This is a genomic window from Rhizobium sp. S163 (assembly GCF_030380805.1).
In the GTDB taxonomy this organism is placed as follows: domain Bacteria; phylum Pseudomonadota; class Alphaproteobacteria; order Rhizobiales; family Rhizobiaceae; genus Rhizobium.
Window position 1 is genome coordinate 947,799 of sequence record NZ_JAUDSA010000018.1, and the last position, 53,285, is coordinate 1,001,083.

Below are 53,285 nucleotides of genomic sequence, written 5' to 3' on the forward strand. Positions count from 1 at the left end.
CGAATGGAGCGAACTCTGCAACGATATCGCCGAGCGTGGCTTCACCGATGTGTTGGTCGCGCCAAGCTGACGCATGTCTCCCGAAAGTGGTTCCCGGTTTCGGGACAAAGACATGCGCAAAAACAAGAGCCTGAAGCGCGCAGCACTTCAGGCCGCGACCGACGTCTCTACCGGAAACAGCGCCAGGAACTGCCGCTCGCCTTCAGGGGAAAAGATCACCGAGCGGCTGCCCGCCGTACGACGCGCCCAGCCTTTGTCGAAGAAATTCGCCAGCAGCGCCTTGCCGAGACTGCCCGCCAGATGCGCCCGCCGCTCGCTCCAATCGAGGCAGGAGCGGCAGAGCGGCCGCCGCGATGCCTTGAGGTCGGCGACATTAATCCCGATGCACTTGAACGTCTCCTCGCCCTTCGCGGTCAGCGCCAAGCCGTCACCGACGGCGTCGATCGCGCCTTTGGCCACGAGGCTATCCAGCATCCGCACCCCGTAATCGCCTGCCAGATGGTCGTAGCAGATCCGCGCCTTGCGCAGCGCCGGTTCCTTCGGCCCCGGCTGGTGGCGCAGATGTCCACGGCTCGCCGCAAAGCCCATCATGCTTTCGATCAGCCGCGCCACCGTCTCGTCGGCAAGCGTGAAATAGCGGTGCCGCCCCTGCTTGCGAGGAAGGAGCAGCCCACCGGCCTCGAGCTTGGCGAGGTGCGCGCTCGCGGTCTGCAGCGTGATGCCGCCGACAGCGGCGAGCTCGGTCGCCGTCAGCGCCTTACCACCCGTCAGCGCGGCCAGCATGTTGGCGCGGGCGGGATCGCCGATCAGCGCGCCGATCTGGGCGATATCAGGTCCTTCCTTCACGGCTCACCTCCTCAGGATGTCATCTTCCATACTTCGACCGTAGCCGAAGCATCTCCGTCCCGCAACATGGCAAAACCATCCCGCAATCAAGGAGAAAAAAGATGATCACCTGCTTCATCCGCTACGAAATCGACCCGTTCAAGAAGGATGCCTTTGCCGAATACAGCCGTAATTGGGGCCAGGCCATCCCGCGCAACGGCGCCGATCTCATCGGCTATTTCGCCCCGCACGAGGGTTCCGCGACCACGGCCTACGGCGTCTACAACATCGAAAACCTCGCCGCCTACGAAGCCTACCGCGCCCGCCTGGCCGCCGATCCGCTCGGCCGCGAGAACTATGAATTCGCAAGGCGCGAAGGCTTCATCCTCAAGGAAGACCGCATCTTCCTGAAGAACGTCTCGCTTCCCCACGCCGCAAAGGTGCTGCCATGATCGCCGTCATCTTCGAAGTCCTGCCCTATATGGGCGAGCGCCACACCTATCTCGATCTCGCCGGCGAACTGCGAGCCGAATTGGAGAAGATGGATGGCTTCATCTCCATCGAGCGCTTCGAAAGCCTGACCATGCGCGGCAAGCTGCTCTCGCTCTCCTTCTGGCGCGACGAGGAAGCAGTCAAACGCTGGCGCAACCTCGAACACCACCGCGCCGCCCAAGCCGCCGGCCGCGGCGGCATCTTCGCCGACTACCGCCTGCGCATCGGCCATGTCGTGCGCGATTACGGGATGAACGAGCGGGCGGAGGCGCCGGAGGATAGCCGGGCGGTGCATGATGTGGTGGGTTAGGGATCAGCTCGGCCGTTTCGAAGGGCTGAGTTTTCCATCCTCATCAAGATCGTCAAGTTCGTAAGGCGCGTCGGTTTCAACGCGTGCGCTGCGGATCAGCCGAATTTCTTCATCGGTCAGCTCTCCCGCCAGAATGCTCTTCCGGGACGGTTGCTTGCCTGAACTTTCGGCTGCCTTGGTCGATCGCATCGCGTGTTCGCTCCTGAGAATTCAATCATAGGCAATGGCCCGCAAACCGGCAAGTGGTTGCACCATGGCGCGCCCCGGCGATTTTATTTTCCCGAAATCGTACCCCGGTTCAGGCTTTGGTAACCAAGATGAGTAACCATAACAGACAGTAAAGAGCGTAATGTGTATGAGCGAGTTAAAAGATGGCGTCTGTATTTCCGCTTGCCGATCTCAAGGCCTCCGCAAAGCCGGATTCCTGGATCGACACGATCATCAAGGGCGATTGCGTTGCCGCTCTTGAAGCCCTCCCGACCCATTCCGTAGACGTCATTTTCGCCGATCCGCCCTATAACCTGCAGCTCGGCGGCAACCTGCATCGTCCCGATCAGTCGCTGGTCGATGCGGTCGACGACGAATGGGACCAGTTCGCCTCCTTCGAAGCCTATGATGCCTTCACCCGCGCCTGGCTGCTCGCCTGCCGCCGCGTGCTGAAGCCGACGGGCACGCTCTGGGTCATCGGGTCCTATCACAACATCTTCCGCGTCGGCGCCACGCTGCAGGATCTGAACTTCTGGATCTTGAACGACATCGTCTGGCGCAAGACCAACCCGATGCCGAACTTCAAGGGCCGTCGTTTCCAGAACGCGCACGAGACGATGATCTGGGCAAGCCCGAACGCCAAGGCCAAGGGCTACACCTTCAACTACGATGCGCTGAAGGCCTCGAACGACGACGTGCAGATGCGCTCCGACTGGCTGTTCCCGATCTGCAACGGCCACGAGCGCCTGAAGGGCGAGGACGGCAAGAAGGTGCATCCGACGCAGAAGCCGGAAGCGCTGCTCGCCCGCGTCATCATGGCTTCTTCCAAGCCCGGCGACATCATTCTCGATCCGTTCTTCGGCTCGGGCACGACGGGCGCCGTCGCCAAGCGCCTCGGCCGCCACTTCGTCGGCATCGAGCGTGAGCAGGATTATATCGACGCGGCGTCTGCCCGCATCGAGGCTGTCGAGCCGCTCGGCAAGGCGGAACTGACTGTTATGACCGGCAAGAAGCAGGAGGTCCGCGTGGCCTTCAACACGCTGGTCGAAAGCGGCCTCATCAAGCCCGGCCAGGTGCTGACCGACGCCAAGCGCCGTTATAGCGCCATCGTCCGCGCCGACGGCACGGTTACGGCTGGCGGCGAGGCGGGTTCGATCCATAGAATGGGCGCAAAGGTCCAGGGTTTCGACGCATGCAACGGATGGACGTTCTGGCACTTCGACGATGGGCAATCCCTGCGCCCGATCGACGATCTCAGGGCCATCATCCGCAGTGATCTGGCAAACGCGGGCTGATCCGCGAAAGGCCCGATCGAGACTGCCGTCGACCGGTTTTTGTACCTCCAGTTGCGGAAGACGGCAAAAGGCGCCCGGGATCATACCCCGGGCGTCTTCAGTTCTGGACTTCCGAAAAAACAAGTGACGCCCGGATCGCTCCGAGCGTCTTTTCAGTTTTCAGCTTTATCGCTTAGCGGCGCAACAATGCCATCCGTTCTTCGTCTTCATCGCGCTGGCGTCCGCCGATTGCGGCGGCGACACTGGCGATGAAGGCGCCGACGAATAGCGACAGCGCGCCGAACAGGGCAACCGCCGAAGCCGTCTTGCGGGCGTTATCCGCAGCCTCCTTGGCGGCAAGCTTGGCGTCGTCGATCCGCTTCATGACGGCATCGACGCGGGCCTTGGCATCGGTCGCCGACAGGCCGGTGCGGGCGGCAACCACCTGCTCGACAAAGGCCTGGTCATCGGCCGAAAGCTTGCCGTCGACAATGCCGTTCACCAGCACGCGCGTCACCTGGGCATTGACCGCCTCATCACTCTGGTTGCCGGCCGCCGGCGCGGTATTGGCGGGGCGCAGCAAGGCGTCGGTGAAATAGGCCGGCGAGAAGCCGCTCGTGCCATCGCTGGCACTGACAGCCGCCCCGGCACCTACCGCGCCGACTGCTCCCACCGCTGCTGCGGTGGCCTGCGTACCGGTGCTGATCACCGACGACAGCGCCGATCCCAGCAATCCGGCAACGACAACGGTCGCTAGCGCCCAGGAGAGGAAGCCATGCGCGGTATCGCGGAAGAAGACCTCGTAGGTGTGGACGCCGACCCATTTGGTGCGCAACCGGCCGGTCAGATAACCGCCGAGTGCGGCCGAAACCCACTGCACGACGATCAGCCAGATCGCGGCAGTCGCGCCGATCGTCGTCAGCGAGGCGTTGTCATGCGACCAGGGCGATACCATGGTCAGGCCAAGGCCGGAGCCGATCAGGATGAAGATCAGCGAGATCGCGGTGGCGGCCAGCGTGCCGGCGATGATCGGCCCCCAGCTGACGGCGGGAGCCGATGATTCCAGTGGTGCGTCGGTCACCACGGTGGAGGAGGTAAAGGACATCGCCGACCCCCTAGTGCCAGAACAGCAGGATGATCAGGATCAGCGGGATCGGAACGCCCAGAAACCACAGCAAGATACCTCTACCCATCATAACCTCCCGTCAGCACGGCTGACTTATCGTTTGCTCGAAACCGCGTCATGCGCGGGCCCTCACAAAACCGTCAACGGCGCTGATTGTTCCTAAGACGATGAGAGATTTGCGGTTTCTCTTCGCGGGGGAGGGAGGCCCGGCAGCTTCTTTGGCTTAGAACGCCTGATAGTCCTTCACATCCACCCGCGTCACGCGTCCCTCTTCGTTGAAGGTGATCGTTTCCTCGCCTTCGCGCACCAGCGGCTTGCCGGTCTTGCTGTGGGTGGCGCGCACCGACCATACGGCGCGTCCCGCATAGGGGCTGACGCGCTCGACAAGCGTGTTGAAGGCCGTCTGGTCGGGATAGTCGTCAAAATATTTGCGAAACGCCGTCATGATCTCGTCGCGACCCGAAAGACTGCCGACGCCGTTGGAAACATAGGTCGCGTCCTCGGCGAAATAGTCCTCGATTATCTGGTAATCGAGCCTGTTGATCGCGTCGTGAAACAGGGTGATTTCCTTGACTGGATCGAATGCCATGGTCAGACCCTCACGCCGCGTTCTGCAAGATCGGCGCGCAGCTGCTCGGCGCTGGTGAAGAGCACCGCATCCCATCCCGCCTTCTTGGCGCCTTCGATGTTGGGTGCCGAATCGTCGATGAAGATCGTCGTAGCCGGATTGAGGCCGAAGCTCTCGGTGTGCGCTTCGTAGATCGCGATGTCGGGCTTGATCAGGCCGATATCGCCCGAGACGGTGACGCCGCGCGGCTTGGTGAGGAAGGGGAAGCGTACCTGTGCTTCGCGGAACGTATCGGAGGCGAAGTTCGTCAGCATCGTCACGTCGCGGCCCTCGGCGATTAGCCCTTCCATGATGGCGACGCTGTCGTCGTAGGAGTGCGATACCATCTCGTGCCAGTGCTTGCGGAAGGCGCGGATGTGTTCCTCGCGATCGGGGTGCGTCTCGATCAAAAGCGCCTCGGCATCCGCCCATGTGCGGCCGCGATCCTGCTCGATGTTCCAGTCGTGGGTGCAGACATTGTCGAAGAACCACTGCCGCTCGGTCGCATCCGGAATGATGCGGCTGAAGGGAATGTTCGGATCGTAGTGGATAAGAACTTTTCCGATATCGAAAACGATATGATCAATAGGCATTTATCCGTCCTTGGACTGTTGAAACGCGAGTGGAATAGCCGCTGTGATCGCTTTTTTCATGACTGTGGGCAATGCCTGCGCGTCAAGATTTGTAACCGGCTCCCACCATCCGTCATCCCCTTCGATCCTCGCGGGGATCGCCACGCGCCAGATCGAAAGCCTGAGCTCGAAATGGGTGAAGACATGGGTGACGGTGCCCGATGGCTGCCAGTCGGCCGTGAACGGAGCCGCGTCCGCCGAGGTCTCGCCGTCGATCCGCGCCGTCCAGCCCGTCGTCGGCACCTCGGTCATGCCGCCGAGCAAACCGCTTTCAATCCGCCGCCGCAACAACACCTCGCCATCATCAGTCACCGCCACGAAGGCCGCGCCGACGCGAACGGGCTTCGCCTTCTTGGCGGCCTTGACCGGGAAATGCTCGGGATCGTGAAGCGCCAAGGCCTCGCACGATCCGTTGAAGGGACAGAGCGCGCAGGCGGGTCGCTTCGGCGTACAGATCGTGGCACCGAGGTCCATCATCGCCTGCGCGAAATCGCCAGGCCGGTCCGCCGGCGTCAGCAGCGCCACCTTCTGCTTCATCAACGGCTTGGCTGCGGGCAGCGGCGTCGAGATCGCATAAAGCCGCGAGATCACCCGCTCGATATTGCCGTCCATCACGGCAGCCTGCCGGTTGAACGCGATCGCCGCCACCGCCGCTGCCGTATAATCCCCGATCCCCGGCAGCGCCTTCAGCCCTTCCTCGGTGTCGGGAAAGACGCTGCCATGTTCGTACGCCACGGCCTCGGCACATTTCTTCAGGTTGCGGGCGCGGGCGTAGTAACCAAGCCCCGCCCAGGCCGCCATCACGTCCTCGCTGGGTGCGGCGGCGAGATCGCCAACCGTCGGCCAGCGCGCGAGGAATTTCAGGAAATAGGCTTTGACGGCGGGAACCGTGGTCTGCTGCAGCATGACCTCGGAAAGCCACACATGATAGGGGTCGGCCTTGATCCCGCGCTTGGCCATCGGCGGCGAAACGCGCCAGGGCAGGTCGCGGTGATGGCGATCGTACCAGTTGAGCAGGGGCTTTGCTGAGGGCGCGGTGGTGGTCTTTAAGGTCATCATTTGCCGTGCGGAGGGGAAGTGCCCTATACTTGGCGAAGCATTGCCGCCCGATCAAGGCGGCGGCGCCCGATAGCGGCGGCATCCAAAGGTTTCCATGAGTTATCCACGCAAAGGTGAAAAACAGATCTCCGAACTGGCCAACGGCCTGATCGACCCCGTGCTCGCCAAGCGCGCCGGCATCAACACCGCGCTGCTCGGCTCCTGGGACGAGATCGCCGGCGAGGATTTCGCCGATTGCACCCGCCCCGAAAAGATCGCCTGGGCGCGCGGCGGCGATGACGGCAGCTTCCGCCCCGGCGTCTTGACCATCGCCTGCGAAGGCGCCCGCGCCTTGTTTCTCACGCATGCGCAGGGCGAACTCATCCAGCGCATCAACAGCTTCTTCGGCTTCTCCGCCGTCCACCAGATCCGCATCGTCCAGAAGCCGGTCTCCCAGGCCTTCAAACGCTCCCGCACCCCGCCGCCGCTGAAAGGCGAGGCGGCCCGCCGGCTGGAGGGGATGATGGAGGGCATCGACAATGAGAAGCTGCGCGAGGCGGTGAAGCGGCTGGGCACGGCGGTGTTGGGGAAGAAGGGGCGGTAGGCATTTTACGGCTGCAAGCGTGGCGAGGAGATAAGAATGTCAAACAAGCGGTCATTTGGCACAACAGGCGAGACTACGCCTCTTTCGGATGAGGTGATGCGTAGAAAAATTCGCGAAGCAATCGACGACCCGAGCCCTGATATCGATGCCGACGTTGTTTTTGATCGCATCGAGCGTCGCCATGCTGAGCGCATGAGACGCGAGAGCAAGGACTAAACGCCGCCTTCCGTGCCAAATAAAATCAAGAGTTGCTTGCCACTCCCGCCCCTTCGTCCCATCAAGGTCACAATTGTTTGAAGAAACTCGTTCACGCGTGCCTTGTTCGCGGCCGTCAGCCGTTATATCGCACTTCCAGCCGCTACTCTCGTTTATGAGGAAATTATGCAGATGTCCGAAATGCAACTGACCAAGCGCCAGCTCCTGGGCGGCGTTGCTGCCGCGACCGCCAGCATGGCGGTCTTCAGCAGCGCCAATGCGGCTGTGGAAATTCCGAAGTCCGACGGCGATGTCGACATGGAAGCCGTGCTGAAGCCGGGCGCTCTGCCGGAAATGGTGCTGGGCAAGGACGACGCCAAGGTCACCATCGTCGAATACATGTCGATGACCTGCCCGCACTGCGCGCACTTCCACACGACGACTTTCGACGAGATCAAGAAGAAGTATGTCGATACCGGCAAGGCTCGCTTCATCATCCGCGAATTCCCCTTCGATCCGCGCGCTGCAGCCGCGTTCATGCTGGCTCGCTGCAATCCGTCCAAGCCCGAAGATCTGAGCACGCCGGAGCAGTATTTCCCGATGGTCTCGATGCTCTTCAAGCAGCAGCAGACCTGGGCCGCCGCCGAAGATGGCCGCGCTGCACTCCTCCAGATGTCCAAACTCGCTGGATTTAGTGAGGAAAGCTTCACGAAGTGCTTGACGAACCAGAAGCTGCTGGATGAAGTGAACGCGACGCGGGAACGGGGTTCCAAGGATTTCGGCGTCAACGCCACTCCGACTTTCCTCATCAACGGGAAGCGCTACTCTGGAGACATGTCGGTTGACATCATGTCGGCCCTTATCGACAGCCTGCTTTAAGCTGAGCGCCTTTCTTGGGGCGAGCGGATACTTTCGTTCGCCCTCATTCCTGTGCTTGTCACAGGAATCCAGTGCGCCCAAGTCCTTGGGCGCGAAGGGCTCATTCACGGCGCGGACGCGCCGTGGCTGGATTCCTGTGACAAGCACAGGAATGAGGAGCCCAAAAAGCTTGCCTCCCCTCCATCTCAAGGCTCGATCGTTCGATCATGCGATCGGAGCGACCACATGAAGTTCAACAAGCTCCGCCTCGTCGGCTTCAAATCCTTCGTCGAACCCGCTGAATTCGTCATCGAGCGCGGCCTGACCGGTGTCGTCGGGCCGAATGGCTGCGGCAAGTCCAATCTTGTCGAGGCGCTTCGCTGGGTGATGGGCGAGAACTCGTACAAGAACATGCGCGCGTCCGGCATGGACGACGTGATCTTCTCCGGTTCCGGCAATCGTCCCGCCCGCAACACCGCCGAGGTCGCACTCTATCTCGACAATGCCGACCGCACGGCGCCGGCCGGCTTCAACGATAGCGACGAGATCCAGGTCACCCGCCGCATCGAGCGCGAGCAGGGCTCGGTCTACCGTATCAACGGCAAGGAAAGCCGCGCCAAGGATGTGCAGCTGCTCTTCGCCGATGCCTCCACCGGCGCCCGCTCACCGTCCATGGTCGGGCAGGGGCGTATCGGCGAGCTGATCTCGGCCAAGCCGCAGGCTCGCCGCCAGTTGCTGGAAGAAGCCGCCGGCATTTCCGGCCTGCATTCGCGCCGCCACGAGGCGGAGCTTCGCCTGCGCGCCGCCGAAAGCAATCTTGAGCGTCTCGACGACGTGACGTCGCAGCTCGAAAGCCAGATCGAGAGCCTGAAGCGCCAGGCCCGCCAGGCCAATCGCTTCAAGTCGCTCTCCGCCGATATCCGCGCCCGTGAGGCGATGCTCCTGCATATCCGCTGGGTGCAGGCCAAGGAGGCGGAAGCCGAGGCCGACAGCGCGCTCAATCAGGCCACCTCCATCGTCGCCGAAAAGGCGCAGATGCAGATGGAGGCCGCCAAGTCGCAAGGGATATCGAGCCTCAAGCTTCCTGAACTGCGCGAGGGCGAGGCCCGCGCGGCGGCTGCCCTGCAGCGCCTGCAGATCGCCAAGACCCAGCTGGAAGAAGACGCCAACCGCATCCTGCGCCGCCGCGATGAGCTCACCCGCCGCCTGGCACAGCTCTCGGAGGATATCAGGCGCGAGGAACGGCTCGTCGCCGACAATGCCGAGAGCCTCCAGCGCCTCGATGCCGAGGAGGCCGAGATCAACGAGATCCTCGCAGATTCCGGCCGTTACGCAGAAGAGACCCGCGAGGCCTTCGAGGAGGCCGCCGCCAAGCTTGCCGACAGCGAGCGCATCTTCGCCGGCCTGACATCGGAACGCGCCGAGGCCGCCGCCGGCCGCAACCAACTCGAACGCGCCATTCGCGATCTCTCCGATCGCGAGATGCGCCTCGAGCGCCAGATGGACGAGGCCAATCGCGAGCTGTCAGGCATCGGCGAGCGTATCGCTACGCTGCCCGATCCCGATGAGAAGCGCATGGTCGTCGAAGCCGGCGAAAGCGCCGTCGCCGAGGCCGAAGCCGCCATCCAGGCGGTCGAGCAGGCGCTGGCCGCTGCCCGCCAGACGGAGGCGATGTCGCGCGCGCCGGTCGATCAGGCGCGCGCCCAGCTGAACGCCATCGAGACCGAAGCGCGCACCATTTCCCGCATGCTGGCATCCGGCGCCACCGCCGGCGAATTCGCGCCTGTCGCCGATGATCTCAAGGTCGATCGCGGCTTCGAGACCGCCGTGGGTGCTGCCCTTGGCGATGATCTCGAATCCCCGCTCGACCCGAAAGCGCCGGCCCATTGGTCGGAAAACGGCGATGGCGCGGCCGATCCGGCGCTGCCCTCTGGCGTCACGCCGTTGATCACCCATGTCCGCGCGCCCGCAGCACTCGCCCGCCGCCTCAAACAGATCGGTCTCGTCTCCGACGCCGATGCGCCCGCTCTCATGGCGAGCCTGAAGCCCGGCCAGCGCCTCGTCACCCGCGATGGCGCCGTCTATCGCTGGGATGGCCACGTCACCGGCGCCGATGCGCCGAGTGCGGCAGCACTCCGTCTCGCCCAGAAGAACCGTCTCTCCGAGCTCGAGAGCGAAGCATCGATCGCCCGCGATGTGCTGACTGAAGCCGAAGAGCAGCTGGCGATCGCGGCCGAAGCCATCTCGGGCGAGGAACATCGCCTCGCCGAGGCCCGCGATACCGCGCGCATGGCCGCGCGCCAACTGGCGGAAGCCCGCGAGGCCTTGGCGGCGGCCGAGCGCGCCTCCGGCGATCTCATCCGCCGCCGCGATGTCATCGCCGAAGCCGTCAGCCAGCTGCAGAGCCAGCTTGAAGACATCGCCATCCAGGAAGAAAACGCCCGCATCGAGCTCGACGACGCGCCGGATCTCTCCGCGCTCGACGAGCGCCTGCGGCTGCAGCAGGCCGATGTCGCGACCGATCGCGGCGCCCTTGCCGAAGCCCGAGCCCGCCACGAGAGCCTGAACCGCGAAAACGACGCCCGCCAGCGCCGCATCATCGCAATCGTCCAGGAGCGCGAGACCTGGCGCCAGCGCGCCGCAAGCGCCGAGGACCACATCGCGACGCTGCGCGACCGCGAGGAAGAAGCCCGCGAGGAAGCCGCCGATCTCGAAATGGCGCCGGACGAATTCGACGACAAGCGCCGTGGCCTGCTGAACGAGTTGCAGAAGGCCGACGACGCACGCCGTGCCGCCGCCGATCTGTTGGCGCAGGCTGAGCTGATGCAGCGCGATGTCGATCACAAGGCGGCGATTGCGCTCTCCGAGCTTGCCGAAAGCCGCGAACGCCGTGGCCGCGCCGAAGAGCGCCTGGTTTCGGCCCGCGAAAAGCGCGTGGAGGGCGAGGCGCGCATCCGCGAGGCGCTGAACGTTGCCCCGCACGAAGCCTTCCGGCTCGCCGGCCTCGACGCCATGCAGGCGATGCCTGATCTGCGCGAGGTCGAGCGAGAGCTTGAGCGGCTGAAGATGGAGCGCGAACGGCTGGGCGCCGTCAACCTGCGCGCCGAGGAAGAGCAGAAGGAACTGAGCGACCGGCTGGCGGCGCTGATCAAGGAGCGCGACGACGTCATCGACGCGATCCGCAAGCTGCGCGGCGCCATCCAGAGCCTGAACCGCGAAGGCCGCGAACGCCTGATCGCCGCCTTCGATGTCGTCAACACTCAGTTCCAGCGCCTCTTCACGCACCTGTTCGGCGGCGGCACGGCCGAGCTGCAGCTGATCGAATCCGACGATCCTCTGGAAGCAGGCCTCGAAATCCTGGCCCGCCCACCGGGCAAGAAGCCGCAGACCATGACGCTGCTTTCGGGCGGCGAGCAGGCGCTGACGGCGATGGCGCTGATCTTCGCGGTGTTTCTCACCAACCCGGCGCCGATCTGCGTGCTCGACGAAGTGGACGCGCCGCTCGACGATCACAACGTCGAGCGCTACTGCAACCTGATGGACGAGATGGCAGCCTCTACCGAGACGCGCTTCGTCATCATCACCCACAACCCGATCACCATGGCCCGCATGAACCGCCTCTTCGGCGTGACGATGGCGGAACAGGGCGTGTCGCAGCTGGTCTCTGTCGACCTGCAAACCGCGGAACAATTGCGCGAGATCGCCTGAGGTCAAGGCGAAACACCCAAAAAAGGTCGCCTCTGAGTAGCTTTCTCACCCAATAAGGTGATGCCTTTTTACCCATCTTGCATTAGAAGAAACTGTATGTGCGGTCCGCGAGGATCGCGCCACCGGTTTTGCGTACAGATTGCCGTGCGCATGTGTTGAGGCTTCCTCCACGTCGTGTCGGCATGCTGAACCCCCCGTCCGGTTTTCCTGGCCGGACGGAAATAAGGCTTTGCGGGACTTTGTTGCGGTCCCGCAAAGCTTTATTACTCTTCCCAAAAGTTCAAACGGTTAGAATGTGCGGATGTTGTGCACTGCAACATTTTGGCCGTATTTGTGCGATTTTCATTTTAACACCAAGGGATTAAGCTGATCCCGATTTTGGTGTTGGGAAGAGCATGACCAAGTGGGTCTATACATTCGGTAATGGCGCGGCGGAGGGGCGAGCGCTGGACCATGAGATGCTGGGCGGCAAGGGGGCCAATCTCGCAGAGATGTGCAGCCTCGGCCTGCCCGTTCCCCCCGGCTTGACCATCACCGCCGACGCCTGTTCCGCCTATTATCGCGATGGCCGCCGTATCTCGGAAGAGGTGCGCCAGCAGGTTCTGTCGGGCATATCGAGCATAGAGGCCGTCACCGGCCGCCGCTTCGGCGCGGGCGCCAGCCCACTGCTGCTGTCGGTCCGCTCCGGTGCGCGTGTGTCGATGCCGGGAATGATGGACACGGTGCTGAACCTCGGGCTCAACGATGAGACCGTTCAGGCGCTCGGCCATGACGCGGGCGACGCGCGCTTCGCCTGGGATAGCTACCGTCGCTTCATCCAGATGTACGCCGATGTCGTGATGGGCCTCGACAACGAGGTCTTCGAGGAAATCCTGGAAGACGAGAAGGCCCGCCACGGCTACGAATACGATACCGAGATGACCGCCAGCGAATGGCAACACGTCGTCCATCTCTACAAGGCGGTGCTGGAAGAAGAGCTTGGCGAGGAGTTCCCGCAGGATCCGCAGGTGCAGCTCTGGGGCGCGGTCGGCGCGGTGTTTTCCAGCTGGATGAGCGCCCGCGCCGTCACCTATCGCCACCTCCACAATATTCCCGAAGGCTGGGGCACCGCCGTCAATATCCAGGCCATGGTCTTCGGCAATCTCGGCAATTCGTCGGCCACCGGCGTCGCCTTCACCCGCAACCCGTCGACCGGCGAAAAGTCGCTCTACGGCGAGTTTCTGGTCAACGCACAGGGCGAGGATGTCGTCGCCGGCATCCGCACGCCGCAGAGCATCACCGAGGAAGCCCGCATCTCCTCCGGCTCCGACCGGCCGTCGATGGAAAAGTTGATGCCGGAAGCCTTCCGGGAGTTCGTGGCGATCTGCGATCGTCTCGAGGCGCATTATCTCGACATGCAGGATATCGAGTTCACCATCGAGCGCGGCACGCTGTGGATGCTGCAGACGCGCTCCGGCAAGCGCTCTACCCGCGCGGCAATGAAGATCGCCGTCGACATGGTGGATGAGAAGGTGATCACCGAGGAGCAGGCGGTGCTGCGCATCGAGCCGTCCTCGCTCGATCAGCTGCTGCATCCGACCATCGACCCCCGCGTTGCGCGCGAGGTGATCGGCACCGGCCTTCCGGCGTCGCCAGGTGCGGCATCAGGCGAGATCGTCTTCACCGCCGAAGAAGCGGTCATGGCGGAAGAGGAGGGGCGCAAGGTCATTCTTCTGCGCGTCGAAACCAGCCCCGAGGACATCCACGGCATGCATGCTGCCGAAGGCATTCTCACGACCCGTGGCGGCATGACCAGCCATGCGGCCGTCGTTGCGCGCGGCATGGGCATCCCCTGCGTCGTCGGCGCCGGCACCATGCGCATCGATCTGCGCAACGAGCGGCTGATCGGCATGGGCGTGACGCTGAAGAAGGGCGATATCATCACCATCGACGGATCGGCCGGTCAGGTGCTGAAGGGCGAGGTGCCGATGGTGCAGCCGGCGCTGTCGGGCGATTTCGGCCGCATCATGGAATGGGCCGATCGCGTGCGCCGCATGACGGTGCGCACCAACGCCGATACGCCGGCCGATGCGCGCGCCGCTCGCTCCTTCGGCGCCGAGGGCATCGGCCTTTGCCGCACCGAGCACATGTTCTTCGAGGGTGAGCGCATCCATGTCATGCGCGAGATGATCCTGGCCGAAGACGAGGCGGGGCGCCGCACGGCGCTCGACAGGCTGCTCCCCATGCAGCGCGAGGATTTCGAGAGCCTCTTCAACGTCATGCACGGCCTGCCGGTGACGATCCGCCTGCTTGATCCGCCGCTGCACGAATTCCTGCCGAAGACCGACGAGGAAATCGCCGATGTCGCGGCCGCCATGAACATGGACGCGACAGCGCTTCGCCAGCGCGTCGATGCGCTACACGAGTTCAACCCGATGCTCGGCCATCGCGGCTGCCGTCTGGCGATCTCCTATCCCGAGATCGTCGAGATGCAGGCGCGCGCCATCTTCGAGGCCGCCGTCCATGCGGCGCGCGAGACGGGCGCCGCAGTCGTGCCGGAGATCATGGTACCGCTGGTCGGCCTTCGCTCAGAGCTCGATTACGTCAAGGATCGCATCGATGCCATTGCCCGCGACGTGATGACGGAAGCCGAGATGCAGATCGATTACCTCGTCGGCACGATGATCGAACTCCCTCGCGCTGCACTGCGCGCTCACATCATCGCCGAAGCCGCCGAATTCTTCTCCTTCGGCACCAACGACCTGACGCAGACCACCTTCGGCATCTCGCGCGACGACGCCTCGGCCTTCATCCCGACCTACCAGCGCAAGGGCATCATCGAGCATGATCCCTTCATCTCGCTGGATTTCGATGGTGTCGGCGAACTCATCCGCATCGCTACCGAGCGCGGCCGGCGCACCCGCGCCGACATGAAGCTCGGCATCTGTGGTGAACACGGCGGCGACCCGGCCTCTATCCATTTCTGCGAGGGCATCGGTCTCGACTACGTCTCCTGCTCGCCCTTCCGCGTGCCGATCGCCAGATTAGCGGCGGCGCAGGCGGCGATCAAGGAGAGGTCGCTTTAGGGCTTACCAGCGATAGTAGGGGCCGCCGTAATAGGGGCCGCCCATGCGCCACGACATATCCGACATCACGTAGGCGCTGTCAGCCCGGGCCTGCGCCTGCCGATTGAGATCGATGCGCTGCAGGCAGGTCGCGAAGCCTTCGGTGCCGCGCTTGAAGCCGTAGCTCATGCATTGCCGCTCATCGGCCGCGCGCCGTTCTTCCGGCGTCATCGTCTGGCAGGCCGAAAGGCCGATCGCAATGGCGGCGATGGTGAGCGTCAGCGGGAGAATACGCATTTTCTTATCTTCAGCGGATTGATCTTGCTGAAATAGCAGACGCCAAGCCTGACTAACCGTCAACTAAAAGCTCCGTCAGCCGAAAAAACTTGTCACGCGGCGCCGGCGGGATCGCCGATCGGCAGCAGCGCCGGATCAAGCGTCGGGTCGTTCGGGTTCTTGCTGTCGCCAGGATCCTGGGCCGGCGTCAGCGGCGGCTTCTCCTGCACGCGGTCGGGAATGCCGGGTGTCGGCGTCGGGCCGCGCGGGGTCTCTGGCGTGGCCACGGGGATCGGGTCGCGATTGGGCATGATTGTCTCCTTTCAAGGGAAAACGATGCCCCCAAGCTTTGGTTCCGGCTTTCGCATGGATGAGAACCGCTATAAGAAGACGCCTCACGAAAATGGAAGCGACTGATGGCACTGCGTGACCGATTCTCGAAAAAGCTGACCTGCCCGCAATGCGGCAATAGCGGCTTTGCCGAAGCCTCCGAGACGGACGATCCGAAGCGCAAGCATCCGGGCTTCAACATCGACCAGCTGCCGCGCGGGCTTTTCGTCCAGCGCCAGACCAATTTTCAGGAAACCAGCGTGATCAAGTGCGAATGCGGCCGCAAGTTCGCCTTCCGCACGCTGGCCGAAGCCGCATCCGGCCGCGACTAGGCTAGACTAGAACCGCTCCAGCACCTCGATAAAGGCATCGGCGAACTGCGCGATATGGGCAGTCTCCGGCGCCGGGCTTTCCATGCGGATATCGGTGCCGTTTTGGTCGAGCACCGCAAGCACGATCCGCATGTCGGTGGAAGCGGATGGGATGCGCAGCACCGCGATCCGCTTGCAATCGTCGATCAGCCCTTCGGCAGGGAGATCGAACAGGAACTCGCCGCCGCTCTTGCCCGCCGCCGTGCGCACCGCATCGCAGAAGTCGCTGTCGCCATCAAAGCTTTCAAGCGAAAGCTCGAGCTCCAGAAGCTCCATCGGCAGAAGCGGATCGCTCGCATCGGCCCCGGCAAGCGTCGGCATGGGGCTTTCCACTGCAAGCTCGGATGCGATCATTGCTTTTCTCCTGTTCGTCCGTGACCGATGAACATGCTGCAACTGCGGGAAATCAACTCAATATCAGAAAATGCTCACGTAATCCATGCCCGCTTTGGAGGTCTGATTGTAGGTCTAAAACGTGGGTTCATCGTGGATTGGACACGCTCGCGTAAGACAACAGTTTCAATTTAGGCGAATCTTGCACTAAACAAGTGCTTGGGCGATTTGCGCGTTCATGCGGGACGCGCCGCTTGCGACTAACCGGTAAGTTTGATGGCAATCCGTTTCGACCGCCCCATTTCCAGTGCCGCCCGCTTTTCCAGGCGGTTCGCGGCCTTTGCGCTGGTCTTGTGCCTGGCGGCGCTGATCGGTCACCGCTTCGCCGGCCTCGCCACGCCCTATCTCGTGCTCATCCTCATCGTCGCCACCGGCTTCAGCATCCTGGCCGCGGTTCTCGCCGCAGCCGGCCTGCGCAGCCTGTGGCTGACGGGCGCCGAGGGCGGGCACGATGCGCTGAAGGCGCTGATCTTCGCGGCATTGCCGCTTTTCATCGGCGGACTGGCGGTCGAGCGCTATCTCACTATGCCGGTCATCTACGACGTCTCCACCGATCCCGTCTCTGTGCCGGATTGGCTGAAGACCCCAAGCGCCGACCAGATCTGGCTGAAGCGGGTTCCGGTGACGCCCGAGGATCGCGAAAAGCAGCTGGAAGCCTATCCGGAACTGACCGGCCGCCGCTACGACGGCGCCATCGACCGCGTGCTGGAGGCCGTCAAGAAGGTAGCCAAGCTGAACGGCATCCGCATCACGCGCGCCGAAGGCGACAGCGTGCCGACCCGCGACCCCGAGGACAAACCGGCCGCCAAGCCCCAAGCCCAGAACCAAGCTGCCGACAACACCGCCGTGCCCGACGAGGCCCCCGATGTCGTGCCCGTTCCAACCCCGCGCCCCTATGACGACGACGTCGCCCAGCTGATCCGCCGCGCCAATGGCGTGACGCTGCAGGGCGAGACGCGCACGCTGGTTCTCGGCCTGCGCTTCGACGTCATCATCCGCCTGCGCGAAGAGGCCGAGACCACCTTCGTCGACGTCCGCGTCGCCTCCCGCTACGGCCCCTCCGACCTTGGCTTCAGCGCCGATATCGCCGAGGATTACCTGAAGGCGCTGGACGCCGAACTGCTCGGCATCGCCGGCAGCTGATCCGTTTCCGGTGAAAGTGCAGCTATGGGCACCAGCCACCCGCGATAACGAACGATCAGGCCAACCAGCGGCGCCCTGACCTCGACATGAAACCGGAACCGCCCGTCGCGTTCCTCCTCATGGACCGTGCCGCCCGGCGCCAGGGCCATCGGCATCGGCAGCCCCAGAAACCGCCAGCCGCGCACCCTCAGCAGCAGTCGTCCGTCATCAACGACAAGCGCCATCAGGATACGGAAAGGCCCGAGGTCCTCCATCAGCAGTGGTGCAGCAGCGTTTCCGCCCGCCATCTGAACGCTGCGAAACACCTTGCCCCCGAAACGCCGCGTCCAGACCTCGATGCCATCCCGCGCCAGAAAATGAACCTCCACATCCGTCTCGGCCGCAGCCTTCGGGAAGCCCGCAAGCGTGGCGGCGAGCTGGGCAAGCCACCCTCGACCCCGCTCGATATCGGCGCGCCCGCGCGCGGTGATCTCATCGGAGACGTCATGCAGCGCCGCGACGCAGGGCGGCAGCCGGTCCCAATCCGGGCCGAGCAGGCGGCGATAAAGCGGCGAGGGGCAGGCGCCCGGCTTCGGCGGGACGTTGTCGCGTCGGTCTGTCATCCGAGAAAGCGATCCCGTTGCGCCGGCGTCGGCACGAAGCAGCTTGCCCGCCGCCCGGCAATCCGCAGCCGGTTACGTGCCACGAATTCGTAGAGCCGGTCTGCGAGCTTTCGCGGCAGAAGCCGGAATATCTTCACAGCCGACCACGGCGCGCCGAGTCCTGCCACCATCCGGATCGAGCCGTCCGACTTGAAGAAGGCCCGCCCGCCCTCGATCAGGATATTGGTCTCATAGTCGCGCTCGTTGAGCCCATAGTGCCGGTAGAGCGCCTCGCCGAGCGGCGTCTGCGCGGCAAGAAAGCGGTAGCGCTGGCGCTTGTCGTGCTTCAGCGCGAACTGCACCCAGGCCGAGCAGAACACGCATTCGCCATCGAACACGATCAGCGGCTTGTCGTCGGGGAAATCGGGAACGGCCGCATCCTGGCGATAGCTGTAGTCCGGCCGCATCGTCTCATCCCCTCCCGGCCATCCGATACGACCCCAGAAGCGCCGGCGGGCCATCGGTCTCGATCTCGCTGCGCTCGATCAGGTTCTCGATATGCGCCAGCACGGAAAGCGCTGCCGCGCCGTGCAGCCGCGGATCGGTGTCGCGGTAGATGACTTTGACCATGTCGGGGATATTGGTATCGCCGGCCCTGATCCGCCCCAGCACCGCGCGCTCGCGCATGCGCCTATGCGTCTTCAGCGCCCGCATGAAGGAGATCGGCTTGCGCACCGGGCCGCCATGGCCGGGCAGAAGCAGCCGGTCGCGTCTCAATATCAACTTGTCGAGCGAGGCCATGTAATCGGCCATCGAGCCATCCGGCGGCGCGACGATCGAGGTCGCCCAGGCCATGACATGATCGGCCGAAAACAGGATGCCGGTGTCTTCAAGCGCGAATGCCATGTGATTGGCCGCATGCCCCGGCGTATGCACGCCCGTCAGCCGCCAGCCATCGCCCTCGATCGTCTCGCCGTCGGCAAGCGCGATATCGGGGCGAAACGCCACGTCGGAACTCTCGGCGAAAGGATTGCTCTCCCCCGCATGCAGCGGCCGCGCAGCCCTGTGCGGCCCTTCGGCGACGACGATAGCCCCTGTCGCCTCCTTGAGCCGACGCGACAGCGGTGAGTGGTCGCGGTGCGTATGCGAAACGAGGATATGCGTGACCTCGCGCCCCTTAAGTGCTGCCATCAGTGCTGAAAAATGCGCGTCGTCCTCAGGGCCGGGGTCGATCACCGCGACCGAGCGATCGCCGACGATATAGCTGTTGGTGCCGTGAAAGGTGAACGCGCTCGGATTGTTGACCGTGATCCGCTGGACACCGGGTGCTACCGGCACGGCCTGGCCGTAGGCAGGCTCGAAGGCGCGATTGAAGTCTGGATTGGCCATGTCGTTCCTGCGGTCGTCCACCCGGTCGTATCCTGTAACGACCTATTTGTACTCGATCTCGATGAAGGACATCGGCTTGTCGCCGGCATTGACGACATTGTGTTCGGTGCCCGCATCGCGCCGATAGGCGGCACCCGCCGCGATATCCACGCGCCGGCTATCGCCGTTTTCCTCGATCAGGAACTGGCAGTCCGTCATCGGCACCACGACATAGCCCATGCCATGCGTATGCACGCCGGTATCGGCGCCGGGCTCGAAGTCCCAACGGGTGATCTTGACGACGGCATCGTCGAGCAGAAGCGTGGCAAGGGCAGGCGGGCGGGCGCGATACTGGCTCATTGTCACTCCGGCGCAATGTTGTCTCGCAAGAGACCTAGCATGCCGTCCGCCAAAGCGTGCAAAAAAGAGCGCATAGAAAAGACCGCACAGAAATATGCTCGCCCCGAAACTTAATGATTGTGACGTTCACGGACCTTTGCTAATCAGGCGACGCAATTGGCAAGCGTTTCTCGCTGCCAGTCTCTGGTGGGGCGTCGCCAAGCGGTAAGGCACCGGTTTTTGGTACCGGCATTCCCAGGTTCGAATCCTGGCGCCCCAGCCACTGAGATTCTTTGCATCCAATAAATCCCTGAACGCGATCGCGCTTCAAGCATGTTTGGTTTGTGTGGCGGCAACCGTGTCTCCCCCAAACAAAAAAGGCGGAACTCGCGTCCCGCCTTTCATATCTCTTTCCGTGGCTGCGCCTTACTGCGCGGCCGGCTGGGCAGGCGCCAGGAATTCGGCGCAGTAGGAGGGGCCGTTCACGCCGGGGATGTCGCCAGCGACCTTGATGCTGCGGATCGTGTAGTCCGAGCTGGTGGTAATGGTGACCTGGCAGCGCAGGTACTGCTTGCGGGCGGGCGAGATCTGCTTGCCGCGCTTGCCTTCTGCGCCATCGGCGTACTTCGCCGGAACGCTCACGGTCTTGTAGCCGCCCTTCCAGGTGTAGACGTTGCCGCTGCCATTGTCGGCATCGGTGAGCGGCGGGCCGAAGGCTGCGAAGAACTTGCCGGCGGACTGGCCGACCCAGCGGCTGGAGATCGGATCGGCGGCCGTTGGGATGGTCGTGCAGCCGGCCAAGGTGATGGCCAGCGCTGCGGCTGCGAAAGTGCGGAGTTTCATGATGTCGTCCCTGGATTTATCGCGCATTCGGCGGCGGGAATCACTGCCCCTGCAGCGTTTCAGCCTGTCCTGACCAGCGCTTTAGCGCGGAACCCGGCAAAAGAAAATCAGCTCTTTTTCGCGATCGCAAAATTTGCGGCGGGTGTGGCTTTTTGCTCGCGCGCAAGCCCGGGCGCGCTTGCCGCCGCCGCCGTCATAAAAATGCAACCCGCTTTGGATTTTGGTGCTTGCGCAAGCCGTTGGGCCGGTCTATAGAGGCGCCGCTGGTCACGGAGTGTAGCGCAGTCTGGTAGCGCACCACGTTCGGGACGTGGGGGTCGGAGGTTCGAATCCTCTCACTCCGACCAGCTGAAAATCCAGGCATTGCAGGATTTTCCACCCAATCCCGAATTTTTCAGAATATCTCGCCCCATCGCAACGGACCGCTTCGCCGTTCGCCCGCATGCCCGTTCGTATCCGGCTCTCACGGCGTGGCCTGCGCAGGCCGAGCATCCGGCGCCACATTGTCGGCGACCTTGTTGCCGTAGCTGGCGCGATAAATCCCGTCGGTTCCTGGGAAGAGCACGTATTCCACGCCTTTCACCACCGCCGTTTCAAGCGGAACGGGCGCGCCGTTGTGGGTGAGCTCCTGAAGCCGGCCGCGTTCGGTTGATGATGGCAGCATCGCCGTCAGCATGCCATGCGTTCGCTGGTCGCCGGCGATCGTGAAGGCGAGGCTTGCGCCGTCCCATTGCTGGTTGAGAATGTCCGTCCGCGACCTCCCGTCCATCCAGTCCAGCATCTGGCGCGCGGAGACCATGGGGACCTCGTATTTCTGCGCCAGTTCCATCAGGAATTTGTCGAATTCGTTGTGGAAGTCGTAATGCGTTCCGAAGGCGCCGAAGAACTGTTCCGGCCCAAGCGCCCGCTGGATAAGCCCTTCGACGGCAGCGCGATCGTCGTCGAAAATCTCGTCCACCAGGTGTGTTTCCTGCTGATAGACATTGATCAGCTCGCCCTTCTCGGTGCTGAAGCGCATGGGAATGCCCGAACCTGTCAGGAAGCCGGTGCGGCCATTCACCCAGGCCTTCGGCCAGTAATAGTAGTTCATGTCGAAGCGAATGCCCCAGTCCCGGCCGATCTTGGCCTGGGAGGTGTAGTCGCTCCACACGATGCAATGCAGCCGGCTCGCCTCTTGCACCGGCACGTCGGGATAGGCGGCCCGGAAGCGCAGGATGTCTTTTGCGAAGGCAAGGTCGAGAGAGGCCCTGGACCAGTTCTGGCAATAGGTGCTGGCATGCGAGCCGAGATCGAAGCCCGCTGCCGCGTAATCCTTGGCCGCATGCGCAGTCAGTCCCGATTCGGCGTAGAGCCAGGAGGTCGCGCGTGCGCACTCCCATTTCGACACGTCGCAATTCTTGTCATCCAGAGAAAGCATGCGCTCGAAGGAATCGCGCGTGCCGCGTTCCGTTCCGTGGTCGTCGGCGGCCATGACGAGCACCGCCTTGTGGCGCTTCGGGAAATACCAGAAGCGGGGGATGGGCGCGCCGTCGCGCTGCAGGTGCTCGATCAGGTTCGTCAGCAATCGCATCTGCTCGTCGGCCTGGGGAACGTGCACGCGCGATATGTCGATATAGTCGGGCTGCGGGTCGGTGGCGGATTGGCCGTAGAAGAGATCGTTCGGCCGGATCGGCGCAAGTCCGTCGCGCTCCTGTCCCGCCCATTGCGGATTTCCCTGCCGGGTGAGAACGACCGACTGCGGCAGGTCGAAGGCGAATGCGGCAACTTCTCCCCCCGCTGTGCCGACGCTTCGAAGCGTCAGGGCCGGCATCGGGCTCTTGTCGGTGTGGCTCGAAAGCGTGGCGAGCGTTTGCGTGTCGGCGCCGGTGATGTAGCGATCGGCAGGACCGTGAAACCTGATATCCGCCACGAGCCCCTGTCCGGGCGCCTGCTGCGTGTCGATCGAGAGCTCTCCTTCGGCAATGGACGCGCCCGTCGTTTCGAGCCCCGCAAGCTTCGCGAGTTCCGCGGACGGCCGGATCGCGATCAGATGTCCGCCGCCATTGACCCAGCTCTCAAGCGCCGATGCCGAAGCGGCCGGCACAGCGCCTGCGGTCATCACCAGCCGATGCTCGGCAAGGACCGTGGACTGCAGCGATGAGGCGCCGATCGTCAGGAAGTTCGTAAACCCCTCGGCCCGCAGGATTTCGGAAAGATAAGGTCCAAACGGCGCATCCTCGCCAAGCACGAGCAGGATCGGCCCGCCGCGACCCTGGTCGAGCGGCGCCTTTTCCACAACGGAGAATGTCCAGTCGTGAGCGGCTTTGCCCTGCAGCGAACTGCGCACCTGGATGTCGGCCTCCGGCAGCGGTTGGTAGCTGCGGAAGATCGCGGCGGTGCGCTGCTCGTTTACCTCCACGGCGCCGGCGATATCAGTCTTCGAGCCGTCGGGTTTGTGGGCCGACACGTCGAGCACCATCGCGCCCGGATCGACTGGTTGGCTGAAGGCGATCTGGATGCGCACGCCGGGAACGTTGACCGAGCCGGGAAGCGGATAGGTCGAAGCGACCTGCGGTTCCTCTTTCGATACCGCGGAGACGCCCACCGCAGCGGCTGCGACGAGCAGGCAAAAAACGACAGTTCCGATGATTTTCTTCACGGGCCGAATGTTCCTCGCTGTAATTTGCCTTGTCCACGTGATGCTTGGTCCACGTGATGCTCTGTCCACGCGATGCTCTGGCCGATCAAAGCCGGCCACGTCCTGCCGGGGCGACAGGGCCTTATGGAAAGGCGTCGTTTGCATACGCAAAGAAGAATTGTCCGTCGGCATCCCCGTTGCCGACGCTTACAAAAGACGCCCCGCTGAAACTGATATCTTGAGAAAAGCAGTTTTGAAATTACGCCCTTCGCAGATTGGCGTTACCGCTAATAGCTTATTTTTCAGCAATTACTGATTGTTTTTGATCGCCATTTTCAATGAGTAGACGCTGAAAATCGCGCCAGAGTGGCGTGCGCCGCCGAGCTGGACAACCTCTCCTAATCGCCAATCGGGGGAGGGTGTATTTTCGGCCATTCCTGCCGCGCCATCGTCGGCAAAGGGCAACCATTCCAGCGCAATTCCGCCGCCGGCAATATACGGAAAAACTCTTCCGCCAATCCGCATATTGCCTCGCCCGGACCGCGCGCTTAAAGCTTGTTGTCACAAATGTCATGAGAAGCGGACCGATGAGCAGAGATTACTATTCCAGCATGGGCGGCCTGCCGCCGCAGACCGATCTTTTGTCGAGCAAGGCGGTGTTCACGACGGCCTACGCGGTCATCCCGCGCAGCGTGATGACCGATATCGTCACCAGCTATCTACCCCATTGGCAGGGCACCCGCGCTTGGGTGATCTCGCGCCCGATGACCGGTTTCTCCGAGACCTTCTCGCAATACATCATGGAAGTGCAGCCCGGCGGCGGCAGTGACCGGCCGGAGCCGGAAAAGCGCGCCGAGGGCGTGCTCTTCGTCGTGGAGGGTGAAGTCACGGTCGATCACGAGGGCGCCACGCACGTGCTGCGCCCCGGCTCCTTCGCCTTCCTGCCGGCCGGCTCGAAGTGGACGCTCTGGAACAAGGGCGCCGTTGCCGCCAAGTTCCACTGGATCCGCAAGGCCTTCCAGCCGGTCGAAGGCCTGGAGCCGCCACCGGCGCTCTTCACCCATGAAGACCAGAACCCGCCGCAGTCGATGCCGGATACCGACGACGTCTGGGCGACCACCCGCTTCATCGACCCGTCCGACCTGCGCTACGACATGCATGTGACCATCGTCACGCTCGAGCCCGGCGGCGTCATCCCGTTCATGGAAACCCATGTGATGGAGCACGGCCTCTACGTGCTCGAGGGCAGGGCGGTCTATCGTCTCAACAAGGATTGGGTCGAGGTCGAGGCCGGCGATTACATGTGGCTGCGCGCCTTCTGCCCGCAGGCCTGCTACGCCGGCGGCCCCGGCCGCTTCCGCTATCTGCTCTACAAGGACGTCAACCGGCACATGCCGCTGTTCTAGGCGGAGGCAACAGGGATGACGGCAACGATCGAGATCAGGCGGGCCGAAGCGGCGGACGCGGCAGCACTCAGCCAGTTCGCTGCCCGCCTGTTCCGCGCCACCTATGGCGAGGATACTCCAGCCGCCGATCTCGAAGCCTATGTTGCAAGGCCTTCCGGCCGGACATCCAGGCCGCCGAGATCGCCGACCCCGAGGCAGCCGTCTTTCTGGCAACGGATGGCGACACGATTGCCGGCTACGCCCATCTCGTCGTCTCGCCATCGAAGGCTGACGCCAGCCTGCTCAGCCGCATCTACGTTGACGCCGCCTGGCGCGGCCAGGGCCTCGCCAACCGCCTGCTCGATGCTGTCGTGTCGGAATGTGCGGCGCGCGGCGTGGAGCGCCTGCAATTGACGGTCTACGAGAAAAACGCCCGGGCCATCGCCTTCTACAACAAGGTCGGCTTCGTGCCGGTCGGCAGCACGACCTTCACGGTGGGTGGCGATGTGCAGACGGATATCGTAATGGAACGGGATGTGACTGCGCGGTTCGCCAACTAGCGCTGGCCAACATCTCCACCCTCATTCCTGTCCTTGTGACAGGAATCCAGCCACGGCGCGTCCGCGCCGTGAAAAGACTCTCTTGCGTTCACGGACGTGAATGCGCTGGATCCCTGTGACATTGCCCGGACGAAGTCCGGGCAAAGGGATGAGGGAGTGTTGGGGGCGTTCGCCTACGAAAACGAAACCCATCCCATATCTTCACATCAAATATCGCTCGCCGCATACGGCCAGCGCCGCACAGCCTGCGCCGCCGTCATCCGCCGCACCCCGCCGCCACCGATGAGCCGCTGCAACACCCGACCATCGATCACAACAAGGCTGCTCATGATCAGCGCCATTCCCGCAAGCTCGAACATCCGCAGCCGCTCGCCGAGAAAGAGTGCGCCCAGGAGCGTGGCGCTCACCGGGACCAGCAGCGTCACCAGCGAGGCATTGTTGGCCCCGGCCGAGGCGATGAGGCTGAAGTAGAGGATGAAGGCGAGCGCCGTGCACAGGAGACCGAGGATCGCGATGGCGAGCCATGTCGTTCTGCTCACGGGGATGATGGCATCAGGCGCGCAGAAGATGGCGACGACGGGCAGCATCAGCAGGCTCGAGACCGTCAGCTGGCCGGTGGCGATCACCTCGGAGCCGATGCTGCGGAAGCGCCTCGCAAGCACCACGCCGAACGCATAGGAGATGGAGGCGCCGATGACCGCGAGCTTGGCCCATAACGGCCCGTCGAGATCGGAGATCAGGCCGGGGCCGATCAGCACGGCAGCCCCTGCGATGCCGAGCGCGATGCCGGCGAGCGCCGTGACCGACAGCTTCTCGTCCTTGGCAAGCACGGTGGCGACGAAGATCGTCCAAAGCGGCGTCGTTGCGTAGAAGATCGAGGCGAGCCCGGCGCCGATCTCGGTCTGCCCGGCAAATATCAGTGAAAACGGGATCACGTTGTTCAGCAGCGCCAGGCCGAGGAAGCCGGCCGGGTGCGCCAGCACCGGAGCGAAGGACAGGCCGCGAAGCTTCAGCCAGAGATGCAGCGCCAGCGCCGCGATCGACACTCGGTAGAAGACCAGCGCCAGCGGCGAGATCTCTGAAACGGCGATCCGCCCGATGAAGAACGAACCGCCCCACAGCGCGCCGAGCAGTAAAAGCCGGCTCCAATCCTGCGAGGACATGGCGCGTCCCGCCGTGCTGTTGGGTGACGAGACAGGCCTTACCGGTATTGCGATGCCACGCATGCCCTTAGCCTCCCAAAAGAAAACGGGGCCGATCGGCCCCGTCTCAAGTCGTCATGTCAGATGTCGCCGCCGGCGTTGGTCCAGAGGTTGGCGGCCTCCGCCGCCGTCATCCGGCGCACTTCAGCTTCGTCGCGGCGGCTGGAAAACAGCTCGCTGGCCATGATCTGGTCGGCAAGATCGGCCGGCAGTGACAGGATCACGCGGCCGTCACCGCTGTGAAGGCCGCCGAGTTCCGAACGCTTGCCCGTCACCATGCCGCCGGCCACCGTATTGTTGGTCTCCGGATCGATCAGGATGAAGGCGCCCGAGGAGCGGTTCTGCTCATAGGGGTCGAAGATCGCCGCTTCGTCGAAGGTCAGGTGTACCTTGCCGATGGCGTTCATGTAGAGCGTCTCGGCCGAGGTCCAGGTGCCGGTCTTCAGCTGCAGCTGCGCGACGGGCTGAACCTGGACGCGCTGGCGGCGGCTGCCGCTCTTCAGCCAGTAGCGCTTTCCAGCCTCGATGCCCTCAGGCTGCAAGGCCACGATCTGCGCATCGAAGGAGAGGCCCACCTGCGGCTGGCTGTCGATCGAAACGATCATGTCGCCGCGCGCCACGTCCACCTGGCGATCGAGCACCAGCGTGATCGCATCGCCCGCCACCGCCGCATTGCGCACGAGATCGAAGGTGACGATCTTGGTGACGTTGGCGACCATGCCCGACGGCAGGATCATGACGCTGTCACCGGGCTTTACGGAGCCGCCGGCAACCGTGCCCTGATAGCCGCGGAAGCTTTCGCCCGGGCGCGACACGCGCTGCACGGAGAGGCGGAAGCCGACCGTCTGCGACGAGCGCACGGTGGCAAGCTCCAGCGTTTCCACCAGCGTCGGGCCGGCATACCACGGCATCGAAGCCTCGCCGGAATAGACGACGTTCTCGCCCTTCAGCGCCGACATCGGGATCGCTGTGATCTGCTTGACGCCGAGCGACAGCGCGAATTCGCGGAATTCGTGCACGATCTTCTCGAAGCCGGCGCGGTCGTAGTTCGTGAGGTCGATCTTGTTGACCGCGAGCACGAACTGCTTGATCCCGAGCAGCGAGGCGATCGTCGCGTGACGGCGCGTCTGCTCGAGAATGCCGGCGCGGGCGTCGACCAAGAGGATGGCGAGGTCGGCCGTGGATGCGCCGGTCGCCATGTTGCGGGTGTACTGCTCGTGGCCGGGCGTGTCGGCAACGATGAAGGAGCGCTTGTCGGTCGCGAAATAGCGATAGGCGACATCGATGGTGATGCCCTGTTCGCGCTCGGCCTGCAGGCCGTCGAGAAGCAGCGCGAAGTCGGGCAGGCCGAGATCGTTCTGCTTGCCGGTGGAATCGCGGCGCAGCGTCGCTGCCTGGTCTTCCTTGACGGCCTTGGTGTCCCAGAGCAGGCGGCCGATCAACGTGGACTTTCCGTCATCGACGCTGCCGCAGGTGATGAGGCGCAACGGTCGCGTGTCGCGCACGGCCTGGGCAGGCTCGGCGGCGGGGGCGGCGATGGCGCTTGCTGTTGCTGCTGCAGTCATCTCAGAAATATCCTTCACGCTTCTTTTTCTCCATGGAGCCGGACTGGTCGCGGTCGATGGCGCGGCCCTGGCGTTCGGAGACAGTGGCAATTTCAAGTTCGGCGATAATGTCGTCCATCGTCGTGGCAGTGGACTTGATCGCGCCCGTCAGCGGGAAGCAGCCGAGCGTGCGGAAGCGGATATAATCCTCCTGCTTCGTTTCGCCGGGCAGCAGTTCCAGGCGCGGATCCGACGCCGAAATCATCATGCCGTCGCGTTCGACGAAGGGACGCTTGGCGGCAAAATAGAGCGGCACGATCGGAATGTTTTCCGCCTGGATGTAGCGCCAGATGTCGACCTCGGTCCAGTTCGACAGCGGGAAGGCGCGCACGCTCTCGCCGCTGCGGATCTGGCCGTTATAGATGTTCCAGAGCTCGGGGCGCTGGTTGCGCGGGTCCCAGCGGTGGTCGGGCGTGCGGAAGGAATAGATGCGCTCCTTGGCGCGGCTGGCTTCCTCGTCGCGCCGCGCGCCGCCGAAGGCCGCATCGAACTTGCCGGCATCGAGCGCGTTGCGCAGCGCTTCCGTCTTCATGATGTCGGTGTAGCGCGCCGAACCATAGGTAAACGGCGTGATGTTTTCGGCTGCACCGCGCGGATTGATGTGCTCGATCAGGTCGAGATCATAGTCCTTCACTATTCTGTCGCGGAAGGTGATCATCTCCGCGAACTTCCAGCCGGTGTTGACGTGGAGCAGCGGGAAGGGGACGCGGCCGGGGTAGAAGGCCTTGCGCGCCAGGTGCAGCAGCACCGAGCTATCCTTGCCGATCGAGTAGAGCATCACGGGACGCTCGAACTCGGCCGCCACTTCGCGGAAGATATGAATGGATTCGTTTTCAAGCGCCTTCAGATGAGGGTCGAGCGGCGGCTTGGTGCTCTGCGGATTGCTGAGTTCCGTATCCGGACGGCTATCGGGCATGTCTTACTCCAGACTTCGATCACTCGCAGGCGCCTGGCCCGGAATGCGATGAGACGATGCATCGGGGAGCGCCGGCGGCTGCCGCGCTCTGATCCCGATGCCGAGGGGTTACTGTTGGATGGAAATGGCGGATGCCTCTTCAGCCACGTGCAGGCCACATTCGCGCGTCTGGTCCTGTTCCCACCACCAGCGGCCGGCGCGCTCGGGCTCGCCGGGCTTGATGGCGCGGGTACACGGCTCGCAGCCGATCGAAGGGTAACCGCGCGCATGCCGCGGGTTGATCGGCACGCTGTTGTCGGCGACGTAGGCCTTGATGACATCGATGTCCCAATCGGCCAGCGGGTTGACCTTCAGGAGATGGCGGTCGGCGTCATATTCGGCGAACGGCGTTTCGGAGCGATTGGCCGATTGGCCGCGGCGCAGGCCGGTGATCCAGATGGTTGCCCCATTGAGCGCGCGCGCAAGCGGCTTCAGCTTGCGCACGCCACAACAGGCATGCCGGGCTTCGACGCTCTCGTAGAAACCGTTGAGGCCATATTGCGCCGCATAGGCGTCGATATCCGCCTGCTCGGGCTCGTAGCGGCTGATGTGGATGTCGTACTGCTTTTCCGTCTCGTCGATCAGGTTGAGCGTCTCGGCAAAGAGGCGGCCGGTCTGCAGCGTCACGACGTCGATCGGCAGTCGGTGATTGCCGATCTCGGCGGTGATAACCTGGTCTTCGATACCAAGCGACGTCGTGAACACCACCCGCCCGCCGAGGCCGGCGACGAACGAAAGTCGTTCCGCCAAAGATAGGCTTGCAAGTGTCGTGTTCAGCGTTTCCGCTTCTTCGATTGTATGAGCAACAGTCATGGGAATCCTGTCCTAGATGTTGACAGGAGTATCGCAGCTTGGGGATGGAGAGGACAGAAACAGGCATTTCGAAAGCGGGCTGGAAAGGAGCAAATATCTCTCCCCGGCCGCTGCAATGCAGAAAAGCAGCCGCGCCGGCACGGATGCCCAGCGTCGCGCCCTAATCTCTATTGATTTAGTAGAGTTACACGTCGCCTGTCAATCGGAAATGTGATTTGATGCTCGGAGGGCTGCTTTTTCGGTTAAATTCGAAATTGCTGAATTGAGATTGAAAACAAGGCTGAAAAGCCTGTTTCTCTGGGGTTTTGCGCGCTTGTTCAAACTATGTTCATCCAGCGCGTGAGATAGAAAGAAAAAGAAGAGTTCCGCCGGGCGCGATCCGTGTCCGCCGCTTGTGTGTCGATGGCTGAAAATGATTACGCAGAAGGCGAAATACGCGCTTAGGGCGCTCACCGTTCTGGCCGAGGCCGATGACGGCGAACCTGTGATGATCTCCGATATCGCGGCGCAGCAGAAGATCCCGAAGAAGTTCCTCGAGCAGATCCTCCTCGACCTCAAGCACCAAGGCATCGTCGTCAGCCGCCGCGGCAAGCAGGGCGGCTATCTGCTCCTGAAGCCGGCCGACATGATCACCTTCGGCGAAGTGCTGCGCATCATCGACGGCCCTATTGCCCCGCTGCCCTGCCTGTCGATCACCGCATACCGCAAGTGCGACGATTGCGACGGCGAGCAGAACTGCGAAATCCGCCACGTCTTCGCCAAGGTGGCCGACGCCACCCGCAAGGTGCTGTTCTCGACGACAATCGCCGACGCCGTGGCGCCGCGCGGGGCCGAAGTCACGCGCATGCTGGCCTGAGGGGCGGTTTGCCGAGGGGGTGATATCTGCGGTCTCGTGCTAAAGTAGCCCGAAGAACGCTCTGTTGGGCTCGGTCGATGGAAATCCTGGTTGATATCAGCGACGAAGATCTTAAAGCGCTGGATGAAGTCGCGGCGCGCATAAAGGTGTCGCGCGGGGCGCTTCTGTCGAATGCTGTCAGCCAGTTCGTGAGCCAAGCGTCGAGGGGCGCACGGAGCGAGGCATTCGGCCTATGAAGAAACCGGACGGTCGACGGTCTCGCCTATCAGAACGAGATCAGGCGCGAGTGGCGAGACAAAACCCCTTAAAAGCGAAGGTTTCCACGTCGGCGATTGTCCTGCATTCTAGGCAGCAATGGCAACGTTGAGATGGATGCCGTGAACCCCGCAAACTCCTCTACAATTGACCTCGTGCCCGACTTGCGCGCCGCCGCCGAAAGCGTCTTGCGGGACGGCGAGACGTTGCAGGCCTTTGTCGAAGGCGCGATGCGCGCTCGGATCGAGCGCCGCCAGTTCATTGCACGCGGCCTTGCCTCCGCAGAGGAGGCAAGGCGGACCGGCGTGTACTACACCGCCGAGGAGGTCCTCGCCGAACTGAGAGCAAAGCTCGACAAGGCACGGGCGGCGAAACCGAAATAGGACGTTCAGCCCTACCGATCACTCACTTCCCAACGCGGATTGATCCACGACTCCTGGTTGGAGCGTGGCAGCGGCTGCTTGCCGAGAATCTGGTCGGCGGCCTTCTCGCCGGTCATGATCGAGGGGCCGTTGAGGTTGCCATAGGTCACATGCGGGAAGATCGAACTGTCGGCGACGCGCAAACCATCCACGCCGATGACCCGCGTTTCCGGATCGACCACCGCCATCTGATCATCCTTCGCGCCCATCTTGCAGGTGCCGCAGGGGTGGTAGGCGCTTTCCAGGTGCTCGCGCAGGAAGGCGTCGATCTCGTCGTCGGTCTGGACGCTCTCGCCCGGCTGGATCTCGGAGCCGCGATACTGATCGAAAGCCTGCTGGCCGAAGATCTCGCGGGTAAGCCGCACGCAGTGGCGGAACTTCTCCCAGTCTTCGGGGTGGCTCATATAGTTGAAGCGGATAAGCGGATCGGCCTTCGGATCGGACGAGGCGAGCGTCACGCTCCCCCGTGATTTCGACAGGTTATAGCCGACATGCACCTGGAAGCCGTGGCTCTTCGCCGCCGCCTTGCCGTCATAGCTGATCGCGACCGGCAGGAAGTGATACTGGATATCCGGCTGCTTGACGCCGGGGCCTGAGCGCAGGAAGGCGCAGGCCTCGAACTGGTTGGAGGTGCCCAGCCCCGACTTGGTGAACATCCACTGCGCGCCAGCAACGCCCTGCCAGAACCAGGGCAGCCAGGAATAGAGCGACACCGGCTTGGTCGAGACCTGCTGGAAATAGAATTCCATATGGTCCTGCAGGTTGGCGCCGACGCCCGGCCGGTCCGCCTTCACCTCGATCCCCATCTCCTTCAGATGCGCCGCCGGGCCGATACCTGAGAGCATCAGCAGCTTCGGCGAATTGAACGACGAGGCCGAGACGATCACCTCGCGTTTGGCCTTGATGACCTCGACCTTGCCGCCGCGCTCGATCTCGACGCCAACAGCCCGGCCGTTTTCGATCACCACCTTGCGGGCAAGGCCATAGACGAGGCTGACATTCGCCCGCTTCAGCGCCGGCTTCAGATAGGCCGACGCGGCCGACCAGCGGCGCCCCTGAAAGATCGTCTGCTCCATCAGCCCGAAGCCTTCCTGCTTCGAGCCGTTATAATCGTCCGTCGCCTCGAAGCCCGCCTGCTTGCCGGCCTCGATGAAGGCGTGGAACAGCGGGTTGCGGAAGCCGCCGCGCTGCACATGCAGCGGCCCGTCGGTCCCGCGCCATCCCTCTTCGCCGCCGTGGCTGTGCTCCATCCGCTTGAAATAGGGGAGCACGTCGGCATAGGCCCAGCCATTGGCGCCGAGCGCCTCCCAGCGGTTGTAATCCTCCGCATGCCCGCGCACATAGACCATGCCGTTGATCGACGACGACCCGCCGATCACCTTGCCGCGCGGCGCGGTGATGCGGCGGTTGTTGAGGTTGGGCTCCGGCTCGGAAAGATAACCCCAATTGTAGCGCTTCATGCTCATCGGCCAGGCCAGAGCCGCCGGCATCTGGATAAACGGCCCGAAATCCGACCCACCGGCCTCGATGACGATAACGCTGTTCTTGCCGTCTTCCGACAGACGATAGGCAAGCGCCGAGCCCGCCGAGCCGGAACCGATGATGACGAAATCTGCCTGCTGCATGATGTTCCCCTATATTTTTTGTGGAGCGGGTGGCCCCCTCATCCGGCTGCCGCCACCTTCTCCCCGTGGGGGAGAAGGGATGTGCCGCACCGTCTCGTTCCCCCTTCTCCCCAGCGGGGAGAAGGTGCCCGTGGGGCGGATGAGGGGGCCGCACGGCAAAGCCGAAAAGGCATCAATCGAATATCAATAAGGCGCCTGAACCGGCCCCATGCCGACATAAACCGTCTTCAGCTCGGAATAGTGCTCCAGCGCGGCAAGTGAATTCTCGCGGCCGAAGCCTGACTGCTTGGAACCGCCGAAGGGGATTTCGACCGGGCAGAGATTGTAGGTGTTGATCCACAGCGTGCCGGCTTCGAGAAGGTCGACCACCCGGTGGGCGCGGCTCATGTCGGAGGTGAAGACGCCGGCCGCCAGGCCGAATTCCGTGGCGTTGCCGCGCGCGATGACTTCCGCCTCGTCCTCGAAATCGAGTACGCACATGACAGGCCCGAAGATCTCCTCGCGGGCGATCGTCATCTCGTCGGTCACGTCGGCAAACACGGTCGGCTGCACATAATAGCCTTCGCCCGAGACATTGTTCGGAATGCCGCCGCCGACCACCAGCGTCGCACCCTCGGCCTTGCCCTTCTCGATGTAGTCGAGAACCTTCTCGCGCTGCGCCCAGGAGACCATCGGGCCGATCTGCGTCGCCTCGTTCATGGGGTCGCCGATCGCCATCGCCTCGGTGCGCGCCTTCAGCCGCTTCAGGAACTCGCTCTTGATATCCTTCTGCACGAAGACGCGGGTGCCGTTGGAGCAGACCTGACCGGTTGAATAGAAGTTGCCGAGCATGGCGCCGCCGACGGCACTGTCGATATCGGCGTCGTCAAAGACGATCAGCGGCGATTTCCCGCCGAGCTCCATCGTCACATGCTTGAGATTGCCGGCGGCGGCCGCCGCAACCTTGCGGCCGGTCGGCACCGAACCGGTCAGCGACACCTTGGCGACATCGGGATGGTTGACGAGCAGCGGCCCGGTATCGCGGTCGCCCTGGATGACGTTGAAGAGCCCCTTGGGCAGGCCAGCCTCGATCAGGATCTCGGCGATCTTCAATGCGCCGAGCGGCGTGTTTTCGGACGGCTTGAACACCATGGCGTTGCCGGCGGCAAGCGCCGGTGCTGCCTTCCAGCAGGCGATCTGCTGCGGATAGTTCCAGGCGCCGATGCCGACGCAGACGCCGAGCGGCACGCGCTTGGTATAGGCGAAATCGCCGCCAAGCGGGATGTAGGCGCCGTTGAGGGCCGCCGCGATCACGCCGCCGAAGAACTCGAAACTGTCGGCACCGGACGTCGGGTCGGCGACGATGGTTTCCTGGATCGGCTTGCCGGTGTCGAGCGTCTCGAGTTCCGAAAGTTCGCGGTTGCGCTCGCGCATGATGTCGGCGGCGCGCTTCAGGATACGGCCGCGCGCCGTCGGGCTCATCGCCGCCCATTCCGGCTGGGCGCGCTTGGCCGCGGCGATCGCCTTTTCGACGATGGCGGGCGTGGCGGCGTAAAGCCGTGCGATGACCTCTCCGGTTGCCGGATAAAGGCTTTCGATCACGGTGCCTGCATCGTCCTCGACATACTCGCCATCGATGAAGTGCGATGCTGTGGGCTGGGCTCTCATGTCAGATGTCCTTGCGGTGCTTGGGTTCGCTTTCCCTTCTCCCCTCGGGGAGAAGGTGGCCCAACGGGCTCAGGTGCAACAAGTTGCACCGGTGATGAGGGGGCTGCGCCTGCTTCGCTCAAAGAAGGCAAGTGCCGGGCCAACTGTATCGTCACATAATCCTCCGTCAGCGCGATCGAAGCCTCGGCGCCAACCCGTGTCGAGCCGAGACTCTGGCGGATGTAGAGCCCGTCGATCATCGCGGCCACGCCTTCTGCGATATGTTCCGCGACATCGGCTGGGCAGAGCGGCTTCAGATTGGCGACGAGGTTGGAGCGCAGGCGCCTCGCATAGATGACGAGGAAGCGGCGCGTCTCTTCCGAGCGCTGCGCCTCGGCGTAAAAGGCAAGCCAGGCGGCGATTGTTTGCGGCGCGAACTGGTCGGCGTGGAAACTGACGCGGGTCACCGCCGAAAGCCGCGCGCGCGGCGTGGCGGCTGCCTTCAGCGCCGTCACCGCGTCGTCGCGCAACTGCTTTAGAAGCGAGCGGATCGTTTCGATCAGCAGCTGCTCCTTGCTGCCGAAATAGTGGTGCGCAAGCGCCGGTGAAACGCCGGCCTGCTTGGCGATTTCGGACATGGTGACGCTGAGCGAGCCGTGATCCCCGATCACGCGCAGCGCTGCATCGACGAGCGCCTTTCGGCGCATCGGTTCCATTCCGACTTTCGGCACGGTCTTTCTCCTGCAATACGGTCAGCATAATTTTGATTGACTGACCAATCAATAAAAATCTGATCGCCTTTTCCGTAAGATATCTCTTTCCATCCGCCGTTTCTGCTCCATACTCAATGAACAACCGGGAGGTGCATGATGACAGACATGTCCAATGAAATGCCTTCGTCCTCCGCGCTGCGGTCGAAATGGGTCTGGTTCGTGGTGCTCGGCGTGCTGCTGATCATCTTCGGCGCCATCGCCGCCGCAAACGTCTTTCTCGCCACCGTCGTGTCCGTCTACTATGTCGGCCTGCTCATGCTGGTCGGTGGCATCGTCTATCTCGCCCATGCTTTTCAGGTGCGCGAGTGGGAGCAGCTGTTGTTCTGGGCGCTGAGCGGTGTTCTCTATGTGCTGGCCGGCGTCTTCGCCTTCATGAATCCCATTCTGGCATCGGCGGCGCTCACGCTGTTTCTGGCCATGGCCTTGCTGGTAGCAGGCATCTTTCGCGTCTTCGTCGGCTGGCGCATGCGCCCGTCGAGGGGCTGGGGCTGGGTGCTCTTGAGCGGCCTGATCACGGCGCTCGCGGGCTTCGTCATCGTGCTCGGCTGGCCGGTCAACAGCCTGTGGATCCTCGGCCTGTTCCTCGCCTGCGATCTGCTGCTGCAGGGTTGGTCGATGCTCGCCTTTGGCCTCGCCATCCGCCGCTGATTGTGCCCGCTATTCACAGCCTGTTCATCACGCACTGTTTCTTTTTTGACAAGAATGTGAGTGAAGACTAAAATTAACCTCATGGCAGAGGTCGCAAACGTGTGAAAGCGACGCTGCTAAAAGCCCAGCACCCGCAACCGGAAGGGCGGCCGAAGCGAGTGTGTATCCGTTCCTCGACCGGGCAGACGTCTGCGCGGTGAGGCGATGGGAGACCACGAGGCAATGGGAGTGATGTCATGCCGATGGTAACCGTTTCCATCTCTCCGCTGCAGGCGGCCGATATCCGCGCAGCGATAGACGATGGCACTTATGTGTCCAGCAGCGAGGTGGTGCGCGAAGCGCTCCGGCTGTGGGATGCCGCCCGCAAGGTCGATGGCCTGCCGAAAGCGCGCGATTGCGCCCCCGCCGATGCCAGATGCGTCGCCGACATGTTCGCCGACCACGAGCATCGCCGCACCGCCTGAAAGCGGGCATACCTATGGCCGCCGCTTGGCGCGGCGGTTGCGGCATGCATTTGATAAAACGCCAGTTTTCACAAAACCTTCACATTGGGGAAAGTGTTCGTTGACGCTTCGCCCCTAGGCTCCGCGCGAAAAATTATAATTATAAATGCCGTATAGTGGAGAATGGCATGTCGTTGGCTGCCACCGTAGAGCCCGCCCTTATTCGTCGCTACACCAGCGATCAAATCATTACTCTCGCCAAACTCGTTATCGAAAACGCCTTCCAGCCGATCGTCGAAGCCAGCACCGGTGTTGCCTTCGGCTATGAATCGCTGATGCGCGGCCAGGAGCGCCTGGGCTTCAATTCACCGCTCGAAATTCTGGACGAGGCCCAGCGCGGCGATCAGCTGCTGCAACTCGAGCAGATGGTGGCGAGCCGTGCGCTCGCCAAGTTCGCGTCGCTGCCGAATTTCTCCACCGCGACGCTGTTCCTCAATCTCGATGTCCGCCTCATTCCGCATGGCGAGCAGCTGGTGGAAAACCTGCTGCAGCATCTGAAGCTCGCCAATATCCCGCCATCCTCGATCTGCTTCGAATTCTCCGAGCGCTTCGACAACACCTCGGTTCCCGAATTCGCCGCACTGGTGTCGCTGCTGCGCAAGCGCGGCTTCAAGCTGGCGATCGACGATTTCGGCGTCGGCCATGGAGAGATGAAGCTGCTCTGCGATCATCCGGTGGATTACCTGAAGATCGACCGCTATTTCATCGCTGATATCGATGGCAGCCCGCGCAAGCGCCACCTGCTTAAAAACATTGTCCACATCGCCCATGTGCTTGGCACCCGCGTCATTGCCGAGGGTATCGAGACCGAAGCCGAGTTCGTCACCTGCCGCGAGTATGGTGTGGATCTCGTGCAGGGCTGGTTCATCTCGCGCCCGACCACGCATGTCTCCGAGCTGGTGCCGTCCTTCCCGCATCTGCAGGAACTCGGCAAGAGCAAGCGCAACAACCAGTCGCTCGACGAAATCCTCATCCGCAAGCAGATCGAAGTGCTGCCGACGGTCTATGAGAACGCCACGATCGACAGCGTCTTCGAGGTCTTCCGCCGCCATCCGCAGAATGCCTTCTTCCCCGTGCTGAACGCCAATGGCGAGCCCCGCGGTATCCTGCATGAGCGCCATCTCAAGGAATATATCTACCACCCCTTCGGCCGCGATCTGCTGAAGAACAAGATGTATGAGCGCACCATCTCGCACTTCGTCGAAATGGCGCCGATCGTCGGCCTCGATTCCGATGCCGAGCAGCTGATGACTATCTTCGCCAACATGGAAGGCGCCAACTGTCTGCTGTTGACGGAAAACATGCGCTATGCCGGCGTCGTCTCGGCTGCCTCGCTCATCAAGGTGATGAACGAGAAGAAGCTCAAGACCGCGCAGGACCAGAACCCGTTGACCGGCATTCCCGGCAACCACGCCATCCGCGATTTCATGCGCGAGGCGAGCCGCGACAGCGATGAGACGCGGCACTTCTGCTATTGCGATTTCGACAACTTCAAGCCCTTCAACGATGCCTATGGTTTCCATCTCGGCGACCACGCGATCTCGCTCTTCGCAGCCCTGATGCGGCGCTACTTCTTCGCCGAGCGCCATTTCCTCGGCCATGTCGGCGGCGATGATTTCTTCATCGGCGTGCAGGGCTGGACCAAGGAGGAGCTGACGGAAATCCTCGATCGTCTGATCGGCGATTTCCACGACGATGCCCAGGATCTCTATTCCGAGATCGACCGCGCCGCCGGCCGCATTCGCGGCCACGATCGCGCCGGCGTCGAAGCCTTTTTCCCGCTGATGCGCTGCTCGATCGGCGTCCTGGAGCTCCCCAAGGGTCTCGTCATCGACGACATCAGCCGCGTCTCCGCCGCCATCGCCCATATCAAGACACTGGCGAAGGAAAGCGCGGAAGGCCTGGTCTTCCATCGGCTGGGCGAGGCGAATTGACGCTCCGGCGTTTCCGGCCTTCTCAACGCGGCGTTGCTGAACTATCTCACTGCTATCCGAATGAGGAGACCGGTGATGTCTTTGCCTGCGCTTATGCGTTTCGTCGATTTGCCCCGCTTCGGCGCCCCTGACGTGATGACCATTTCGAGCGGGCCAGTGCCCGTGGCGGGCGAGGGGCAGATCCTCGTGCGCACCCAGGCGATCGGCGTCAACCGTCCCGATGTCGCGCAGCGCCAGGGCACCTATCCGCCGCCGAAGGACGCAAGCCCGATCCTCGGCCTTGAAATCGCAGGTGAAGTGGTCGCGATCGGCCCCGGCGTCAGCGGCTATACAGTCGGCGATAAGGTCTGCGGCCTCACGAACGGCGGCGCCTATGCCGAATATTGCCTCATTCCCTCAGGCCAGGCACTGCGCTTCCCCAACGGCTACGATGCGGTCCAGGCGGCAGCACTTCCTGAAAACTACTTCACCGTCTGGGCCAACATGTTCCAGATGGCGGGGCTGACCGAAGGTGAGAAGGTGCTCATCCACGGCGGCACGAGCGGCATCGGCACCACCGCGATCCAGCTTGCCCGCGCCTTCGGCGCCGAGGTTTACGCGACCGCAGGCTCGCAGGAAAAATGCGACGCCTGCGTCAAGCTCGGGGCGAAGCGCGCCATCAACTACAAGACCGAGGATTTCGCCGAGGTGATCAAGGCCGAGACCGGCCAGGGCGTCGACATGATCCTCGATATGATCGGCGCCGCCTATTTCGAAAAGAACCTCGCCTCGCTGGCAAAGGACGGCTGCCTCTCGATCATCGCCTTCCTCGGCGGCGCGGTTGCCGAAACGGCCAACCTCGCGCCGATCATGGTCAAGCGGCTGACGGTGACGGGCTCGACGCTGCGCCCGCGCACGCCGGAAGAAAAGCGCGCCATCCGCGACGATCTCCTGTCGCAGGTCTGGCCGCTGCTCGACGAGGGCAAGCTTGCCCCAGTGATACACAAGACATTCGCCTTCGAGGATGTCGTCGAAGCCCACAAGCTGATGGAATCGAGCAGCCACATCGGCAAGATCATGCTGCGACTTTGACGATCACGCCGCTGCCGTCGCTTGCGTCTCGTTGCCGGACTTCTGGATCGACAGCGAGATCAGGATCGTCACGATCCCTGGCAGCGCCATCAGCACGAACAGCCAATGCGCCGCGGATATGCCCCCAGTAACGCCGCCCGGCGCAAGCAGGCCGGTGCTGTTGACGATGACGCCCGCGAAGGCTGCGCCGAATGCGCTTCCGAGCGATTGCACGGTGGTGATCGCCGCCGAGGCCTTGTCCTGCTCCGATGTCGCGACAAGGCGCAGCACCTTGGTCACCAGATGCGCCCAGCCGAGCCCGACGCCGAACCCCATGAGGAACATGAAGACGACGGCCGGCGCGAGCAGCGCGATGCTGCCTGTCTGATTGTCGCGTGCCAGGAAGATCGCCAGCGCCGCGACCGCAACCGTCTCGATCACGCAGCCGATAACGATCGCACGCCCGGCGCGGGGGCCGGAGAACGAGGCGCTGAGAAACGCTGCCACCGTCCAGCCGAGCGCGACGAGCGCCGTTAGGTATCCCGATTCCAGCGGGCTGACATTGTGCAGGGATTGCAGGAAATAGGGGATGTAGATGTCGCTGGTCAGCACCAGGATCAGCAGAAACATCATCAGGTAGACGCGGGAAATCGGCATGCTGAGGGCCACGGCGCCTGTCGGCAACAAGCGGTTCTCGCTTCGCCGCTCTATGCCGAGCATGGCGACCACGGCGATGAGCGATGCCGCAACCAGCAGCGCTTTCGATTGCGTCGCCTCGATCGTGCCGGCGATGCTGACCAGAAGCACGGCCGCCAGGAGCAGCGCGATCTGCGTGATCGGCGTGCGCCCAGGAGCCCGGTCGTCATGCGCCGACGGCAGCAGCACGGGCGCAAGGATAGCCATGAGCACGCTCACGGGGACAAGCAGCATAAACGCGTGGCGCCAGGTGCTGCCATCGGAGAACAGGCCGCCGAGGCTTGGGCCGAGCAGCGTCGCCACGCCCCAGATCGCCGCATAAAGCGTCGAGGCCTTGCGCCACAGATGTTCGGGATAGGCAAAGCGGATGAATGCATAGGCAAGCCCGCCGAGCGCGCCGGCTCCAAATCCCTGCACGGCGCGTCCGGCCAGAATGACCTGCATCGAGGGCGCCAGCGCGCAGATCAGGCTGCCGGCCGCAAACATAAGCGCACCGGCCACGTAGACCGTGCGCAGGCCGATGCCGCGCGGCCGCATGGCGACGAAGATGGAGCCGAGCACGGCAGCCGCGACGAACAGCGTGGTGACCCACGAGAGCAGTTCCAACCCGCCGATATCGCGCACGATCGATGGCGCGATCGTCGCCATGATATAGGCCTCGACCGCATAGAGCGTGACGCCGCCGCCGAGCAACAGTGTGGCGGCTAGGACCGGTCTTGAAAAGAGATGGAAGACGGAGGAGCGCTCCGTCGCGACGTCGTCGATGCTGCTCATGCGGAATGCCTTGAATGTTTCCTGGAACGCTTTTGCGAAGTTTTTTACAAGTTATAGCTTGGAAAAAATACACAGCCGCGTTATTAAAGCAAGAACAAGCTTGGAAAAATATCAGCCTATGCGACAATCATCAGCCAACCGAATCCTGATGCTCCTCAAGACCGAAGGGCCACAACTCCTATCGGCCATCGGTGAGGCGCTGTCCATCTCCGGCGAGGCCGCGCGACAGCAACTGGCGAAGATGGCCGAGGAGGGGTTGGTCGAGCCCGTCTCCGAACCCGCGCCGGGCAGGGGCCGCCCCCGCCAGCTCTGGCACCTGACACCATCCGGCAACGCCCGCTTCCCTGACCGCCATGCCGAGCTGACAGCGACGCTTCTCGCGACAATGGTCAACAGCCTCGGCCCCCAGGCGCTCGACACAGTCATCGCCGCCCGCGAGACTGAGACGCTGGCGCGCTACCGCAGCGAGATCACGGCAGAAGATCTCCCCACCCGCGTCCGCCAGCTGGCCGGCATCCGCACCGACGAAGGCTACATGGCCGACAGCTGGCAGGAAGAGGATGGCTCGCTGCTCCTGATCGAAAACCACTGCCCCATCTGCGCCGCCGCCACCGCCTGCGCCGGCTTCTGCCGCTCCGAACTCGAAACCTTCCGCAGCATCCTCGGCGCGGACGTCGAGCGCGAGGAACACATACTCCACGGCGCGCGGCGTTGTGCTTACAGGATCAGCGCGGGCTAGCGGATTGCTGCAGCTGTTGCTTTTCAGCCTCCACGAACAGCAGCAGCAATATCGCGGCAACGCCGACACCGGCCGCCAGCAAGGCTGTCCCGGAATAGCTTGTGAAGGTTGTTCCCAGAGCAAAAATTCCCGCGCTGACGCCGTTTGCCGCAAAGGTATTGACCGAGATGAGGGATGTGCCGAGCCCTGGCCGGTCGGCAATCAGGTCCTGCAGGTAGGTGATGGGCACGCTGAGGATCGCCGCGCAACCGCAGGCGTTGACGATGACGAGCGCATAGATTTGCCATGGCGCGGTAACGAGGCTGAGCATCACCAGATAGACGCAATAGATCAGCGTCCCGGTAGCCAGAATATGGACGCTGCGAAAACGCCGCTGCAATGCGCCCCACATCAGCATGAACGGCATTTCCAGGAACGCGACCATGCCGGCTGTGATGCCCACATCCGCGACGCTGCCGCCGGCATCGTGAGTGATGATCAGCGGCGACACCACGCTGCTCAACCGCTGCAGGCCCAGCATCATCGACAAGATGCCGACACGCATCAGCACGCGAGGCGAGAAGACACGCGCGAGCGAGCTGAAGAAGCCAATCTGTTGCGAGGACAACGCATCTCGCTGTGGCTCTGCCTTCGCCAGGAAGAGATACAGGCAGAAGCAGACGAGGCTCGCCAGCCCGGCAATACCATAGGCCGGCGTCATCGAGTGCGCGCTGACGAGATAGAGGCCGATCAGACCGGGCGCCAGCGCCCATGACCCGGAAAACAGCGCCCGTACCGTCGAAGTGATCGCAGCCGCCTTGCCGCGATCCATGGTGTTAGTTGCCGCGCGGATGCTCGCTAAAAGGACCGAATAGGTCGCGTTGCTGATCGGGATGAACAGCAGCACGCCGATCATGAAGGCGGCCGTATTGCGGAACGCGTAGACCATCCCGAAGCCGATCATGCCGCTTACCGACAGTGCCAGAACCAGCAGCCTGCGGTCGCCGAGCTTGTCGGACCAGATGCCGAGCGTCAGGCTGGTCACGACATTGATAAGGGCGGCGGCGAAGATCAGTATCGAATAGGCGTGATCCGACATGCCGAGTTCGGTAATTCCGATGATGGATTGATACGGCATGGTTGAGGCATAGGTGAAGGCAAGCGTCACAAGTGTCAGCGACGGAATGCGTATTCGTTGATCGCGGAGAATGGACGAGAAGGCGGATGACATGCGGCGACTCCAGTTGCCAAAAGTCTAGACCCGCACCACCCGATTGCAACCTCGTGTCCGCGATGGCGTCCATTCAATTATGTGATCGATGTTTGGTGCCTCGGCCCGCTAAAGCCCGATCCGCCCGATCGCCGGGATCTTCACTCCGGGATTGGCGATGTCGATGCCGGCGACCAGGCCCATGAAATGCACTTCAAAGCCGCTGCGCTGGCCGGCGGCGATGCCGATCAGGCCGTAGAGCGTTGCATGCATGTCGCGTCCGTCGGCGTCGATCGCAAACATCCGCCCGTCGCTGAGAAAATCGCGCCCGACCGCATCGGGCGGCAGCACCGCGTCGAGATCGGGCACGGTGCGCAGCACATGCGCGACGAAGCTGTTGGAATTCGGCCCCGGATAGATCCGGTAGTCGCCGACGCCGGCATAGGGATAGGACTGGATCGCGGTCTCGACGGCCGGGATGAGCCTCTGGGCCTCGTCGCCCGAGACTTCCTTCACGATATGAGGTGTGTTGGAATACCAGTAGGCGTCCGCGACATAATTGTTGCGGCGGATCGGCGAGCCCCAGCCGACCTTGTCGTAGCGATTGTAGGTCGCGTCGCCCTTGGCCTTGGTGACGATCCACGAGTGGCTGGCGACCGCGCCCTTCAGCCCGCCGGTGCTGGCCGACATGATGTAGATCTTGGCGTCGCCATTGGCATCGGCCCTCGGCAGCACGCCCGACGTGCCCCATTCGGCCTCCCGCCATGAACTCGGGTGGTTCTGCAGCGACCACCACCCGGCCGACGCCAGGGCCGGCAGCAGATAGACGACGAGGATGAGAAGAAGGAGCCGTTTGAGATGACGCATGAAACGCCGGGGACCTTTGCTGACGTGCGGTTGCGGCCAAGGATGTGGCGAGCAAGATGGCGCAATTGTGCCGCTCTTTTTCAACATCAACCCGATTGCTTTATCGCGCCCATCATTTATGCGTGACAGCCTGTTCAGAATATCAGGATAAGCCCATGACCAATCCCGTCACCGTTGAAGTCACCCGCGGCGCGCGCGTCGAAAGCCGGCATCGCGGCGCCGTCATCGCGGTCGATGGCGATGGCAAGGTCGTCTTCTCGCTGGGTGATGTCGAGGCGCCCACCTTTCCTCGATCGGCCTGCAAGGCCATGCAGGCGTTGCCGCTGGTCGAAAGCGGCGCTGCCGATGCCTACGGTTTCGGCGACAAGGAGCTGGCGCTCGCCTGTTCCTCGCACAATGGCGAGGACGAGCATGTTGCCGTCGCAGCCTCGATGCTGGCGCGCGCCGGCCGCGATGTCGAAGCGCTCGAATGCGGCGGCCACTGGTCGTCGAGCCAGAAAGTGCTGATCCACCAGGCCCGCACGATGGAAAAGCCGACGGCGCTCCACAACAATTGCTCCGGCAAGCATTCCGGCTTCGTCTGCACCTGCGTCCACCAGGGCGTCGATCCCAAGGGCTATATCGGTTACGACCACCCGCTACAGCGCGAAATCCGCGCCACCATGGAAAGCCTGACCGGCGCCGTGCTCGGCCACGACAATTGCGGCACCGACGGCTGCTCGATCCCGACTTACGCCGTGCCGCTCAAGGGGCTGGCCCATGGCTTCGCCAAGATGGCGACCGGCAACGGGCTGGAACCATTGCGCGCCAAAGCCTCGCGCCGGCTCTTCGATGCCTGCATGGCCGAGCCCTTCTATGTCGCCGGCACCGGCCGCTTCTGCACGAAGCTGATGCAGCTGGAGCCCGGCCGCATCTTTGCGAAGACGGGTGCCGAGGGCGTCTTCTGCGCCGCCATTCCCGATCAGGGCATCTCGATCGCCGTCAAATGCGACGACGGCCACGCGCGCGCCGCCGAAAGCATGGTTGCCGCCGCACTCGCCCGCTTCTTCGACAAGGACAGCGCCATCGGCGTCGGTCTGGCAGAGCTGGCGACATCGAGCATGCACAACTGGAATGGTATTCACGTCGGCGACATTCGCGCGGCGGCGGTACTCTCCGATTAAAGCGTGCCGGAACGATACATTCCAAACATAAAAGATAGCCAATTCTAATATATGCGAAACTGAACCGGATGACGGCGCGTGCGCTTTCATCCGGTTAAGCTACTCTTGGCGCAGTACATCGATTGCCATGAGGGCAGGATATGTTTGCAGGCCGCTATCTCTGGTGGATGCTGATCGCTCTGGCGGTCTTCCTGTTCTTTGCCATGAGCTTCGATTACGTCACCTGGGCAACGGTCGCGACATCGAGTTGCGCGCGGGTCGCCGGCTCCTGTGGGCCGCTGATCCTCACGATGACCGGCACGATCAAGCCGATTGGCTATTACATCCCTGGCGGCATCATCCTCGTCATCACCTTCGCCCGCATTCACCACATCGGCATGAGCTGGCTGTGGTGCCTCTTCGTGCTCGTCCTCTTCGGCGCTTCGGCGCCGTTTCCGCTTCTGCTCGCCAATGTCTGGACCGGCCAGATGAACTCGGAAATGGTCATGCAGAACCTGCCGGTGGCCTTTCCCTTCCTCGTGGTGTTCTGCACCTATATCGGCTGGTCGTTCGAGGATGGAGGGGGCAGGCCGCTCGGCCCCTGGCGCTGGCTGCGGGTCGCCATCCGGTTTTCGGCTCTGTATGGCGCCATGATAGCACTCGCGCAGACACCCGCTTTCGCCTGGATGCCCGGCCGGCTGCTCGACATGCCCGCGCTCTCGGTCCTTCTGGCCACCTGGCAGCCGAAGCTGGAGACGGTGCTCACACTTGGCGCATTGGATGATCGGATGGCCTATCTGGCCCTTGCCGTCTTCTCGGTCGCACTCGCTGCAAGCCTGTTCGGCCCTCGCGTCGAGACCCTCGGCGCCCGCCTGATGACACCCTTCATGCTGAGAGGATCGCGCCGTTGAGGCTGCGATAGGGCGCAAGCTGCGCCTCGTCGATATCGTCAGGCACGATCAACCCCGAGACCGAAGCGACTGGGAGAACCTGGCAGGCGGATGCCCGGTCGAGCTTGTCCGCCGTCAGCAGCACATAGGTCTCGATCGCGCATCCGGCGATATGCCGCTTGATCGCGGCCTCCTCGAAATCCCCCGTCGACAGCCCATGCACCGGATGCGCCGCCGTCACGCCAAGGAAGAACAGGTCCGGCCGCAGCTGCGATATCGCGGCCATCGCGACGGCGCCGACGGCCACCATCGAATGCTTGTAGAGCTTGCCGCCGATCAGGATGACCTCGGCGCTCGGATGATGCTCGAGCTCGGCGGCGATCGTCGGGCTGTGAGTGACGATGGTGATCGATAGCCCGCGCGGCAGCTGCCGGGCGATCTCCGCCGTGGTCGTGCCGCCGTCGAGAAACACCATCTGGCCCGGCTTGATCAGCCCGATCGCTTTTGCCGCAAGCCGCTGCTTGGCGTCCCGCGACACATCCTTGCGGGTCGAAAAATCCGGCAGCTCCGGCGAAAGCGGCATCGCGCCGCCATGCACCCGCTTCAAGAGCCCCTCCGCCGCCATCTCGCGAAGGTCGCGACGGATCGTGTCTTCCGACACGGAGAGGTCCTCGGCCACCCGCTTGGCAATCACCTGGCCGTCGCGGCGCAGCAGGTCGAGGATCAATGTCTTGCGTTGGGAGGTCAGCATAAGGCTCACGAAGCTGAATGAATTTTCTTGAGTTTGCACGAAATGATTCGACAAGCAAGAAATATCATGCATTTTCACGCAATCCCGTGCATGAAGTCGGGAGTTGAGGAGAAGAGACATGTTGATCTTGATTGCTGGCCCCTATCGTTCCGGAACCGGTGACGATCCGGCGAAGATGGCGGCCAATCTGCAGCGGCTGGAAGCGCCGTCGCACGCTCTGTTCGAGGCCGGCCATGTGCCGATGATCGGCGAATGGGTCGCCCTGCCGGTCTGGCATGCCGCCGGCGGCAAGAGCGTGGGCGATGATCTCTACGAGCGGATATTCCACCCCGTCGCCGGCCGCCTGCTGCAACTGTGCGAAGGCGTGCTGCGGCTGGAAGGCGAATCCAAGGGCGCCGACAACGATGTCCGCATCGCGAAAGAGCGCGGCATTCCCGTCTGGTACCGTCTGGAAGACGTGCCGGGCTGCGCCAAGGCCGCTTGAAGCGACGCCCGAGACAAATCGGGGAGGCCGCGCATGCGGTCTCTCTTTCTTTCTCGCAATCCGGCGTGCACGCTCTATGCTCTCCTGACAAAACAGGAGTCGTCATGCTGACATTGTATTTCGCGCCCGGCGCATGTTCCCGCGCCAGCCTCATCGCCCTTGAGGAATCGGGCCTACCCTTCGAGGCGAAGCGGGTCGATACCGCCAATGGAGAACAGCGCTCCGAGGCCTATCGCAAGATCAATCCCAAGGGCCGCGTTCCGGCACTTGCCACCGAAAAAGGCGTACTCACCGAAACGCCGGCGATCCTCGCCTATATCGCCGCGATCGCGCCGGCGGCCGGTCTGGCCCCGCTCGACGATGCCTTCGAATTCGCCCGCCTGCAGGCCTTCAACAGCTACATCTGCTCGACGGTGCATGTGAACCACGCCCATGGCCGCCGTGCCAGCCGCTGGGCCGATGATGCCGCCGCCCATGAGGCGATGAAGGCCAAGGTGCCGGAGACCATGACAGAGAGCTTCGCGCTGATCGAAGACGGCATGTTTGCCGGCCCCTGGGTGATGGGCGAACGCTACTCCGTCGCCGATCCCTATCTCTTCGTCATGACCGGCTGGCTGCCGAGCGACGATGTCGACCCGGCACGCTTCCCCAAGGTCGCCGACCACTACGCCCGCATGCTCGAGCGCCCCGCCGTGCAGCGCGCGCTCGCCCGCGAGAAGGCGTAAGCCGCATCAACTCTGGTAACTTGCCGCAAGCTTCTTCGGCGCGCGCAATCGCCACGCGCCGATCAGCCGATCGGTCAGTTCCGCATCGCCGACGGCGTCGATACGCACGGGCAGATACTGCCAGCCGACATAATGCGGTGTCTGGAAATAGATCTCGGGCGCCAGCGAAAGCAGAGCCTCCTTCTCGTCGAGCGAAATCGAGATCACGATCGTCTCGTTATCCTTCACGGCCACGAAGGACTTGTCCCCGACCTTCAGCGCATGGTTGCCGTAGGACGTGCCTTCCTCGACGCCGGGCAGTTTCGCCTCGGCCACAAGCCGCAGCAGCCGCTTGAAGATCGCGTCGATATCCTCAGCCATGCGTCTCCTCCCGGTGCTTGTCCGGGAGAGACTAGCAGATTTCGGAGCCTATGCGCAGAGCGCCAGTTCGGGCCGCTCGAGGCTGGGGTTGGATTGCTCGCAACGTTCGAGCGGCAAGTCCGCCAGCTCCGTCAGCGACATCCGCGCAAGATCGGGATGGGAGAGCGGATCGCCTGCCGGGTCCGCCCCATAAGACGGTTCGGCGGTCTCTTCGTTCAAGAAAAACTTTAGCCATTGCATGGGATGCCTCGCTTTCTCGGTCTCTGCCCGCGGTGGGAAGTCGCTTGGCAGGCGAAAGATGCATGCGTGATGCCGGGCAATATCCTCCCGCAGCGGGGATGGATTCAATTGAGAATAACGGAGTTCTGATATAGGAAATCTATATGAGAAATCTGAACTCGGTACATCTGAACGGCCTGCGCGCGCTTGAAGCGGTTGGGCGGCTGGGCTCGCTGCAGGCGGCGGCCGAGGAGCTTGGTGTGTCCATCGGCGCCGTCAGCCAGCAGGTGATCAAGGCCGAGGCGCAGCTTGATCGAACGATCTTCGAGCGCACGCCCAAGGGCATGCTGGCCACCGAGGCGGGTGCTCCGCTGCTCGCGGCGCTGAATGAAGGCTTCGCGCATCTGTCGCGGGCAGTTGCGCTCGCTCAGCGCCGCGACGACAGCATCCTGACGATCTCGGTGGCGCCCGTCTTCGCAGCGCGCTGGCTGGTCTATCGTCTCGATCGCTTCGCCGAGCACCACCCTGATATCAACCTGCGGATGGACGCGACCATGAAGCTGGTCGATCCGGCGCTCTGCGATGTCGATATCAGCATTCGCGTCGGCGATGGTCGCTGGCCTGATGTGAAGGCGGAGCTGCTGCTGGAGCAGGAGGTGTTCCCGGTCTGCACGCCTTCAATGGCCGAGAACCTGCGCGAACCCGCCGACCTTCTGGCGCTGCCCGCGATCATCGACGGCCGAGCGATGTTTGGCTGGGACGTCTGGATGCGCGCGGCGGGGCTTGAGGGGGCAGCGCTCGAAACCCGCCACGTCTTCAACGACGCCTCGCTCTGCCTCGATGCCGCCATCGCCGGGCAGGGGGTGATGCTCGCCTGGCAGACGCTGGCCGGCTATGCGCTGCAGCAGGGCCAGCTGGTCGCGCCCTTCGGCATTCGCGCCAGAACCGGCTTCGGCCACTATTTCGTGACTGCGCACGGGATGCGCGAACCGAAAAAGGTCAGGGACTTCAAGGCCTGGATCCGCGCCGAAATGGCCGAGACCTTGAAGCTCTTTATCTGATCACACCGTCTCTTTGGACCGTGCCGCCTGCATGGCGATGTAGGCCGGTCGGGCCTGGCAGCGCTTGATCCAGGCGTCGACCTTGGGATGCGCGCTAAACAACGCCTGCTCCGATTGGGCATAGCGCAGCACTTCGGCGAGGTTGAGATCGGCGGCGGTGAAGCGGTTGCCGACGAGATAGTCGGTCGCACCGAGATGCTTTTCGAGCACCGCCAGCGGCCGCTTCAGCGAGCGGCTGGCGACTGCGATTGTCGCACGGCCCTCGTCGGTGTCTTCCTTCTCGTTGTCGTAGGTCATCACCAGCTTGATCGTGTGAATCTCGACCTCGGTCGCCGCCCACATCGTCCACATGGTCAGAAGGCCGTCTTCTTCGACGCTCTGGCCGGCGAGCGAGCCGCCGTGCTTGCGGGCGAGATAGAGCGTGATCGCCAGCGACTCGTGCATGACGAGATCGCCGTCCTTGATGGCCGGGATCATGGCCATCGGATTGACGGCGGCAAAGTCAGGCGACAGCGTATTGACCGGCGCATCCGATGCCAGTGGGTTGTCGAGGCGCCGTGCCTGCAGCACGGGGACGGATGTGAACTCCAGCCCGAGCTCTTCCGCCATCCAGTAGACGCGCGAGGCGCGCGAGCGATAAACGCCGTAGATTGTCAGCATGATGATGTGCCCTCTTGAAATCTGCCGCGAGCCTAGAGGGTAGGGCGATCAAGCGGAAGCTTTCAAGGCTGATGGGTCAATGAAAGCTTTTGATGGTGACTTAAACCTCGTCGCATGTCGGTGCCGCAAAACCGCTGCCCACTTTTGCGCGACATGCTTCACGACACGCGATTGCGCTCGACCGTCAGATGCGCGTAGCCGCCGGCGCCATCCGCCAGTTCTCCCGATATCTTCTTGTCCCATTCGAACCCGACCACCGCGCCCTCGGCCATATCCTGAAACACGTTGTCGGTAATGACGCAGGTGCCCGCCCCATCGACGACCGAGACCGCGCAGCCGACCGGCGCCTTGCGCACCACATTACCTGTCACCACCAGGTTGCGCATGTAGGGACCCCAGCCGAGCTGCATGCCCCATCTTGGCGCACCCTCGATGATGTTGTTCGAAACCAGCGTATCGGCCTCGGCGGCGATGCCGATGCCGAAGCTCACATCCGGCTTGTAGGGGCCGTCGAGCTTCAGATTGCGCACGACGTTGCCGGTGACGCTGGCAAGCCTGCCGCCCTTGTCGAAATTGGCGATCGAAATGCCGTTGGCGGCGCCATCGATCATGTTGTTTGCGACGACGGCCCCCTCGAATTCGAATTCGACATAGATCGCCGTCTCGCCCGATCGCCGGCACTGGTTGCCTGTGATCTGCACGTCGGAGGCCGAGTTGGCGCGGATCGCGGTGAAGGCGCAGTCGGAGATATGGTTGTTACTCACCATGACATTGTCGGCGCGAAACAGGTTGATGCCGTTGCCGTTCTGCCCGGTGCCGCCATCGGTGGCGCCGATCCTGTAGATCCGGTTGCCGCTGACGATGCTGTCATCGGCCGCCTTCTTCCAGCGATGGATCAGGATGCCGCCATTGCCGCAATCGAACACCTCGTTGTTGGTCACCGATAGCCCTGAGGATTCCACCGCGTAGAGCCCGGATTGCGCGGCCCCCGAGATCCTGCTGCGCTCGATCCGCCCGCCGCAGCGCTCCAGCTGCAGCGCATGCTTGCGGCTTCCCGAGATCTCGCAATTGTCGATCACGACCTCGTCGACGCCGGTGAATTGCACCAACGCCGAGCTATCGTCGCCGAGCCAGCGGTTCTGCCCGTCGATCACGATGTTGGAGAGCTCGATGCGCTTGACGTTTTCGGCGGTAAACAGCCGTCCGTCGCCGGTATAGACGATCCGCGATGCGCCCGGCACGCCGGTGATGCGCGTATTGTCGGGCAAGGTCAGGTTCGACACCTTGTAGACACCCGGCGGCAGGAACACCGGAACATTCTCTGCCGACGCGTCGTCGATCATCTTCTGCAAGCTGCTGCTCTTGCGATCGCCGGGATCGGGTGCTGCCTTGTATTTCACCGCGTCGATCGACCCGCGCAGATCCGGCTGCCGGCTCGCCGCGAAGGCCGGCGGCGCGAGAAGCGCAACGGTGGAGCAGGCGGCAAGGCGCAGGAGGTTGCGGCGGGACGAAAGGGGCAGGGACGATGTGAGCGGCGATTTGTTCATGGTCTTCGCTATGCAGGAACCGTGCCGCGATTTCTGTTCCGTTTCGGGACATCCGGCGCATGGCGGTTACGCTTTGTTAGCATGTTGGCGCCGCGTCGCTGGAAGGCCATCGCGATACGAGACATCGGGCACGGCCTTCAACGCGGCATGTCGAATGCTGCCCTCTGGTTCTTCCGCCAGTTGCCGCTATCTCTATGGCAATGAGATTTGACGCGCTGCTTTATCCCGCGCCCGAGGGGCTCTACTGCCCGCTGGGCCGATTTTATGTCGATCCGGTCAGGCCCGTTGAGCGCGCGCTGATCACCCACGGCCATTCCGATCACGCCCGCTCCGGCCACGGCCATGTGCTTGCCACCCGCCAGACGCTCGACATCATGCGCATCCGCTATGGCGAGGATTTCTGCGGCTCGGAACAGGCCGCCGCCTTGGGCGAAGAAATCGTCGTCAACGGCGTCAAGGTGAGCTTCCATCCCGCCGGCCATGTGCTCGGCTCCGCCCAGATCGCGATCGAAAAGGACGCGACGCGCATCGTCGTCTCGGGCGACTACAAGCGCCGCCCCGACCCGACCTGCGCGCCCTATGAACCTGTTGCCTGCGACGTCTTCATCACCGAGGCGACCTTCGGCCTGCCTGTCTTCCACCATCCGGACCCCGCGGGCGAAATGGCGAAGCTCTATGCGTCGCTGCGCCAGTTTCCCGAGCGCACCCACATGATCGGCGCCTACGCGCTCGGCAAGGCGCAGCGCGTCATCCGCCTCCTGCGCGATACCGGCTACGACCAACCTATCTATATCCACGGCGCCATGGAGCGGCTCTGCGACTACTATGTCAGCCAAGGCATCGACCTCGGCGAGCTGCGTCCGGCAACCGTCGAGGGACGCGACAAGTCCGCATTCAAGGGCGCCGTCGTCGTCGGCCCGTCATCCGCCTTCGCCGACCGCTGGGCCCGCCGCTTCAACGACCCGCTGCCTGCCTTCGCTTCCGGTTGGATGATGGTGCGCCAGCGCGCCAAGCAGGGCGGCGTCGAGCTGCCGCTCGTCATCTCCGACCATTGCGACTGGCCGGAATTGACCGACACGATTTCCGAGCTTCACCCCGCCGAGGTCTGGGTGACGCATGGGCGCGAGGAGGCGCTGGTGCGCTGGTGCGAATTGCAGGGCATCAAGGCCAAGCCGCTGCATCTGGTGGGGTATGAGGATGAGGCGGAGTGATGGGTTTATTTGGTCTTCCAACTGCCGATACCTTTGGCGCCAGCATTACCCCCCTCTGCCCTGCCGGGCATCTCCCCCACAAGGGGGGAGATTGGCTGGGGGCGGCCGCTCGCTCCACGCTCATTGTTTGGCGGAGATATAACCACGAGTCGATCTCCCCCCTTGTGGGGGAGATGTCCGGCAGGACAGAGGGGGGTATCCCACCCACCAACGCCTCCGAGAAAACAAGCGGAGGCCACCCATGAAAGCCTTCGCCGACCTCCTCGACCGCCTGGTCCTGACCCCATCCCGCAACGGCAAGCTCAAGCTGCTGACGGACTACTTCCGCGACACGCCCGACCCCGATCGCGGCTACGGCCTTGCGGCAATCGCCGGCACGCTCGATGTCCGCAACGTCAAGCCCGCCATGCTGCGCGAGCTGGCGCTCGAGCGCATCGACGACGTCCTCTTCCGCTACTCCTACGACTACGTCGGCGATCTCGCCGAGACGATCTCGCTCGTCTGGGACAATGAACGAGACATAGAGCGCTCGGCGCTGGCGCAGCCGAGGCTCGGCGAGGTCGTGGCTGAGATGAACA

General features: G+C 63.2%; 59 protein-coding genes and 2 tRNA genes (2 of these 61 cut by a window edge). 30 read left to right on the forward strand and 31 right to left on the reverse strand.

The window, feature by feature from the left end:
* Positions 1 to 70, forward strand: partial view of a DUF1284 domain-containing protein gene (locus QTL96_RS20310; RefSeq protein ID WP_289728934.1) — the end only. Its footprint begins 356 nt before the window's first position; 70 of the gene's 426 nt are visible here — the last part of the coding sequence; its start codon lies beyond the left edge, outside the window; its stop codon occupies positions 68 to 70.
* A gap of 77 nt (positions 71 to 147) precedes the next feature.
* Here the strand turns inward: QTL96_RS20310 and QTL96_RS20315 are convergent, their stop codons facing one another.
* Positions 148 to 846 (reverse strand): metalloregulator ArsR/SmtB family transcription factor, encoded by a 699-nt coding sequence (locus tag QTL96_RS20315; protein WP_289728935.1) that lies wholly within the window; start codon positions 844 to 846, stop codon positions 148 to 150.
* Between the two features lie 101 nt (positions 847 to 947).
* Here QTL96_RS20315 and QTL96_RS20320 point away from each other — a divergent pair, with 101 nt between their 5' ends.
* Both QTL96_RS20320 and QTL96_RS20325 read left to right on the forward strand, forming a co-directional pair.
* The gene (locus QTL96_RS20320) at positions 948 to 1,277 is read left to right on the forward strand and encodes an NIPSNAP family protein (protein WP_289728936.1); all 330 of its coding nucleotides are present in this window, start codon (positions 948 to 950) and stop codon (positions 1,275 to 1,277) included.
* A complete protein-coding gene (locus tag QTL96_RS20325) occupies positions 1,274 to 1,627 on the forward strand; it encodes an antibiotic biosynthesis monooxygenase (protein WP_289728937.1) in 354 nt (117 codons plus the stop codon). The genes QTL96_RS20320 and QTL96_RS20325 overlap by 4 nt, the downstream gene beginning before the upstream one ends.
* Before the next feature lie 3 nt (positions 1,628 to 1,630).
* Here QTL96_RS20325 and QTL96_RS20330 read toward each other — a convergent pair whose 3' ends face one another.
* Positions 1,631 to 1,816 (reverse strand): hypothetical protein, encoded by a 186-nt coding sequence (locus QTL96_RS20330; RefSeq protein ID WP_289728938.1) that lies wholly within the window; start codon positions 1,814 to 1,816, stop codon positions 1,631 to 1,633.
* A gap of 182 nt (positions 1,817 to 1,998) precedes the next feature.
* On the opposite strand from QTL96_RS20330, the gene QTL96_RS20335 reads away from it, so the two are divergent.
* Complete coding sequence (locus QTL96_RS20335) at positions 1,999 to 3,129, forward strand: site-specific DNA-methyltransferase (protein ID WP_289728939.1); 1,131 nt, start codon at positions 1,999 to 2,001, stop codon at positions 3,127 to 3,129.
* A 172-nt stretch (positions 3,130 to 3,301) separates the two neighbouring features.
* On the opposite strand, the gene QTL96_RS20340 is transcribed toward QTL96_RS20335, so the two are convergent.
* The 4 genes from QTL96_RS20340 to mutY form a co-directional block, all read right to left on the reverse strand.
* Positions 3,302 to 4,213 (reverse strand): hypothetical protein, encoded by a 912-nt coding sequence (locus tag QTL96_RS20340; protein ID WP_289728940.1) that lies wholly within the window; start codon positions 4,211 to 4,213, stop codon positions 3,302 to 3,304.
* 244 nt (positions 4,214 to 4,457) lie between these two features.
* Entirely contained in the window at positions 4,458 to 4,823 is a 366-nt protein-coding gene (locus QTL96_RS20345) for a nuclear transport factor 2 family protein (RefSeq protein WP_289728941.1), read from the reverse strand.
* 2 nt (positions 4,824 to 4,825) lie between these two features.
* Positions 4,826 to 5,434, reverse strand: coding sequence for an HAD family phosphatase (locus QTL96_RS20350; protein WP_289728942.1), 609 nt, complete (start codon positions 5,432 to 5,434; stop codon positions 4,826 to 4,828).
* Positions 5,435 to 6,529 (reverse strand): A/G-specific adenine glycosylase, encoded by a 1,095-nt coding sequence (gene mutY / locus QTL96_RS20355; protein ID WP_289728943.1) that lies wholly within the window; start codon positions 6,527 to 6,529, stop codon positions 5,435 to 5,437.
* A 97-nt stretch (positions 6,530 to 6,626) separates the two neighbouring features.
* Here mutY and QTL96_RS20360 point away from each other — a divergent pair, with 97 nt between their 5' ends.
* The 5 genes from QTL96_RS20360 (at position 6,627) to ppdK (ending at position 14,941) form a co-directional block, all read left to right on the forward strand.
* Positions 6,627 to 7,115: a DUF721 domain-containing protein gene (locus QTL96_RS20360; RefSeq protein WP_111564363.1), complete on the forward strand. Its 489-nt coding sequence runs from the start codon at positions 6,627 to 6,629 to the stop codon at positions 7,113 to 7,115.
* Positions 7,116 to 7,151: 36 nt separating this feature from the next.
* Entirely contained in the window at positions 7,152 to 7,331 is a 180-nt protein-coding gene (locus QTL96_RS20365; protein ID WP_289728944.1) for a hypothetical protein, read from the forward strand.
* A 165-nt stretch (positions 7,332 to 7,496) separates the two neighbouring features.
* Positions 7,497 to 8,189: a DsbA family protein gene (locus QTL96_RS20370; protein ID WP_112944516.1), complete on the forward strand. Its 693-nt coding sequence runs from the start codon at positions 7,497 to 7,499 to the stop codon at positions 8,187 to 8,189.
* Between the two features lie 225 nt (positions 8,190 to 8,414).
* Positions 8,415 to 11,876 carry a chromosome segregation protein SMC gene (smc, locus tag QTL96_RS20375; protein ID WP_289728945.1) on the forward strand — a complete coding sequence of 1,154 codons (3,462 nt, stop codon included), beginning with the start codon at positions 8,415 to 8,417 and terminating at the stop codon, positions 11,874 to 11,876.
* A gap of 395 nt (positions 11,877 to 12,271) precedes the next feature.
* Positions 12,272 to 14,941 (forward strand): pyruvate, phosphate dikinase, encoded by a 2,670-nt coding sequence (gene ppdK, locus QTL96_RS20380; protein WP_289728946.1) that lies wholly within the window; start codon positions 12,272 to 12,274, stop codon positions 14,939 to 14,941.
* Between the two features lie 3 nt (positions 14,942 to 14,944).
* On the opposite strand, the gene QTL96_RS20385 is transcribed toward ppdK, so the two are convergent.
* A complete protein-coding gene (locus QTL96_RS20385; RefSeq protein WP_047507856.1) occupies positions 14,945 to 15,217 on the reverse strand; it encodes a hypothetical protein in 273 nt (90 codons plus the stop codon).
* 92 nt (positions 15,218 to 15,309) lie between these two features.
* The gene (locus QTL96_RS20390) at positions 15,310 to 15,507 is read right to left on the reverse strand and encodes a hypothetical protein (RefSeq protein WP_289728947.1); all 198 of its coding nucleotides are present in this window, start codon (positions 15,505 to 15,507) and stop codon (positions 15,310 to 15,312) included.
* A 105-nt stretch (positions 15,508 to 15,612) separates the two neighbouring features.
* On the opposite strand from QTL96_RS20390, the gene QTL96_RS20395 reads away from it, so the two are divergent.
* A complete protein-coding gene (locus tag QTL96_RS20395) occupies positions 15,613 to 15,858 on the forward strand; it encodes a hypothetical protein (protein WP_018899034.1) in 246 nt (81 codons plus the stop codon).
* Between the two features lie 6 nt (positions 15,859 to 15,864).
* Here QTL96_RS20395 and QTL96_RS20400 read toward each other — a convergent pair whose 3' ends face one another.
* Entirely contained in the window at positions 15,865 to 16,251 is a 387-nt protein-coding gene (locus tag QTL96_RS20400; RefSeq protein WP_289728948.1) for a hypothetical protein, read from the reverse strand.
* A gap of 255 nt (positions 16,252 to 16,506) precedes the next feature.
* Between QTL96_RS20400 and QTL96_RS20405 the strand changes: the two genes are divergently transcribed.
* Positions 16,507 to 17,433 (forward strand): DUF1499 domain-containing protein, encoded by a 927-nt coding sequence (locus QTL96_RS20405; protein WP_289728949.1) that lies wholly within the window; start codon positions 16,507 to 16,509, stop codon positions 17,431 to 17,433.
* Here the strand turns inward: QTL96_RS20405 and QTL96_RS20410 are convergent.
* Genes QTL96_RS20410 through QTL96_RS20425 form a run of 4 tightly spaced genes read right to left on the reverse strand, consistent with a single transcriptional unit; the run spans position 17,385 to position 19,742 of the window.
* On the reverse strand, positions 17,385 to 18,035 hold the full coding sequence (locus QTL96_RS20410; protein WP_289728950.1) for a DUF4166 domain-containing protein: 651 nt from the start codon (positions 18,033 to 18,035) through the stop codon (positions 17,385 to 17,387). The two genes, QTL96_RS20405 and QTL96_RS20410, sit on opposite strands and share 49 nt — an antisense overlap.
* Complete coding sequence (locus QTL96_RS20415; RefSeq protein WP_289728951.1) at positions 18,032 to 18,481, reverse strand: DCC1-like thiol-disulfide oxidoreductase family protein; 450 nt, start codon at positions 18,479 to 18,481, stop codon at positions 18,032 to 18,034. The genes QTL96_RS20410 and QTL96_RS20415 overlap by 4 nt, the downstream gene beginning before the upstream one ends.
* A gap of 4 nt (positions 18,482 to 18,485) precedes the next feature.
* Positions 18,486 to 19,403 (reverse strand): MBL fold metallo-hydrolase, encoded by a 918-nt coding sequence (locus QTL96_RS20420; RefSeq protein ID WP_289729154.1) that lies wholly within the window; start codon positions 19,401 to 19,403, stop codon positions 18,486 to 18,488.
* Between the two features lie 42 nt (positions 19,404 to 19,445).
* Positions 19,446 to 19,742, reverse strand: coding sequence for a cupin domain-containing protein (locus QTL96_RS20425; protein WP_018899028.1), 297 nt, complete (start codon positions 19,740 to 19,742; stop codon positions 19,446 to 19,448).
* 187 nt (positions 19,743 to 19,929) lie between these two features.
* On the opposite strand from QTL96_RS20425, the gene QTL96_RS20430 reads away from it, so the two are divergent.
* A tRNA-Gln gene (locus tag QTL96_RS20430) sits at positions 19,930 to 20,004 on the forward strand.
* Positions 20,005 to 20,147: 143 nt separating this feature from the next.
* Here QTL96_RS20430 and QTL96_RS20435 read toward each other — a convergent pair.
* Positions 20,148 to 20,564, reverse strand: coding sequence for a hypothetical protein (locus QTL96_RS20435; RefSeq protein ID WP_289728952.1), 417 nt, complete (start codon positions 20,562 to 20,564; stop codon positions 20,148 to 20,150).
* Between the two features lie 270 nt (positions 20,565 to 20,834).
* Here QTL96_RS20435 and QTL96_RS20440 point away from each other — a divergent pair.
* Positions 20,835 to 20,911: transfer RNA gene (locus QTL96_RS20440), tRNA-Pro, on the forward strand.
* Between the two features lie 116 nt (positions 20,912 to 21,027).
* Here QTL96_RS20440 and QTL96_RS20445 read toward each other — a convergent pair.
* Positions 21,028 to 23,202 carry an Ig-like domain-containing protein gene (locus tag QTL96_RS20445; protein WP_289728953.1) on the reverse strand — a complete coding sequence of 725 codons (2,175 nt, stop codon included), beginning with the start codon at positions 23,200 to 23,202 and terminating at the stop codon, positions 21,028 to 21,030.
* A gap of 288 nt (positions 23,203 to 23,490) precedes the next feature.
* Positions 23,491 to 23,706, reverse strand: a complete 216-nt coding sequence (locus QTL96_RS20450; protein ID WP_289728954.1) for a hypothetical protein — start codon at positions 23,704 to 23,706, stop codon at positions 23,491 to 23,493.
* A gap of 62 nt (positions 23,707 to 23,768) precedes the next feature.
* Between QTL96_RS20450 and QTL96_RS20455 the strand changes: the two genes are divergently transcribed.
* Positions 23,769 to 24,587: a bifunctional allantoicase/(S)-ureidoglycine aminohydrolase gene (locus QTL96_RS20455; RefSeq protein WP_289728955.1), complete on the forward strand. Its 819-nt coding sequence runs from the start codon at positions 23,769 to 23,771 to the stop codon at positions 24,585 to 24,587.
* Positions 24,485 to 25,126, forward strand: coding sequence for a GNAT family N-acetyltransferase (locus tag QTL96_RS20460; protein ID WP_289728956.1), 642 nt, complete (start codon positions 24,485 to 24,487; stop codon positions 25,124 to 25,126). Before QTL96_RS20455 ends, QTL96_RS20460 begins: the two co-directional genes overlap by 103 nt.
* A 206-nt stretch (positions 25,127 to 25,332) precedes the next feature.
* Here QTL96_RS20460 and QTL96_RS20465 read toward each other — a convergent pair whose 3' ends face one another.
* The 4 genes from QTL96_RS20465 to QTL96_RS20480 form a co-directional block, all read right to left on the reverse strand.
* Positions 25,333 to 26,352, reverse strand: a complete 1,020-nt coding sequence (locus QTL96_RS20465; protein ID WP_289728957.1) for a DMT family transporter — start codon at positions 26,350 to 26,352, stop codon at positions 25,333 to 25,335.
* A 56-nt stretch (positions 26,353 to 26,408) separates the two neighbouring features.
* Positions 26,409 to 27,893: a sulfate adenylyltransferase subunit CysN gene (gene cysN / locus QTL96_RS20470; protein ID WP_289728958.1), complete on the reverse strand. Its 1,485-nt coding sequence runs from the start codon at positions 27,891 to 27,893 to the stop codon at positions 26,409 to 26,411.
* Position 27,894: 1 nt separating this feature from the next.
* Entirely contained in the window at positions 27,895 to 28,848 is a 954-nt protein-coding gene (gene cysD, locus QTL96_RS20475; RefSeq protein ID WP_289728959.1) for a sulfate adenylyltransferase subunit CysD, read from the reverse strand.
* A 108-nt stretch (positions 28,849 to 28,956) separates the two neighbouring features.
* Positions 28,957 to 29,700, reverse strand: a complete 744-nt coding sequence (locus QTL96_RS20480) for a phosphoadenylyl-sulfate reductase (protein ID WP_289728960.1) — start codon at positions 29,698 to 29,700, stop codon at positions 28,957 to 28,959.
* 412 nt (positions 29,701 to 30,112) lie between these two features.
* On the opposite strand from QTL96_RS20480, the gene QTL96_RS20485 reads away from it, so the two are divergent.
* The 3 genes from QTL96_RS20485 to QTL96_RS20495 all read left to right on the forward strand — a co-directional run bounded on the left by QTL96_RS20485 (position 30,113) and on the right by QTL96_RS20495 (position 31,194).
* Positions 30,113 to 30,556 carry an Rrf2 family transcriptional regulator gene (locus QTL96_RS20485; RefSeq protein ID WP_026283096.1) on the forward strand — a complete coding sequence of 148 codons (444 nt, stop codon included), beginning with the start codon at positions 30,113 to 30,115 and terminating at the stop codon, positions 30,554 to 30,556.
* A 77-nt stretch (positions 30,557 to 30,633) separates the two neighbouring features.
* On the forward strand, positions 30,634 to 30,792 hold the full coding sequence (locus tag QTL96_RS20490; RefSeq protein WP_289728961.1) for a CopG family transcriptional regulator: 159 nt from the start codon (positions 30,634 to 30,636) through the stop codon (positions 30,790 to 30,792).
* 141 nt (positions 30,793 to 30,933) lie between these two features.
* Positions 30,934 to 31,194 carry a prevent-host-death protein gene (locus QTL96_RS20495; RefSeq protein WP_289728962.1) on the forward strand — a complete coding sequence of 87 codons (261 nt, stop codon included), beginning with the start codon at positions 30,934 to 30,936 and terminating at the stop codon, positions 31,192 to 31,194.
* An 11-nt stretch (positions 31,195 to 31,205) separates the two neighbouring features.
* Here QTL96_RS20495 and betA read toward each other — a convergent pair whose 3' ends face one another.
* From betA to betI, 3 genes are all read right to left on the reverse strand, one after another.
* On the reverse strand, positions 31,206 to 32,858 hold the full coding sequence (betA, locus tag QTL96_RS20500; protein WP_289728963.1) for a choline dehydrogenase: 1,653 nt from the start codon (positions 32,856 to 32,858) through the stop codon (positions 31,206 to 31,208).
* 183 nt (positions 32,859 to 33,041) lie between these two features.
* Entirely contained in the window at positions 33,042 to 34,505 is a 1,464-nt protein-coding gene (gene betB, locus QTL96_RS20505; protein WP_289728964.1) for a betaine-aldehyde dehydrogenase, read from the reverse strand.
* Positions 34,502 to 35,215, reverse strand: coding sequence for a transcriptional regulator BetI (gene betI, locus QTL96_RS20510; RefSeq protein WP_354669142.1), 714 nt, complete (start codon positions 35,213 to 35,215; stop codon positions 34,502 to 34,504). Before betI ends, betB begins: the two co-directional genes overlap by 4 nt.
* A 138-nt stretch (positions 35,216 to 35,353) precedes the next feature.
* Here betI and QTL96_RS20515 point away from each other — a divergent pair, with 138 nt between their 5' ends.
* The 4 genes from QTL96_RS20515 (at position 35,354) to QTL96_RS20530 (ending at position 39,413) form a co-directional block, all read left to right on the forward strand.
* A complete protein-coding gene (locus tag QTL96_RS20515; protein WP_289728965.1) occupies positions 35,354 to 35,905 on the forward strand; it encodes an HdeD family acid-resistance protein in 552 nt (183 codons plus the stop codon).
* 236 nt (positions 35,906 to 36,141) lie between these two features.
* Positions 36,142 to 36,369, forward strand: coding sequence for a type II toxin-antitoxin system ParD family antitoxin (locus QTL96_RS20520; RefSeq protein ID WP_018899011.1), 228 nt, complete (start codon positions 36,142 to 36,144; stop codon positions 36,367 to 36,369).
* A 167-nt stretch (positions 36,370 to 36,536) separates the two neighbouring features.
* The gene (locus QTL96_RS20525) at positions 36,537 to 38,342 is read left to right on the forward strand and encodes a GGDEF domain-containing protein (RefSeq protein ID WP_289728966.1); all 1,806 of its coding nucleotides are present in this window, start codon (positions 36,537 to 36,539) and stop codon (positions 38,340 to 38,342) included.
* A gap of 75 nt (positions 38,343 to 38,417) precedes the next feature.
* Positions 38,418 to 39,413 carry an NAD(P)H-quinone oxidoreductase gene (locus QTL96_RS20530; protein ID WP_289728967.1) on the forward strand — a complete coding sequence of 332 codons (996 nt, stop codon included), beginning with the start codon at positions 38,418 to 38,420 and terminating at the stop codon, positions 39,411 to 39,413.
* A gap of 3 nt (positions 39,414 to 39,416) precedes the next feature.
* Here QTL96_RS20530 and QTL96_RS20535 read toward each other — a convergent pair whose 3' ends face one another.
* Positions 39,417 to 40,862 carry an MFS transporter gene (locus QTL96_RS20535; protein ID WP_289728968.1) on the reverse strand — a complete coding sequence of 482 codons (1,446 nt, stop codon included), beginning with the start codon at positions 40,860 to 40,862 and terminating at the stop codon, positions 39,417 to 39,419.
* A 118-nt stretch (positions 40,863 to 40,980) separates the two neighbouring features.
* Between QTL96_RS20535 and QTL96_RS20540 the strand changes: the two genes are divergently transcribed.
* Positions 40,981 to 41,601, forward strand: coding sequence for a MarR family transcriptional regulator (locus tag QTL96_RS20540; RefSeq protein WP_289728969.1), 621 nt, complete (start codon positions 40,981 to 40,983; stop codon positions 41,599 to 41,601).
* Here the strand turns inward: QTL96_RS20540 and QTL96_RS20545 are convergent.
* Together QTL96_RS20545 and QTL96_RS20550 are read right to left on the reverse strand one after the other, a co-directional pair.
* The gene (locus tag QTL96_RS20545) at positions 41,588 to 42,811 is read right to left on the reverse strand and encodes an MFS transporter (RefSeq protein ID WP_289728970.1); all 1,224 of its coding nucleotides are present in this window, start codon (positions 42,809 to 42,811) and stop codon (positions 41,588 to 41,590) included. The two genes, QTL96_RS20540 and QTL96_RS20545, sit on opposite strands and share 14 nt — an antisense overlap.
* A 108-nt stretch (positions 42,812 to 42,919) precedes the next feature.
* Positions 42,920 to 43,657 (reverse strand): DUF3750 domain-containing protein, encoded by a 738-nt coding sequence (locus tag QTL96_RS20550; protein ID WP_289728971.1) that lies wholly within the window; start codon positions 43,655 to 43,657, stop codon positions 42,920 to 42,922.
* 155 nt (positions 43,658 to 43,812) lie between these two features.
* Here QTL96_RS20550 and QTL96_RS20555 point away from each other — a divergent pair, with 155 nt between their 5' ends.
* Positions 43,813 to 44,820, forward strand: a complete 1,008-nt coding sequence (locus tag QTL96_RS20555) for an asparaginase (RefSeq protein WP_289728972.1) — start codon at positions 43,813 to 43,815, stop codon at positions 44,818 to 44,820.
* 140 nt (positions 44,821 to 44,960) lie between these two features.
* A complete protein-coding gene (locus QTL96_RS20560) occupies positions 44,961 to 45,710 on the forward strand; it encodes a hypothetical protein (protein ID WP_289728973.1) in 750 nt (249 codons plus the stop codon).
* Here QTL96_RS20560 and QTL96_RS20565 read toward each other — a convergent pair.
* Positions 45,685 to 46,440 carry a DeoR/GlpR family DNA-binding transcription regulator gene (locus tag QTL96_RS20565; protein ID WP_289728974.1) on the reverse strand — a complete coding sequence of 252 codons (756 nt, stop codon included), beginning with the start codon at positions 46,438 to 46,440 and terminating at the stop codon, positions 45,685 to 45,687. The two genes, QTL96_RS20560 and QTL96_RS20565, sit on opposite strands and share 26 nt — an antisense overlap.
* Before the next feature lie 118 nt (positions 46,441 to 46,558).
* On the opposite strand from QTL96_RS20565, the gene QTL96_RS20570 reads away from it, so the two are divergent.
* Together QTL96_RS20570 and QTL96_RS20575 are read left to right on the forward strand one after the other, a co-directional pair.
* Positions 46,559 to 46,924, forward strand: a complete 366-nt coding sequence (locus QTL96_RS20570) for a DUF4406 domain-containing protein (RefSeq protein WP_289728975.1) — start codon at positions 46,559 to 46,561, stop codon at positions 46,922 to 46,924.
* 104 nt (positions 46,925 to 47,028) lie between these two features.
* Positions 47,029 to 47,649, forward strand: a complete 621-nt coding sequence (locus QTL96_RS20575) for a glutathione S-transferase (protein ID WP_289728976.1) — start codon at positions 47,029 to 47,031, stop codon at positions 47,647 to 47,649.
* A gap of 6 nt (positions 47,650 to 47,655) precedes the next feature.
* Here the strand turns inward: QTL96_RS20575 and QTL96_RS20580 are convergent, their stop codons facing one another.
* Positions 47,656 to 48,009, reverse strand: a complete 354-nt coding sequence (locus tag QTL96_RS20580; protein ID WP_289728977.1) for an MmcQ/YjbR family DNA-binding protein — start codon at positions 48,007 to 48,009, stop codon at positions 47,656 to 47,658.
* A 48-nt stretch (positions 48,010 to 48,057) separates the two neighbouring features.
* Entirely contained in the window at positions 48,058 to 48,249 is a 192-nt protein-coding gene (locus tag QTL96_RS20585) for a hypothetical protein (RefSeq protein ID WP_289728978.1), read from the reverse strand.
* Between the two features lie 143 nt (positions 48,250 to 48,392).
* On the opposite strand from QTL96_RS20585, the gene QTL96_RS20590 reads away from it, so the two are divergent.
* On the forward strand, positions 48,393 to 49,289 hold the full coding sequence (locus tag QTL96_RS20590; RefSeq protein ID WP_289728979.1) for a LysR substrate-binding domain-containing protein: 897 nt from the start codon (positions 48,393 to 48,395) through the stop codon (positions 49,287 to 49,289).
* Here the strand turns inward: QTL96_RS20590 and QTL96_RS20595 are convergent, their stop codons facing one another.
* Positions 49,290 to 49,949 (reverse strand): glutathione S-transferase family protein, encoded by a 660-nt coding sequence (locus QTL96_RS20595; protein ID WP_289728980.1) that lies wholly within the window; start codon positions 49,947 to 49,949, stop codon positions 49,290 to 49,292.
* Between the two features lie 158 nt (positions 49,950 to 50,107).
* Positions 50,108 to 51,496: a TIGR03808 family TAT-translocated repetitive protein gene (locus QTL96_RS20600; protein WP_289728981.1), complete on the reverse strand. Its 1,389-nt coding sequence runs from the start codon at positions 51,494 to 51,496 to the stop codon at positions 50,108 to 50,110.
* Between the two features lie 200 nt (positions 51,497 to 51,696).
* Here QTL96_RS20600 and QTL96_RS20605 point away from each other — a divergent pair, with 200 nt between their 5' ends.
* On the forward strand, positions 51,697 to 52,707 hold the full coding sequence (locus QTL96_RS20605; RefSeq protein ID WP_289729156.1) for a ligase-associated DNA damage response exonuclease: 1,011 nt from the start codon (positions 51,697 to 51,699) through the stop codon (positions 52,705 to 52,707).
* Positions 52,708 to 52,948: 241 nt separating this feature from the next.
* On the forward strand, positions 52,949 to 53,285 hold the 5' end (the start) of the coding sequence (locus QTL96_RS20610) for a cisplatin damage response ATP-dependent DNA ligase (protein WP_289728982.1). The gene runs 1,289 nt beyond the window's last position; only the first 337 of its 1,626 coding nucleotides appear in the window; its start codon is at positions 52,949 to 52,951; its stop codon lies off the right edge, out of view.

What these genes read in the sequence shown, in the direction of transcription:
- QTL96_RS20320 (WP_289728936.1), top strand. Translation starts at nt 948, where the DNA reads ATGATCACCTGCTTCATCCGCTACGAAATCGACCCGTTCAAGAAGGAT.
- QTL96_RS20325 (WP_289728937.1), top strand. Translation starts at nt 1,274, where the DNA reads ATGATCGCCGTCATCTTCGAAGTCCTGCCCTATATGGGCGAGCGCCAC.
- QTL96_RS20330 (WP_289728938.1), bottom strand. Translation starts at nt 1,816, where the DNA reads ATGCGATCGACCAAGGCAGCCGAAAGTTCAGGCAAGCAACCGTCCCGG.
- QTL96_RS20335 (WP_289728939.1), top strand. Translation starts at nt 1,999, where the DNA reads ATGGCGTCTGTATTTCCGCTTGCCGATCTCAAGGCCTCCGCAAAGCCG.
- QTL96_RS20340 (WP_289728940.1), bottom strand. Translation starts at nt 4,213, where the DNA reads ATGTCCTTTACCTCCTCCACCGTGGTGACCGACGCACCACTGGAATCA.
- QTL96_RS20345 (WP_289728941.1), bottom strand. Translation starts at nt 4,823, where the DNA reads ATGGCATTCGATCCAGTCAAGGAAATCACCCTGTTTCACGACGCGATC.
- QTL96_RS20350 (WP_289728942.1), bottom strand. Translation starts at nt 5,434, where the DNA reads ATGCCTATTGATCATATCGTTTTCGATATCGGAAAAGTTCTTATCCAC.
- mutY (WP_289728943.1), bottom strand. Translation starts at nt 6,529, where the DNA reads ATGACCTTAAAGACCACCACCGCGCCCTCAGCAAAGCCCCTGCTCAAC.
- QTL96_RS20360 (WP_111564363.1), top strand. Translation starts at nt 6,627, where the DNA reads ATGAGTTATCCACGCAAAGGTGAAAAACAGATCTCCGAACTGGCCAAC.
- QTL96_RS20365 (WP_289728944.1), top strand. Translation starts at nt 7,152, where the DNA reads ATGTCAAACAAGCGGTCATTTGGCACAACAGGCGAGACTACGCCTCTT.
- QTL96_RS20370 (WP_112944516.1), top strand. Translation starts at nt 7,497, where the DNA reads ATGCAGATGTCCGAAATGCAACTGACCAAGCGCCAGCTCCTGGGCGGC.
- smc (WP_289728945.1), top strand. Translation starts at nt 8,415, where the DNA reads ATGAAGTTCAACAAGCTCCGCCTCGTCGGCTTCAAATCCTTCGTCGAA.
- ppdK (WP_289728946.1), top strand. Translation starts at nt 12,272, where the DNA reads ATGACCAAGTGGGTCTATACATTCGGTAATGGCGCGGCGGAGGGGCGA.
- QTL96_RS20385 (WP_047507856.1), bottom strand. Translation starts at nt 15,217, where the DNA reads ATGCGTATTCTCCCGCTGACGCTCACCATCGCCGCCATTGCGATCGGC.
- QTL96_RS20390 (WP_289728947.1), bottom strand. Translation starts at nt 15,507, where the DNA reads ATGCCCAATCGCGACCCGATCCCCGTGGCCACGCCAGAGACCCCGCGC.
- QTL96_RS20395 (WP_018899034.1), top strand. Translation starts at nt 15,613, where the DNA reads ATGGCACTGCGTGACCGATTCTCGAAAAAGCTGACCTGCCCGCAATGC.
- QTL96_RS20400 (WP_289728948.1), bottom strand. Translation starts at nt 16,251, where the DNA reads ATGATCGCATCCGAGCTTGCAGTGGAAAGCCCCATGCCGACGCTTGCC.
- QTL96_RS20405 (WP_289728949.1), top strand. Translation starts at nt 16,507, where the DNA reads ATGGCAATCCGTTTCGACCGCCCCATTTCCAGTGCCGCCCGCTTTTCC.
- QTL96_RS20410 (WP_289728950.1), bottom strand. Translation starts at nt 18,035, where the DNA reads ATGACAGACCGACGCGACAACGTCCCGCCGAAGCCGGGCGCCTGCCCC.
- QTL96_RS20415 (WP_289728951.1), bottom strand. Translation starts at nt 18,481, where the DNA reads ATGCGGCCGGACTACAGCTATCGCCAGGATGCGGCCGTTCCCGATTTC.
- QTL96_RS20420 (WP_289729154.1), bottom strand. Translation starts at nt 19,403, where the DNA reads ATGGCCAATCCAGACTTCAATCGCGCCTTCGAGCCTGCCTACGGCCAG.
- QTL96_RS20425 (WP_018899028.1), bottom strand. Translation starts at nt 19,742, where the DNA reads ATGAGCCAGTATCGCGCCCGCCCGCCTGCCCTTGCCACGCTTCTGCTC.
- QTL96_RS20435 (WP_289728952.1), bottom strand. Translation starts at nt 20,564, where the DNA reads ATGAAACTCCGCACTTTCGCAGCCGCAGCGCTGGCCATCACCTTGGCC.
- QTL96_RS20450 (WP_289728954.1), bottom strand. Translation starts at nt 23,706, where the DNA reads ATGCGGATTGGCGGAAGAGTTTTTCCGTATATTGCCGGCGGCGGAATT.
- QTL96_RS20455 (WP_289728955.1), top strand. Translation starts at nt 23,769, where the DNA reads ATGAGCAGAGATTACTATTCCAGCATGGGCGGCCTGCCGCCGCAGACC.
- QTL96_RS20465 (WP_289728957.1), bottom strand. Translation starts at nt 26,352, where the DNA reads ATGCGTGGCATCGCAATACCGGTAAGGCCTGTCTCGTCACCCAACAGC.
- cysN (WP_289728958.1), bottom strand. Translation starts at nt 27,893, where the DNA reads ATGACTGCAGCAGCAACAGCAAGCGCCATCGCCGCCCCCGCCGCCGAG.
- cysD (WP_289728959.1), bottom strand. Translation starts at nt 28,848, where the DNA reads ATGCCCGATAGCCGTCCGGATACGGAACTCAGCAATCCGCAGAGCACC.
- QTL96_RS20480 (WP_289728960.1), bottom strand. Translation starts at nt 29,700, where the DNA reads ATGACTGTTGCTCATACAATCGAAGAAGCGGAAACGCTGAACACGACA.
- QTL96_RS20485 (WP_026283096.1), top strand. Translation starts at nt 30,113, where the DNA reads ATGATTACGCAGAAGGCGAAATACGCGCTTAGGGCGCTCACCGTTCTG.
- QTL96_RS20490 (WP_289728961.1), top strand. Translation starts at nt 30,634, where the DNA reads ATGGAAATCCTGGTTGATATCAGCGACGAAGATCTTAAAGCGCTGGAT.
- betA (WP_289728963.1), bottom strand. Translation starts at nt 32,858, where the DNA reads ATGCAGCAGGCAGATTTCGTCATCATCGGTTCCGGCTCGGCGGGCTCG.
- betB (WP_289728964.1), bottom strand. Translation starts at nt 34,505, where the DNA reads ATGAGAGCCCAGCCCACAGCATCGCACTTCATCGATGGCGAGTATGTC.
- QTL96_RS20515 (WP_289728965.1), top strand. Translation starts at nt 35,354, where the DNA reads ATGACAGACATGTCCAATGAAATGCCTTCGTCCTCCGCGCTGCGGTCG.
- QTL96_RS20520 (WP_018899011.1), top strand. Translation starts at nt 36,142, where the DNA reads ATGCCGATGGTAACCGTTTCCATCTCTCCGCTGCAGGCGGCCGATATC.
- QTL96_RS20525 (WP_289728966.1), top strand. Translation starts at nt 36,537, where the DNA reads ATGTCGTTGGCTGCCACCGTAGAGCCCGCCCTTATTCGTCGCTACACC.
- QTL96_RS20530 (WP_289728967.1), top strand. Translation starts at nt 38,418, where the DNA reads ATGTCTTTGCCTGCGCTTATGCGTTTCGTCGATTTGCCCCGCTTCGGC.
- QTL96_RS20535 (WP_289728968.1), bottom strand. Translation starts at nt 40,862, where the DNA reads ATGAGCAGCATCGACGACGTCGCGACGGAGCGCTCCTCCGTCTTCCAT.
- QTL96_RS20540 (WP_289728969.1), top strand. Translation starts at nt 40,981, where the DNA reads ATGCGACAATCATCAGCCAACCGAATCCTGATGCTCCTCAAGACCGAA.
- QTL96_RS20545 (WP_289728970.1), bottom strand. Translation starts at nt 42,811, where the DNA reads ATGTCATCCGCCTTCTCGTCCATTCTCCGCGATCAACGAATACGCATT.
- QTL96_RS20550 (WP_289728971.1), bottom strand. Translation starts at nt 43,657, where the DNA reads ATGCGTCATCTCAAACGGCTCCTTCTTCTCATCCTCGTCGTCTATCTG.
- QTL96_RS20555 (WP_289728972.1), top strand. Translation starts at nt 43,813, where the DNA reads ATGACCAATCCCGTCACCGTTGAAGTCACCCGCGGCGCGCGCGTCGAA.
- QTL96_RS20560 (WP_289728973.1), top strand. Translation starts at nt 44,961, where the DNA reads ATGTTTGCAGGCCGCTATCTCTGGTGGATGCTGATCGCTCTGGCGGTC.
- QTL96_RS20565 (WP_289728974.1), bottom strand. Translation starts at nt 46,440, where the DNA reads ATGCTGACCTCCCAACGCAAGACATTGATCCTCGACCTGCTGCGCCGC.
- QTL96_RS20570 (WP_289728975.1), top strand. Translation starts at nt 46,559, where the DNA reads ATGTTGATCTTGATTGCTGGCCCCTATCGTTCCGGAACCGGTGACGAT.
- QTL96_RS20575 (WP_289728976.1), top strand. Translation starts at nt 47,029, where the DNA reads ATGCTGACATTGTATTTCGCGCCCGGCGCATGTTCCCGCGCCAGCCTC.
- QTL96_RS20580 (WP_289728977.1), bottom strand. Translation starts at nt 48,009, where the DNA reads ATGGCTGAGGATATCGACGCGATCTTCAAGCGGCTGCTGCGGCTTGTG.
- QTL96_RS20585 (WP_289728978.1), bottom strand. Translation starts at nt 48,249, where the DNA reads ATGCAATGGCTAAAGTTTTTCTTGAACGAAGAGACCGCCGAACCGTCT.
- QTL96_RS20590 (WP_289728979.1), top strand. Translation starts at nt 48,393, where the DNA reads ATGAGAAATCTGAACTCGGTACATCTGAACGGCCTGCGCGCGCTTGAA.
- QTL96_RS20595 (WP_289728980.1), bottom strand. Translation starts at nt 49,949, where the DNA reads ATGCTGACAATCTACGGCGTTTATCGCTCGCGCGCCTCGCGCGTCTAC.
- QTL96_RS20600 (WP_289728981.1), bottom strand. Translation starts at nt 51,496, where the DNA reads ATGAACAAATCGCCGCTCACATCGTCCCTGCCCCTTTCGTCCCGCCGC.
- QTL96_RS20605 (WP_289729156.1), top strand. Translation starts at nt 51,697, where the DNA reads ATGAGATTTGACGCGCTGCTTTATCCCGCGCCCGAGGGGCTCTACTGC.